This is a genomic window from Acetobacter sp. DmW_136 (assembly GCF_008690365.1).
GTDB lineage: Bacteria > Pseudomonadota > Alphaproteobacteria > Acetobacterales > Acetobacteraceae > Acetobacter > Acetobacter oryzifermentans.
In genome coordinates this window covers 1-54468 of sequence record NZ_VHON01000041.1, presented here as the reverse complement: position 1 = coordinate 54468, position 54468 = coordinate 1, and the positions used below count along the sequence as shown (strand labels likewise).

Below are 54468 nucleotides of genomic sequence, written 5' to 3'. Positions count from 1 at the left end.
GTAACCTTCTTTTTTCCTGCATGGTGGCCTTTACCGCTGCCATGCACGCCGCCTTGGTAAGCCATGCCGCCAACGCAGAAGGCCCAGCCTATCGCACGCATCTGGCTGGCGTAGGGCTGCAAGACCCACGCCAAAAAATGGATGCCATGCAGCCGCCTTGGTCTGCCGTGGGGCGTGTGCAAACAGAACTGGGCAGCAGATGCACCGGCTTTTTAATTGCACCCAACGTGGTGGAAACTGCCGGGCACTGCCTGTGGCTGAGCCATGTGCGTGGGTTTGTGCGGCCTGAAAGCGTGCATTTTTTGCGTGCTTATACGGGTGACCATTACATGGCCCATGCCCGTGCCGTGCAAATTATTATCCCCCCCGGTTACAGAACAGATCAGGAAGGCAATAGTGGCGGGTTAGACCATGCCACGCTTATTCTGGATCATGCTATCGCCAAGCCGAACGAGGTTTTCCATATCGATACACCTCTACAGGCCCTTACACCCGGATTGCCTGTTGTATTGGGCGGGTATGAGCAAAACCAGCCTGATATTATTACCGCTGACCAAAACTGCCATTTTTTGAATATGACACAAGATGGGGGCGGTAACACGCTACTGGTGCATAATTGCGCGGGCACACATGGCAGCAGCGGCGCACCTTTATTGTTTCATGATCAGGGCGGGTGGCACGTTATTGGTGTGCAGGTGCAGGCATTCACCAATGGTGCCGGTGGCCGTGCTGTGCCACTTTTAAGCCAGAACTAGCAAAAACCCTGCTGCAAACTGCGGCAGATCAAAGACATCTCACTTTCTGCTGCGCAGGATATCTTTCATTCTGGTAGAAAACACCAAGGTTTGATACCGCAAAAAGGAAGCCTCCCATGTTTGCCATGCGTCTGCACCAGCCCAAAACGCCCCTGCAATGGGAGGAAGTGCCAGACCCTGTGCCCGGCCCCGGTGAAATTCGGGTAAAAGTGTTGGCCTGTGGTGTCTGTCGCACAGATTTACACGTGGTGGATGGAGACCTTACACACCCCAAACTACCTATTATCCCCGGCCACGAAATTGTCGGGCGGATTGACCAAATTGGCTCTGGCGTTACCTCTCTTTCCGTTGGGCAGCGCGTAGGCATTCCGTGGCTTGGGCACACATGCGGACACTGCTTTTATTGCAGTGATCATCATGAAAATCTGTGTGACCATCCCGTATTTACCGGATATACGCGGGATGGCGGCTACGCCACAATGGCCGTAGCAGATGCCCGCTTTGCTTTTCCATTGGGGGAAGAAGGCTCTGATGTAGAAGTAGCGCCCCTATTATGTGCCGGGCTTATTGGCTGGCGTTCCTTGGCAAAAACCGGAAATGCACAAAAAGTTGGGCTCTATGGTTTTGGGGCTGCCGCCCATATTATTGCGCAGGTTCTGGTGTGGCAGAAAAAGCAGGTTTACGCCTTTACCCGCCCCGGTGATGCCAAAACGCAAGCTTTTGCGCGTGAATTAGGAGCAACATGGGCCGGAGGTTCGGATGAGCTGCCGCCAGAACAACTGGATGCCACCATTATTTTTGCACCCGTAGGTTCTTTGGTGCCAGCAGCGCTCAAAACCCTGCGCAAAGGTGGCCGTGTGGTATGTGCTGGTATCCATATGAGCGAAATACCTGCCTTTTCTTACGATACCTTGTGGGAAGAGCGTGAAATTGTTTCCGTTGCCAATCTTACGCGTCAGGATGGGTTAGATTTTCTGTCCATTGCGCCAAAAATCGGCATCCACACCACCACAACCACATATGCCCTAAAAGACGCCAACAAGGCGCTGGATGATTTACGGCATGGTCGGTTTGATGGTGCCGCCGTACTGGTGCCCTAAACCCATAGGTGAATATATCAGGCTGGTTGTGGAGTAGGCATTTGCTCTTGCTCCGCAGCCGCCAGAATGGCCGCCAGCAGGCCGGGAAAGCGTGCTTCCATATCCTGCAAACGCAGGCTGTTCATGTGGGTTACGCCCACGACTTCCGTGCGTAACAAACCAGATTTACGCAGCACCGCAAAATGGTGGGAAATAGAAGATTTGGGCCGCCCATCCTGCAATGGCGCACAAGCCTGAGGCTGATGCTGCATCAGCTTTTGCACAACAGAAAGCCGAAAAGGATCTGCCAGCGCGTGCAGAATATCCGCCAACTTGAACGCTTCGGGCGCAGGATGGTCATACTGCTTCATGGGTTGCGCTTGAGCCCTTAACTCTTGCCTACAGGACTAGTTCGATTATAGTCGAACTAATGGTCGTGCAGACCTGATCCGTAACGGAGACTACGCATGCCGACACTGTTTGATACTTATACCCTTAAAGATATTACCTTACGCAACCGTATTGTGGTTGGCCCTATGTGCCAATACACAGCGCAAGAAGGCGTGCCGAATGATTGGCACAGCGTGCATTACCCCACACTGGCCCGTGGCGGTGCAGCGCTTGTTGTGGTGGAAGCCACAGCCGTTTCCCCCGAAGGGCGCATTACCCCCGGCTGCCTTGGTTTATGGAATGATGAGCAGGCTGCTGCCTTTGCCCCTATTACAGCGGCTATAAGCAAAGCAGGCGCAGTGCCCGGCATCCAGCTTGCCCATGCCGGGCGCAAAGCCAGCGCACACGTGCCGTGGGAAGGTGATGACCATATTCCAGAATCAGACCCGGCAGGATGGCAACCCATTGCGCCCTCACCTGTAGCATTTGGGGCTAACCTGCCCCGCGTGCCCACGGAAATGACATTGGATGACATTGCCCGTGTAAAAGCCGATTTTGTGCGTGCCGCAGAACGTGCGCGAGATGCCGGTTTTAAATGGCTGATGCTGCATTTTGCGCACGGTTATCTGGCACAAAGTTTTTGGTCCACCCACTCCAACAAACGCACGGATCAATACGGTGGCTCGGCCGAAAATCGTGGCCGCTTTTTGCTGGAAACGTTGGAAGCCGTGCGTGCTGTATGGCCTGAAAACCTGCCCCTTTCCGCCCGCTTTGGCGTGATTGAATTTGATGGGCAGGATGAACAAACGCTGGCGGAATCCATTACCCTTGTTCAGAAAATGAAAGGGGCAGGCTTGGATTTTCTGGATGTCAGCATCGGGTTTTCTACCCCCACAGCCAATATTCCGTGGGGTGCCGGGTTTATGGCGCCTTACGCTCAACGCGTAAAACAGGAAGCCGCGCTGCCTGTCACAACCTCATGGTATATCAGCGAAGGCCGACAGGCAGATGCGCTGATCCGCACAGGTGCGCTGGATCTGGCAACACTTGGGCGGCCATTCCTTGCCAACCCGCACTGGCCGTATGAAGCCGCACGCGCTTTACACGTTAAAGGTGCGGGAAATGTGCTGCCGCCTTCTTACGGGTGGTGGTTGGCCCGTTATCACTAACACGGCGTTACCTTTGTATTTCCAGTATTCCGGGTTCACTCTAAAGTGGCCCGGAACACTGGAAGCACTTATTTCTTCTCTGGCATTCCGACACATTCAGCCGGACCGGGGAAACTACGATTGCGCACGGCTTGAGCATATGCGGCGGCGGCTTGCTCAACCTCCTTGCCCAGATCAGCAAATTTTCTCACAAATCTGGGTGTAAAATCAGGAAACAGCCCTAGCATATCCTCTGTAACCAGCACCTGCCCGCCACACGCGGGAGAAGCCCCAATGCCAATAGTCGGAATATGCAAGATCTCGCTGATCTTGCGGGAAAGCGGTTCCATTGTGCTTTCAATCACCACCGCCCATGCGCCAGCATCCTGCACAGCGCGTGCATCTGCTAGAATCTGCTCGGCCTCATCGCCTCGGCCAACGGTGCGGAAGCCGCCATGCGCGTGCACGGCCTGTGGTTTAAGCCCGATATGCCCCACAACTGGAATGCCGCGCTGCACCAAAAACTGAATGGTCTCGGCCATTTCCTGCCCGCCTTCCAGCTTTACGCACCCGGCCCCTGTTTGCGCCATAATCTGCGCCGCCACCCGGAACGCCTGCTGTGGGCTTTCCTGATAACTACCAAAAGGCATATCCACCGCCACACAGGCCTGCTGGCTGCCACGCACAACAGCCTGGCCGTGGGCTATCATCATTTCCGGGGTTACGGCCAAAGTGGAATCCATGCCGTACACCACCATGCCTAAAGAATCCCCCACCAATAGCAGATCACAATGCGCATCCAGCAAGCGGGCCATAGGGGCCGTATAAGCGGTAAGAGACACGATAGGAGCATCCAACGCCGCTAAAGATCGCGGTGTGTGCCGCTTGACTGTTTGATGTCGGCTCACGCGTATTCTCTCCTTGTTTCAATTCAGGATCATGGATCAAAAGTGAGGGCAGCTTTCCTCTATCCTCCTCTGCTGTCCAGCCCTGCCACGAGCCGAAGCAAAGCAAAACCACAAAAAGAGAAAGAATACCCTTCAAAGCATTGACAACACTCCTCCAACCCTTTAGATCACGGCTCAACAAATCGGAGGGATGCCCGAGTGGCTAAAGGGGGCGGACTGTAAATCCGCTGGCGTACGCCTACGTTGGTTCGAATCCAACTCCCTCCACCATTTTCCTGAAAAATATCCAGTAAAAACAAAAAGATAGCGGTCGCTTGTTGAGCGTTACCCCTCTTACTCCCCCTCTTAAAACAATCACCGTAAACACTCACAAAATCAGTATCTTATATTTTTGTATGAGAGATATATATTTATTAAATAAATGCGGACACCTATAGAATTGAAGCCTGTAATGCTATGCTTGTGTAATCGCACCCCATACAAAAAAGGGACCTCCATGATGGAAGTCCCTGTCTAGCTTTCCTGCGTAAGACCTATGCCGCTTGCTCGTTCTGCGGCTCAAACATCAGTTCCGGGTAATCATCAGTTAATTTAGGGCCTCCTCCAATCATACAACTTGGATGCGGGTCTTCCCTGTCGAATGGATAGGGAGCCATAAACCTACGGCGATGCTTATCCCATTCCCAGCCTTGCGCCATTAACCATTGGGAACTGGGGTTCCCAAACACATGCAGCTTGCCCGTCTCCATATCTCTGCGGATGCCAGATCGTTCTTGCTCTATGCCCTCCATTCTCTCCGCACTATGAGCAGCCTGTTCTTTCAGATGCTCAATAATGAGTGCCCTATTTTCTTTGAGTCGCACCAGTAAATCGGGAGAGATTACGGATCGGTTACCTCGTATAACTGGCTGCCCATCAGCAAGAACAATATGCGCCCCCAAACTTTCTATTTCCTTGACCAAGAAGCTGACTTGGAATGGATCGCTATCCCTAGCAAACAGATCACGAAGAACTTGGCTCACCACACGAAAGCCCTCCGGGTATATGTTTTTGCGGTGTTATCGGTGTTACTGGTGTTACCATGCGTAAAAATGGCTGTTTTCCGCCTATTTTCATGAAGCAGCGCGGTAACACACTCCCTTTTACTCCGTGTTACCGGTGTTACCAATCGACTGGTCATCATCGGTCACCTCCGATAATGTCTCCGCTAACAATATAGAAACGGCCAGTTTTTGATGTCCCGGCCTCCCGAGCTATTTCAGCAGATTTAACCAACTTGGATGCTTTACCGTCCGGGCTGGGGATAAGATAACCCGCCGCGATAAGAGCTTGTGCTGCGCGCTTGGGATCAATGCCCTTGCAAACCACTTCACGCCATGATGTCGGGAAAATGAGATATTCCCACTTATTTCCCTCTGAAGTAGCCATGGTGCGGCGGTAGCCTACGCGGTTCAATGTCTTGCTATACGCGTCCTCTTGACCTTCATTGCCGCCCAGCAAGGTAAAGCGACTTTCTCCATGTTGTTCTATGAACAGGCGCACTTGCTCAACTGCTTCCTGATCTTCCCCAGCCTGCGTTCCGCCACGATCATCCAGCCATGACATAAAACAGGCTTTCGCAGCCCGCGTAGCTTCTCCTGATGGCCACGGCAGAATCTTGTAAGCCACGGCCATTTCACCAGCCGCAGCCGCCAACCCAAAACGGCGCACAACAGAACGCACCTGCCCGCTTGTTGCTATGCCATTAGGTAGACAGTCCGCCTCAAACCGATCAACAAGACTCTTGATACCGGATGCAAGGCCCGCTTCATCGTCAGCCCGTTCTTTGACAAGAGCATCAAGATAGGCGCGACTGGCCGTACCATAATGGGTGCGCGCAGCCCTGCGGATATGGTCAGCAAGATCCCCGGCGCCAGGCATTCCGTGCAGATTTTCAAACAGCCCCATACCGGCCCCGGCATCTGCTTGGATACTGACAAGACGCACCTCCTGCCCCGCCATAACCCGACGGCCAGCCTCTCCCATCTTGGTGGCGAGAGTAACTTCACCCGTTGATAGGAACAGGGACCGCCATGTCTTGCGGGCCCGTGCTTCCCCGTTCCGTCCTGCGCGCTGCTTGCCGGTATTGTTGGCCAGCATATAGGTAATGTCCCCGACCTCGCGCCCGTCTGCCGCCCCCATCTCATCCAGAATCAACAAGGTGTCAGAAGTCTCGGCAGCGATGCCCTCTGTCCCATTTGTCGTGCCACGCCATGAGCGTATCTGCCCGTCCCTATCACCCTTGCCCCAGACAGAGCCCGCCGCGAACAGGGCCGTAGATTTACCGGCCTGGCTGGCGCCAACAATATGAAAGCCGCCGGACTGCTCACCCATGATATCCAAAAGCGGCCCACTGAAAGCCACCGCCAAGGCGAATGCCAAGCGGCTGTTTCCCACGGCGTAGACAGCGAGGTCGTTCTGCCAATCCTCCAGCTTGCCTGCCGTGGCATATTCCATGCCAGCAGCTGCGCGCGTTGTCTGAAACGCCACAGCCCGACGGCCCTCCCCCAATGTCATGCCATTGGGCAACACAAAAGCCGGTCCATTATCCGTCCTGTGCCAACCCGAATTGGTGACACAGCGCAGACGACTTTTGGTATGAACGGAAGCAATGAACTGACGAAGCTGTCGGGTAGCAGAAATATTGCAGTTCAGGCCTGCATCTTCCAGTTCACCCGCAATATCCTTGCCTTCCCCGTGCACCATTTTACGCGGAATGGACCATTGATGCGCGCGCCGGTCATGATCTCGCCAGTTGATCAGCAATCCCCACCCTGTCCCGTTTTCATCTCGTGTTTCAGCAACAACATCAAAAGCGGCACAAACCCATATGGCTGGTTTGGGAAGGCCATCTTCTCCTGCTTCTGGAGTGTAATAGAGGCCCCGGCTTGTCATACTGTAACCGGGCGGCATCTTTACATTGGCTTCTGCCTGTGGCGCGGCATCAATGAGCGGGCGGAGGGCCTCCGCCACAGAGACCGCATCGCCTCCCGTCATTTCAAGGGGCAGATCATCCGCCAAGTCCCATTTGGGCGGCAAGGTATCGGGAAGCGCGACCATTCGCACAGACGCAGCCCCGGCATCCCGTAACGCCTCAATAGCATGCTCAGCATATTTCTCACCAGCCTCGTCATTATCAGGCCAGATCGTGACATCCCGGCCTGACAGTGGCGACCAATCGGCACTTCGGACGGATGTGCTCCCGCCACTGGTAAGCACGACCAGATCGGGAAACAGGTCACGGGCCGCGTCAGCCGCTTTTTCACCTTCCACCAGAAGAACCAGTGCATCGGGCTGGGCTGCAAGTTTATCCAGACCATAGAGAGGCAACGGCTTGGCTGGTTGCTTCCAATGCCATCCGGTAACGTCTTGATGTTTCCCATTGTTGTCTGCCCAGACACGGCGGCCATACGTCAGCGGGCGGACTTCCTTTTTCGGAATACCATCTGCACCGGGCTTGCCATTGTAACGGAAACGAGCGAACAAAGGCCGCCCCTCCGCATCCCGATACACCCACATATCTGTGGCATTGCGGGGCTTCTCCGGTTCGGAGGGAGCTGGCGTCATCGGCTCCCACATTTCTGCATCATGGGTATCTGTCGCAAGCCCACGGGCTGCCTGCTTTTCCAGATCTGTCAGCGGTTTGAATAGACCGTTTTCATCTATGCAGGCCATGGCTGGAATATGCTGGGAAGTGCTCATTGCGCACCTCCTGCCAGCCCAAGCATTTTTGCCAGCATCACAGCGGCTTCATATTGAGAACAGTCCGCCAGATAGGCGGCAAGGGAGACCACATCTCCGCCCCGCGCATCGGCCTGCGCAAAGTCTGCCCACCGGCCCGTGTTCAAGTTCACACTAAAAGAACCGGGTTTCCTGTCACTCCGTTTGGGATTGCGCGCTACCCACTCGTGACCCTGCTTCTTGCCGTCTGGCAGCCAACGGCTCAGCAGCGCAGGAAGAATACCCATGGCGGCACGATTGACAGTTTGAAAGTCTATTGCCCTACCCAGATGTACAGAGTCCGAGCTTGATGGCATTTTATCAGCCATAATTATACGTCCCAGTCTAGCACCAGACGTCATTTCTTATTGGACGAAAACTCATCTTTTCTGTACAAGGAGAGAGCTGTTTTCTTCTTGTACAGAATGATAAGCAGCCACCTCTCAGAAATGACAGGTGGCTGTTTTATTTCGTGATGATTTCAGCATCTGGCAAAGACGCAAGCCAAGTTAACCCGGCCTGAAAATCTATAACCGTTTTGCGTCCAATCTTTTTCCCATGCAAAGATCCATCGCCTAGCTTGCGATATGTGTCCGTGCGGGACATCCCTGTACGGGTTATCCAGTCGCTAACCGACACATATCGTATATCGGCACGCGGAACCTTTTGATCCATGACCGCCTCCATCAGACGGCAGGAACTGCTGCACGGCGGCGGCGCCCAAGCGGTAGACAAGACGCAATAAGCGGCAAATCAGAACGACGTACAAAATAAGCACGTCCTCTTCGTTCAGTCGGAATACGGCCTGCCGCAGCAAAGCCATAAGCAGTTGACTGGGCATAACAAGCCGCAGTTGCGTCCTTCTCCAAACGAGCCTGATTCAATTCAAGAAGTGCATCAGCCAGATGCACCCAGTCATGTTTTTCTTCGGTCATATGACACCTGTCAAAACGAATTTAGAAGGTGTCGAACGAAAAATACGACAGTCATCAGGAATGAAAAACGATGTCTTTAATCGTTTTTGTCTTCCCAAAACAAAGTCAGTACGCATACAAAGACTACAAAACCGTTACCAAAGGTTTTTGTTCGTCTTCGTTCGTATAGATTGACCCACGAAGTCATATCTATTCGTTCGACAAAGGCGTTTCATCATCGGAAAGCCGCTCTCGGTGTTGGCGCACCTTGGGCGGTTTTCTTTTGAATGTGGGGCTCCCGATCGGAGCCAACACATCTACCTAATATTCTTCAATAAAAGATCATTCGGCATTGATCACGCCTTCTCCATTTGTTCTATCTGATAAAAATCTGCGCTACCAGTGCCATACGCTTCGTTTCTCTTAAAATACGCCCTATATAAGCGCTTCATTCTGCGTGCATTGTTGTGGTCACAGACCAAACAGAGAGCCCTCAGTGACGATTTATGAGGTTTTTACGGCATAAATAATGATCAATGGGCTGAAGGCATGATTGAGAAGACCAAAAACAGGGCCTTTCTGGTGCTCCTATCCATGCTCATTATGCAAAACCAGCTTTGCTTTCCATTTTCTCAAAAAGTCTTCACAGGAACGAAAAGACTCGACCGAAACATAGCCCTAATTTTCCTCACAAAAGACATCATCCTCATCCAACCAATTGCTGATATCGGCTGCCCAAAATCACCTTCGAGCCCACACAATTTTTTTCGCCAAGCATGATGCAGATATCGGAGAAGTCAGAGCATTTTGCTTCCATACTTCTCCGAATCGCATGCTTATTGATCGATGTCAGTGCTATCTCGCCACCGCTCCAAACCGTTCCATAAGCCTTTCATGATGACGGGATGCCCAATAGGAAGCGGCTCACTATTAGGTGCCCGCTCGGCCCTGATATCGCTTACCTTCAATTGAGGAGACGTTTCTGCAGCACTCTTATCGGGTAAGCGGGAATCCCCGCTCACCTTCTGTCCAATTTGACGCTCATACTGAAACCGACACATTGTATCAGACCGGCCAAGTTTACGCGCGATTGGCCGCCATGCATGACCTTGAGTGCGCAGGCCCACCACAAGGTCAATTTCCTCCTTTGTCCAATTTGAACGCCCATCCGTCACGATGCTGCCTCCGCAATGGCTGCGCATCGGCGTTCCATTTCACCGGATAGCCATTCCAGAGCCATGCCCACAGCGCCCATACCGGGGCCGCTTTCTTCCGATCCCGTAAGCATGCCGTTGCTCATGGCCTGAAGGCATATCCCGATGCAGGACAATTCGCTGGTTGCGTCCTGAATGACGCTCAGCCGATCAGGTGTGGCCACAGGGGTTTTGCACCGTTGTGATGCAGAAGTTTGTTTCTGGCTCATGCTCTCACCCCCGTAAGTGCCAGCACATCCCGCGCCAGACTGGCTTCCATACTTCTGTCATCTTCGGACACAAGAAGTACCAGACGGGCCTTACATTGCAGATCCTTGATGTTCCGGGCTTTGGTGTTCGCAACAGCGCGACAGGCCCGCGTGAAGCGACGGCTTTCCGTTTCTCCTTCCTTGAAATTATGAGCTTTCCAGCTACGGCGATCAGAATTGATGGCAGCGACCGTGGCGGCCTGTATTGGAGTGGTCATGCCACTTCCTCCGGCTTGGGGTCGGGCTTGATGTTGGCTGCATGCAACAAGCTCCACCTGCGGGTTGCCTGTTCTTTGACTATGGCAAGACCAGCCTTGAGCTTACTGGGCTCCATGCCGCCAAAGACTTCCAAGGCAGTCTTGTGCATAGCCCGCATTTCTTCTTCAAACTCGAAGTGGGTGAACCCATCAAGGAACAGGTGATCTGTATATTCCCAGCCTGCACCCCAGAGCGGCGAAGGTTCTGGATGTGTGGTTTCCAGCCATTCCTTTGTGCCTTTGAGATAATTGGAAATCTGTTCTCGTGTTGATGCAAGGGTTAGTCCGGGTGGGGCTGGGCGCGTCCAATCCTGTATTGGCTTGTCATGGATTGCAGAAAGGCTGGCACATATCTGGCGGGCTTTGGTTATGTCACCATCCTTTGCCAATGGGTGCCATGTATCGTCTTGGAAATGGACGCAGGGCCAGAACACCCAGCCTTCCTTGTCATCTCCCAATTCCTGAACAAAAACCCCACGCACATGCTCCCATGCGATGAAAGCAGTCGGGTTCTTGAGATTGTCCGGCATATCCTTGGCGCTGCTATACTTTGGCATCACGCATGCCCTCCGGCTTCTGTTTCCATCAGGATTTGACCCAGAGTAAGTTCCTGCCAGCGCTTAATACCGGCCTCTGAAATTGTCTGTGCCAAAGCAGCAGTTTGCTGTGTTTGAACTCTGCCATTCTGGTAAGCAGAAAACCCAATGGCGTAAGCGGCACCTGTCAGATAGTCAGCCAACTTTGCTGCACCTTCTCCATCATGAAAGGTCTGTTCGGCTATTTGCTGCCCGATGAATTGCAAATCGATATTCAAGAGTATGGTTGTCTTACTCATGCCGCTTCCTCCGGCAGCATCCAGCCGGGCACGTCTTTCGCACCTGTATGTGCTGCCAGCAGATCAAGATGATCCTGCAACCGACGGCTCAGCCAATGGAGAGCTTCGGGATCGGTGATGTCGCATTCATCACAGCTCCATCCGGCTGTCACTTCCACTATAAGGGCAGCCATCATCCGTGCGTCTTTCAGGACAGCCTCCTGACTCCGCATGTTCTTGACAGTTTCCTGTTCGAAACCTGTGAGAGGCTGCTTATTCATGGCCACCCCTCCGCACACTATAGCCGGTCACATTGCCGAGGCGTTCCAGCGTTAAGCAAAGTTGGTCTGCCAACCAATAACGAGCAGCCGGAAAAACCACTTCGTTCTCTGGCTGGCTTAAATCATGCAGCGCCTGTGCAATTTTCTCAGCTTTGTCGAACAGCAAGCGTGGGTTTCTATAGTTGGCAAGATGATCATGCTCGGCTTCTGTCATGGCCGGTGTCGGGTTGCTCATCGCGCAGCTTCCTTCACTTCAGAAGCCACGGCCTGCTTCAAATTATCCCGAACATTTCCAACGGAGCGTGCCAGCCAAGACAGACCATCACCCCAAGCCGCTGCATTTGCATGTGTGGGGGCTGGATCGCTCTGTTCATCCATGCGCTCATACAGTTCACGCATCATCATCAGCATGGCGTTCTGGATTTCACCCAGACTGGCTGCTTGGTCTATGAGAACAATATCTGCTGGCATCCTGCTCATCGCACAGCCTCCAGCTTCTGGGCTGCGTGGCCAGTTACGACAGGATCAGAAGCGCCCATTCCCAACAGCGCTAGAGTAATAAGAGCTGGCGCCACCAATGCGGGGAGGCTTGTACAGAAGATACGGAATGCCCATGTGTGTATGGGCGTGCTATAGGCACGGTTAGCCATGGCCGAATTCATTCTTCGGTTTGTGGTTAGGCCAAGCCATGTGAGGACCAGTCACAGGCTTGGCCACTATTGTTTACAATGCCATCAAATGATAACATTGTGCTAATATAAAAGCTTCGCATAATAATTTTGTCAAGGTGCCAATATGATAACAGGGACACAATTAAGGATGGCCCGAGCTGCTCTAAAAATAGGAGTTAGAGAACTCGCCAAATCTGCCGGTGTGTCTCCCGCTACTATTACGCGTATTGAAAATGGTCATCCTGCCAACGTGTCTACGTTGATCCGCCTTGAGTCGGTTTTAGGGATGAAAGGAGTAAATGCTGATATAAACAATGATGGAAGTATCACTGTAAGGGTATTAAATAACTCCCTAAGCGAAATAGAAAATACGATTATTCAAACTGAATTAAAAAATCAAAGAGAGCATGAAGAGCGGAAACAGGAAGCAAGAGAATGGATAGTAAATCGGGATAAAGAATGGCGTAATAAAGAAGGACAAAAATGCTAATTTAATAATTATATTTACGCAAATACAAGATGTAGGGTTTTAAAAGCCCTCTTTCCTGCATGTGATACCTATCACTAAGCTATAAAGCGCATAGTCAGTTTATAGCTTAACTGACCTTAGCTATAAAGCTGGTAGTAGCTTTATAGGAAACTACCAATCCCCTACCGCCGCAATGCTACCACGTTATCCTCTAAAGCATCTGCGCCAGAAGCTGAGCACGCGCCATCGCATTCGGGCCAGTGAAACGTGCATTCCACGAAAACCGGGCCGGATCGTTTCCTAAGCGGTCAACAATCTTGGTGCCTCCCGGCAACCAGTGCACTTCCAGTCTCTGCTGGCCGCCATTGGTCAAAACGTCAGGAATTTCCATGCCATACAAAGGCACGCTGCCCAGAGTAACAGGCGCAGTTGTCCCGTAACGTCCTATAGAGCCAATGACATTTTCAATGCTAAGTAGGCTGACCATGGCGCTAACAAAAAAAGGCCGCTCCTTACGGGGCAGCCTGACATATTATCCAGAGAGAAGAAAAAGACGCAATTATAGCGCCGATATTTTTATCGGCCTTACAGCCAATTCTTGCAAGCCCTATTGCACAACGCCCTGATTTGAGAACGCAGGCCATTTCTGCAATAGTTGCGTGGAAGTGCGCGGTACGAAGAGCCTATGCTTCGCGTTGATGTCAGGATCTTCGGCCATCTGCTGCAATTCCGGATCAGAACGCAGATCCAGCAGCAATGGCTGAGCCGTGAAAACAGAATGCGTGGCAAGATTTTCAACGCGCCCACATACACTCGCCGCCATATCAAAATTAACAGGAAGCAATGGCATTGCTTTAGCAATCTCATATTTTGGGTGATTGTACAAGAAAAAGGCGACCCACAAGCCGCCTTGGAAGCAATTCACTAATGTTTAGAGAGGAGGAGTATTGAGGCATTTTCCGCCAAGAAGATTAGGCTCCTTCTAATGCTTCATTAACTATTAACAATCTTGCTTAAAGCTTTTTGCTTTAGTTCATAATCACTCTGCGTTTCGAAGGAGATTGCCATTACTAACGCAGCAACCCAACCAATCAGCGTCCAACCAAAAAAGAAATTAACTGCAAAAACAGCGCCTTTCTTCGTAGTATCTCGAATGCAAGCAATCGCAAAAGGCAGAAAGTAAAGTGTAAAGCCAAATATAATAACCAAAACCACAATCCAGATAGCTAGACCGAATAACTGCGAAGGTTTGGCGTGACTTTGGACAGAAGGTGCAGGAGACGGCGCAGGTACTGTTGAGATTGAAGGGGCAACATTTGACGCAGGCACAGAAGGAGTGGACGTAGATGCTGCCGATGCCGCCGGCAATAACGCATCGGCATCAGCATTGGAAATAAAACTATTAACTTCTGGTCGACCGGCAACGCGTTGCCATGTCCCAATAGCAATTCTGGTACTTTCTCCATATACACCATCGGCCATACTACCCGCAGGCAAATATCCTAAATCTATAAGCTTCTTTTGCAATGCAATATGGGTGTCTATTGGCCTAGAGGCCTCTTCCAAAGCCGCCCCGCTAAGCCTGCGGCGATATTTTTCGGCTAAACTATCCATCGCGCTAATATAACAGGCAGCACCATTGGTCGGGATAGATTGATCGGTCACCCCCGGGATAGGCAAACCACAGCTTTCGTTTGCCGCATTCTCATCTAAAATAACTTCCTGCTTGAGAAGCTTCCATCCATCTTTGCCAACGACCTGCCGCAAAGCATAATAAACTTGATCGAACTCCAACTCATGCTTTGCAGCCAAGCTATTTTCGCACAGCATAACTGCTACACCATTATGCTCTGGTGGAGGCATGCAAGAAAAATCTGGGTTGTAATGGCCGGCTGTGTTTTCCGAAACAGATTGAATGGAAGGCACTAACGGTACACTCTTTGCCTGATCGTCTGTAATATATCCATTTTTTTCTAGGAACAGCGCTAGCCCCATCGGGAAAGGTAACGGTGATTGTTCATCTCTTGTGCATTCCTTGTGATTACCCGGCTTAAAATCACAAAGAGAAACACCGAACATGCTATCTTTTTGCATATCCATGTTCGCGAGCATGTAATGCCAAGCTTCAGAAAATTGTCCTAAATTGGCCTTTGTCGCAACGTAATATGCCAAAAACCCATTTGGCTCAGATTTTCCATATTGGATCCAATTATTCTGAGATTCTTCAAGCTGTTGCTGTAAATAGAATTTATAAACAGCATCTTTTGTAACATTTTTCAGGGTACCGCCCTGATATTTTTCAAGTATAACCGGCGGATAAGATCCAGCGTGAGATGAAAAAGTATAAAGAAAAGACTGATCGAAGGTAACGATTTCTGCCGAACCATTGTGCGCGGCATCAATAACTTCTGGGGGACTACCACCATCATACGAGCCTAAAGGAGTTTCCTTCCAAGCCCCGTCTGCTGCAAGACCAAAAATTGAAGTAATCTCGCAACAATGAGCGCCGCCTGTATAAGCTGAAACCATAATTTGCGGCGCAGAAGATGACGTATCGAGGTGATACATAGACATCGTTAAATGATTGACTGGGCCTTCTGGCCCGTATGGGGAAAGAGCAAAAGAAACTTCAGGGGACGATGGATGCGCCAAGTCCTTAATGGTTAGATAAGCAACCTGACAAGAAGCAGGTGCCTGTGGATCCACATTCTGCCATACCATGCGTGCGCCACATTGGCGTGATGGCGTTACTTTTAAGGTTGCTGTAATGCCATCCGACATAATTTGCGCATGCGTGCGGTCATCTAAGCTCGCGCTCGCTAATGCGGGGATGTCGTAATCGGCAGCGTTCGCACGCTCATGTAGACCTAAAAAAGCTACCAGTGAAAAATTCAGGCCCAAAATGACCCGCATTGCAATCTTCATTCCCGACCCATTTGATCTTGATTAAATTAACAGCGCCAAATTCTTTGGCATCATCTTCTCTGTGAGTCGAGTAATAGAAAGCCTCATTGATTCCTGGGGGCACAAAAGCACAAATAGAAAATATTGTGCAAAACTGATGCGTAAAATGCTCACGGATGCTGGCTTAGACGAAAAATCCTGGGCTCCGAGTAAGTTAGGTGATGAGCGTTATCTTGCCGATCCCGCCGATGCTATAATCTCCTTCTAGCCCCTGACTCCCCAACTCTATCCCTGTACAAGCCATGCACAGGAGACTTTAAACAAACCCCGTTCTGCCGCAGGGCAAAACTAAATAGGAATTTCAGCGTCAACCTTTAAGGAGAAGGCAGCTTCCACGCTTGCGCCTTAACTTGCGCTGAGACAGCTGGGAACGGGTCAATACCGACATTCCTTATAAGTGTTGCGACCGTAATCTGCGTGCAGTGTGGATGCTGTTGCGCGTTTTTACACACATACGCCGATGCTTTGTTCTTGCTGGGCGAATAAACCGCTTTCCACGTTGAGGACGGCACGAACACGCGATCATGTCCCATGGTCTGAATGGGCCGCAAATGAAAAGCGGGGCCTGTCACCACATACAGCTCACGCATCATCCCAGCCTTGTCATCCGCCTCTTAATATTCCCCACCGTAGTAGGCGAAACCCCTGCCATCTGGGCAATTGCTCGAAGTGGCATGCGCATCCCCTCCGCAGTTTGCAGTATCCGCACCACCTCCGCCCGACGCTTTGTGGCCGTGTCCAGATTGGACGGAGGGGTAGTGCGGTATTCAGGGTCACCCGCGTTTCCATCAGAACTGGCCGAAAATCCCCGGTCAGGGGGAATATCCCCAAAGGCCAGATCTGGCCTTTGGGAGTTTTCCTCAGCATGCAGCAATACGAACATCAGTATGGCAAGCAATTTGCTAGGCGTGTCGGCTTACGCTGTCATGTCAGACGTGCAGGATGTTTCCTCGCTTTCCGCATAGCAGACATTGTTGGTTCAAAATTCCACTGTTGAGTTGCAGGGAAGGCAGACTATGTGAGTGGTGAGCTGCCATAATTCTCATCAAGACCGTCAAGACAAATCGCGCGCCTAAGTTCCAGCATAGATTTGCTTTTCACTAAGATTTCCTATTAACGAAAGGCAAGCTCATAATCAAAACACCGAGGACATCCATGGTCGAGTTTAAAACGAAGAATGATGAGAAATTATCTGTCGAATATGAAAATTGCGCAGTCACAGTGGAAGACGAAAATGGAATGGAGGTAGGAAAGTTTGAGTTCCGGAAGATAGAGGTACCCGTAGGCTATGAAACGGACACCTACCTGCACTTGTGTCATATGGATCTAGGTCAATACAAAGGTCAAGGACTCGGTCGTCTCTGCCTGCAAGTGGCTCGGGACGAAAGTGGCATGATGATTGGCGCATCCGATCCAAACGACCACGAGAAGAAAGATGATGGCAGTCATCTAATCGGCGACGGTCCGGGCTTCGTTAGGAAAATGCAAAGAGAAGGATTGATCGGCGGCGGCGAGACGCCAGACGATGAGGAGTGAACTTAACGGTCCTGTCATCGGATATGACCTTACCGGGTATGCTATATCTGGATACTAGGCGGACCGGGAACGGAATTTCTGTAGCCGTTTCCGACATCTGTGCCAAGCATCTGCACCAGGTCGAGGAAGATTGCTTGCAAAGGCAGCCGTTTAGTAATTGGGGCGCTCCCTAGGGAGAGGCGCGCGCAAGTCTGGCAAAATCGGAAACCGTTTTGTCACGTCCCATTCCCGCTTTAGCAGTTCGCGTCCTTGGTCAATGGCAAGCTGGACTTTGGCAGCCCAAGCCTTTCGGCCGGAGGCCGGAGGGCCAAAGAGCATTGGATTCCAAAGCTCATTCAACGTAGCCAGAAAAGCATCGTCCGCTGCCTTAGTCTGGCTCTCACGAGGATTGATGCGCAAAATTATCCGCCACTCAAGCACGCGAGCGTCATTTGACACCTTTTCTAGCTCTTCGATTCGTCGCCGATCTTTCTCGATGACTTCCTCATTCGTGGAACATGGGAGTTCATTAATTTCTTCCCACTTGTTTAACACTCGCTCGGCAGCACCGACGAAATCAGCGATGTCCCGACGTAGGTCTGCCAGCCATCGTTCGCGGAATTCAGCGATCTTAGCGGTATGAGATACTAAGACCGCTTGGTCGGCATTGATTCGGGCTACCTCTAATGCTCGGTCCGCATTGATCTTTGATATTTCAATGCTCTTTTTCATGTTCTGCGAATTGCGGATGGTCGCGAATACAGCAACAATCGCGGCTATAACCGCCGTGCCATATGGGGCGTATACCGTTAAAAAACTCTGGATCGATGCATTGGGGATTGGCGGAACTGTCATAAAGGATAAATAGTTCAAATTTTTCGCTTTTGGCTACCCTGCCGGTCGGCAAGCCATAGGTGGTGAGCAGATTACCTTCCGCTTCGGAAGCTGATGGCTGCCAAACTTGTTCCGCTAGCCATAACTCTTAATTTTACGCCATTACGAACATCTGCTTTATGGCAAAAACGAAACGACTAAGCATGGCTAACTTGGCACCAAGCGGGCAACATCGGAGACACTGAGAATAGCAGCTTTCTCGGCTCATCGTTTAATAGCCGACATTCAGCTCTCCCCCAAAGCTGACGCTTGAACAATCGCAGATAAAGCCCCTGCGCTCATTTCCAGATAATCGGATATACCGCTTAACTGCTACGGCGTCTTACGGACATGTAGATGACGCCCTAACCGGCCGGGAAGAAACGTTCGATTTCTGCGCGTTTTTGGGTGGTTACGCGCATTTTGCCGGCAGGATCATACCCCTTTTGGGAATCAACAAAAAGTACTGGTAAACTGCCATCTAAAGCCGAATTCCCCGAAATTGGGAATCACCTCATATGTTAATTTGTCGATCAGTTTTTAACGACAAGATAGCTTGATGTTAACGAAACGGCATTCTGCTAACATCAAGGCAGCAACTCTTTTCAAATAGGAAATACTTCACCGGAGGGTGCGCACCTTCACCAGCCAGTCCCCGGCTTTATTCTGCCGGAAATCCAATACCCTGCCGCTGCCATGAGCAAGGATACGGGTAATAACCCTCAATTCCCCAAGATCACTCCTGAAGGCCTGTTCTGGATCGGCTGGGCAAGCGTACCCCTCCGGCCATAAGGTTTTCTTCACGGTATCAAATGGGAAGGCCACACCCTCACCATTCTCCCAGAATAGCTGTGCAATCGCTTTCAGGTAAGCTGGCAAGGTCACACACCCAGCAGGTCCACAGAGGCGTCCCATGGTGGCATTGAAGGCCAGTGGCCCTATTGCTTTTGGATGTTTAATCACCGCCGCGCTCCTGCAAATGCAAGCCTGCGTATGGATTGTTCGCATCATACCCCATCACGCGCGCCCTTAATGCATCAAACCGTACAATCTGGGCGGGGCTTGGTTTGCGGGAGATACGTCTCTTGTGGGGTAAGCAGGAATTCCTGCTTCGGTCTTTAATTCCCCTATTGTGCGGGCTTACTCCCGGCATCCCTGTAAATTCTAAGCCTGTGCGGTTCTGCATAGGTCGGTAATCTTTACCGGTCATAGTGGCCGCACCTCAATCACAGCCACACTCTCCGGCCCGTAGCGGCGTGACAGGATGGCATCCACAATCTGGGCATCATCTTTCCACGCGATACCATTCAGAGCCAGCAGCGGTCTTCATCTGGTTGTCGATGTCGGGCCTGCTGGTCGGGAGGATGCGGCCTGCCAGTGCGTCCGCCGTCTTCTTCCGGCTCCATGACGGCGGAGGGGCAATGTTGATCGTCAGGGAAACATGCAAAGGCCCAGCCAGGCACGGCTTGCCAATCTGCTCTATGGCGTGGCGCTGGATATGCCTCTCAGCCTGCACTGTCTTCTCATCCGTGAAGGTTCGGCCCTTCCCAAAACGTGGGCGGCCTTTGGCCCTGAGCAGGCCGGGGATGGTGATGCGGTAAACTGGTGGTTCAGGCTGAGTGTTTCCCATACCTGAAAGCATAGTACGGAATGCGTGCAAAGTACAAGGAAATGGCTGTTCCCTGCTGGTTTTTTACCCGCACGGAGTTATCAAGCATTACCAACTGGCTGTGCTTCTTTCATAAGAAGTTCACGCCAACGTTCATGTACAGATTTCATAAAGAGTAAACAGCAATCTCTTGCAACTTCATCCGAATCTCCATTCGCTTTCATGAACCCCCAAATGGCATACTCTCCACCGGTAATTCCGGCTTCAAGAGCCTGAAAATTTTGCAGATCCTTTGTGTCTTCATACAGTTTATCTGCAAGACACCGCGCCATAGAAATTATATTGGGCAACTGAACGCCTGTCATCCTACATTACCCCTGTATTAACAGTATTCGCCATGAGCATGTGGTTATTGGATTGCGCCACTTTCTGCACCATTTGCTGGGGGTCGTTCGCCCTAACGTTTACGTTCTGAACGTGCATTGTCATCGTGGTCGTCTGGCGGTTGTCAGTATGCACAGCACCACCACGAATAGCGCGGGAAGCGTTAACCTGTTTATTCATAGCGTGAATCTGTTGAGATGCAGACACGAAATGCGAGATAGAACTGATATAATCTTGTGTTTCATTGGGAGCATATCTCTGCCAGTCTCCCCCATGAAGAGACATATCTTTTTTAAGATTACCCCCTCCCCAGTTATACTCGGCCAGAGCGGCAGCAATCGTTCCATACTGAACCATATTCCCATGCATGCGTTTTGCAGCATACTCTGCCGATTGGTAGAAATTATTAGGATCAATACCAGAAGCGGCAGCTACGTCTGGCATAATCTGGAAATCTCCTAATGCTCCCGCTCTAGATTTACCTGCGTGCAAACCACGACTGCTTTCCTTGGCCCACATACCATCCAGCATACCAGCAGGCAGTCCGTATTTTTTTTCCAGTTCTGATAAATGCATCTGCTTGTTGCGCATATCTGGCGTAAGATGCTGAGGTAAACCTTTAGCGTTCCCGTGAAATGTAGTCGGGTGCTCGTTATCCCACCCTTGCCCCAACAACCATGAAGCCGCATGTGGGAAGTATTCAGAAAATGCATACAAATCGAAGGCATAATTGCCCCCCATAAGTAGGCGAGACAAAAGACCGGTAGAAGCTCGGCGCTCAACCTCTTTTTCAGATTTCCTGAGCGCCTGTTTTTTAGCAGCATCCTCAGAAATATTTGCAGAAGATTCTTCTAATGTCCCGGTTTCTTCTTTGCCGTTCCTTGCGCACCCACACCCACCTTTACTAAGGGCCAGCTTCAAAATGGCGGTAGTTCCAACCACACCGCCAATTCCTGCCAAAATAGGACTTAAAGCTGTAATGACGGCTGCAATTTCTGTCAGGTGACGCGCAGCATCTGGGTGCTCTACGGCTAACTTGTCAGCTTTCTCCAGCAGACCAGACACACTTTCCATCGCTGGCAGCATGTCTATGGCAATGTCTTTTTTAAACTGCACCCACATTTCACCCAGATGCTTCATCTGCTCATCAACCTTCTCCATCTGCTGAAGGTTGTCAGCCATGTGTCTGGTTAGGGAATACCCCTGCTGAATACGCTGATGCATATCCTGCCCTCGCAGAACCTCATTGCTCCATCCGCCAGAGGTCAGGCCAGATTGTTCGAGAATAGCAATAAGGCTTTGCTCGCTATGCCCGCGCCTGCGCAAATCGGCTATAATGCGCTGCATAGATGTTTCATAACTGCCGTTCATGATATGGCTGATATGTACGCCATACCGGTTAGTAAGCAGGTCTGTAAGCTGAGATTGGCCGTTTAGGTGAACCTCTGTTCGCGCCTGTGCCAATGCGTTCATGGATTGCAGAGCCTCTTGGCGGCTGCTGCCCGGCGTTAGAGCCCCGGCCTCACCAACAGCAAGGATTTCGCGGGCAGAAAATCCGGTTTTACCCGCCATGTTGAGGACATTGGCACCATTGGCGGCAACATTGCCTACCATACCCACAATATTACGCGTGCCGCCAATCAGGCTGGTAGCCCCCACAGCCGCCAACGCGGTATCACGTATTTCCCGAATGGCCTGCTGGCGCTCACGCAGGCGCGCCATTTCTTCGCGCTGCTGTTGGCGGGCAAGCTGCTCTTCCTCACGTACGGCGCGGCGTTTTTCGGCTAAAGCGTTGCGGGATTCTTCCTTTTGAACGCGCGCTGTCTCTTTAGCCGCCTCCTGCTCTGATTTTTTCAGATCCTTGATTGCATCCTTCACCTCATCAACAGAGGCTCCCAAGGCAGACGCAATGCCCGGTATGGAATCCTTTAACTGCTGCTCCTGCTTCTGCGCTTCCCGGCGGAAATTGATCATCTCCGCCAGCGTGCTTTCTAGGGCATCTTGCGCTTCTGCTGAGCCGCGCAAAAAGTCTTCCGGGTCAAACGCAAACCGGATACCGGCTTCAATAAAGCTGTCGTCATTGTCCGGCATTACAAACATTCTCAAAATTTATAGAAGATTCATGATGATGATACTCTAGGCACCCAACAGGTACAAGTCGCCATTCGAGCCGGATACAGCAAGAAAGCGGCGGGACAAACAGCCTTCAACCTACTGAAAAAAACTGAAATCCAAAACGCGATTTCAGAAGCGCAAAAGGCCCGATCTAAGCGCATGCAAATCACGCAAAACCGCGTGCTTCAGGAATTCGCTAAGATAGGCTTTTCCGATATTCGAAAACGGTCAGGGTTTTGTAACCAATACGCGCGCGAGGCAGCGACCTTTGTAATTCTGCACAAGCCCCGGAAAGCATCCCTCCGGTGGAGTTTTTAATTACGAAAAAATTACCCTAAATCATGCAAAAACAATGACTTGACGGAAATCACTAAATCCTGCTCAAGCGGCCAGTTGCGTTTGATTTAATCGGACTGGAATTGTTTGCTGATAACAGCACGGCTGAGCAAAGAGAGGTCACTGAAATCAAACCTCTGGCATGCTGCTAACAGCGGAGATAACAGCAAACAAAAGCTATACAGGCTGAATGGGCAGCAGATGGCCCATTTTCAAACCCGTCTATTCAACGGGCTTAGGTTGGCGCGAAACAGTTTATCCATCAACCTGTGCCAAAACATCCTGCACCAGTCGGTTAAGACTGATCCCGCGTGCTGCAGCAATCTCAGCTGCCCGTGCATGAACGTCTTCTGGTAGCCTCACAACAAACCGGCCTGAATAATGCTTCACGGGATCAATGCCTTTCTCAGCACACATCTCCATGAAGACACGGAGGGAAGTTTCCCCTTCCTGCTGAAGGCCTGCCACACTATCTGCGTAGAAATCAGCCCCTCCGTTCAGCCCCAGAAACTCACCCCGGAACATCCCGATTTCAGGATCAAACTGAATAACAGCCCGATGGCCGCCAATTTCCATTACGTTGTTCATGGCGTCACTCCATTCTGCTCAAGCCATTTTCTTACAGAGGCTACAGCACCCTTGTCTGTATCCGGTTTGGGGTGAGGTCTATGAAACACCTTTACCTCATCAAACAGGAACACCCCTATGCGGGAGCCTTCTCTTTCAGACACCTCCGCCCCTAGGGAAACAAATAAAGCTTCAATGTCTGCCCATGGCACATTGCCCGAAACAGGACGCTTGAAAATCAGTTCCAATGTGCGGCGGTGCTTGGCTTTCATGTCTTCTTAGATACTATATTTTAGTATCATAAGCAATTGAGAACATAGAAGCCAACACAAAATATCTTTTCAGAATGGCACCCCAATGACGCTCCGGTAACACTGGTAACACAGGCAATTTTCTAAGGTGTTACCGCCTACCATAGTGAAAATCGGCAGTATCCTGCGGGTTCTAATGTGCGGTAACACCGATAACACCAGTAACACCGGAAAAATGATATACTGAATGGCGCTGACGGTCATTCACGACACTGCGCTGCCCATGCCTCCATCAGCGGACGTCGCAAATCCAGAAGGTCACTCCGAAAATAAGCCGCCTCTACTTTGCTCTTTCCAGCATGAGCAAGTGCTGCCTCTGCTACCTCACGCGAGCAAACTTTTGTCTCCCCAGCCCAATCTCGGAATGTGGAACGCAAACCATGCACAGTCACCTCTTTGGTACCAGCAGCATGATGCAGAGCCTTACTGACGGCTACATCTGAAAGAGGCCTTCCCCTCTTTGCGCCAGGAAAGAGAAGATCTCCAGCAACCGCATCTCTTTGCGGCAAGACCTCTTGCAAGACTTTTACTGCATCACCAGACAACGGGACTCTATGCTCTCGCCCAGCTTTCATTTTTTCTGCCGGGACAACCCAAAGAGATTCAGAAAGGTCAATTTCAGACCACACAGCATTACGAACCTCTCCAGAGCGTGCCGCTGTTAAACAACAGAACCGAACGGCTTTAGCTGCCATACCGTTAATTGACTGAAGAGCTTTCATAATTTCTGAAATGTCTTTCCATTCCGCTGCTTTGTGATGTTGCACCTTAGTAATTTTGGATGGTGCTGGAAGCATGACAGAAAGATGCCCGCGCCATCGAGCTGGATTTTCTCCCTCACGCCATTGCTGCACACGTGCATAATCCAGAATGCGTTCTATACGCCCGCGTATGCGCCCTGATGTTTCAGTTTTTTCTGTCCAAATTGGACGGAGGGCTGTGAGCACATCTTGAGTATCCACGTCACGAACGCTCTTTTCACCGAAAATAGGAAATACATGTTGCGTAAGGGATGAAGTCCACACCGCAGGAGAGCGATGATCTTTCCACGCAGGCGTCTGTGCCTTGATGTATTGGGCTGCCACCTCTGCAAACGTAAGCCCCTTTTCCAACTCACGCGCTGCTTTTTCCTTTTCCCGTTCAATAATGGGATCCAGGCGGTTTTCAGTCATGCCGCGACACTTTGCAGCCTTTTCTCGCGCATCAGCCAAAGACAGTGAATATGCACTGCCCAAACTCATCTGACGGCGCTTGCCTGTGACTGGAGATTTAAAACGAAACTCCCATAGCCGAGAGCCACCCGTCACAACGAGCCACAACCCACCTCCGTCACACAAATCCCCACTTTTATGCCGGGATACTTTCAAGGCAGATAGTTGATTGGGAGGAAGGCGACTCATTGATTTTACCCCTCTTGTTACCCCCCTTAACAGCTGGAATTGGGAGGAACGCCCATGAACGACCGTGGACTCTCAGTGAATTAACACCTTAGAAAATATATACATTTTGGAACGTCAGGGAACAACGTGGGACGCTTATTTGAAAGAAACTCCCTCCACCATTTTTCTGAAAAATATCCAGTAAAAACAAAAAGATAGCGGTCACTATGGTTTCCCGATATGCCTAGCCCATGCCGGATATATCCCGAGACGAAATCATGCCGTGGCTTGGTAGGATTGTAACCTCTGACTCCCCAAAATTTTCTTCCAAGGGTATGACGAAACTTTTTTGGGGAGGGTTATTATGGGCCGCAGAAGCTCAAAACCATTCTGGGCTAGAGACTACAAGAAAGCGGCCTATAACAGACAATACTATCGCCGTAAGAAAGCTGAGCAACGCTTAAGTGGCATTGTTGGTATTGCGATTATTTTTGGCGGTATTTTTATCTTCTCCCATTTTGATGGAAATCATTCGTCAAAATTTTCTTCTGAAGCATCATCTTTGGTGCATCCCGCCGTAGCTGAAAGCTCTGGTGGATTAGAAGCATTCGGGCATTACAATCCTGATTTTGATTGTCATGTTGATCACTCCAAAGATAGTATCGCTACAATGCTGTGTGAAAACAGCAGTGCTGCAAAGCATGAGTTGATCTTTGATCAAACATACTACGCACTACGTCAGATTGTTGGAAAAACTGGCTGGAAAGCCCTTAAGCAGCAAGCTATCTCGGATGATAACGCCTTAAAAGCCTGCATAGATCCGTCTGCTCATGGAGAAGAAACACCAAAAGCAGATCCTGATTGCTACATTTCCAAAATGGCAGAAATTACAAATAAATATAAAACAAAATTATCGGGCGCTCCTTTGGAAGAAGCTAACCGAGATATCAATGAACATATCAAATTACAGCAACAACTTATTAATCTCGGCTATATGCCTGCAGGAAGTGTTGCTGATGGTGTGTATGGGGAAAGCACGCGTGCAGCTATTATAAAATGGCAAAAAAATACAGGAGACCATAACCCAACAGGCTTCCTTTCCGACGATGATGCCACCAAACTCATGACTTCATCGGCTGCTGTACATGTTACCTCAAAAAGCAAGCCAGAATACACATCTCCTGTAACTCCTACCCATGCGCAAGAAAGCCGTAAATCTTTCCTGTGGATGATTATTCTCGCTGTTCTTCTAATGGTTTTTATCTTCTTTCGCCATAAGGTCAGAAAGAATAAATATGAAGCAACTTGGGATTTAATAAGAACTGAGATTTATACGCAAAAAAAGAATCTTCAAATCGCAAGAACGCAGAAATTAACAGCCGATGCATACGGGACAGTTGATGTCACAAAATGGGCTAAAGAAATCAATTACTTTATCAACACGCGTATTTCTCCAATCATCTCTCCTCGCATACAAGATGAAAAAAGACGTGATAAGCTGCGTGTTGCTGCCGGATGCTTAATTGAGCAGCTTGCTTCCGAACCCTTGGAAGCAAGCACATCCACAACTGTATATCGCAGTAATCCAACCGTTTTTGACCCTCGCATGGACCCCTTCGATTATGAACAGTATTGCGCGCTGCTTCTAAAAAATGCCGGTTGGGATGCCCAAGCTACAAAACAAAGTGGTGATCAAGGAGCAGATGTTATTGCGCAAAAAGAAGGTATGAAGATTGTTGTACAATGCAAACTTTATAGTGGAACAGTTGGAAATGCCGCTGTTCAGCAAGTTTACACAGCTAAAACCTACCAAGGTGCTCAAGCAGCTATTGTTGTCACAAACTCAACCTTCTCCGCTCCAGCCAGAGAAGCTGCCGCTACTACGGGTGTTTATTTAATTCACCATGCACAACTTGTTGACACGGCAGATAAAATATTCCGCCATTTTAAATATTCATAATTTGTGATTCTTAAAGAACAATCACTGTAAGCAAATGGCCGCCAGAGCAATCAACTAAAGATAAACTTACCATGTCTTTAACAGATATTGGCGGCATGCACCCAATACACCTCAGTCTACATCAGGTCAGCCATAGACTGGCCTGCCGTAATATTGATAATTGGCTTAAGAAGACCCAAACGGGAACCAAGACAGGTATTGAAGATATACTTCTGGAAGGGGATCTGTCGTCATCGAGAGGGCCAATCGGCAGCGCAAGACTGCGCGGCACATTCAAGTTACACTTATTAAAAAAGAACACAATGAAATGAGCTACTATGTCCAAACTGTTAAACTATACTAAATATGATATTCTCGACATGTTTCCGCGTCTCACTAATCTGGGCGCCAGCTCGTTTGGTGAGGATCCTGAGCTTTTTGGCGATACGCTGTTCGAGGTCATTGAAGATGCGCCGCAGGGTCATTTCCTGTCGTTCAAGCAGCAGGCAGTCAACGAATTAAGGACGTTACTAGCCTATAGCGATGTAGATCTCGATCGCGTCAGTTGGGCTGTTCTTGGTATGAACCCCATGGCGGATATTGAAGAACCACCCAACTGGGGCAGTTTTCCAAGCCTGCGAGCATTCTGGTCAGCCGTTCTGCACGCTTTTGAAAATGACCCCGAAATGCAGGCAGGAAAAGAGATTGACCGCAACGTGTAGGAGCCGGGTATTCACCAACATGGAATACAGAAATGTCTGTTTCCATGTGTTGGCATTCCAAAAACAGACTATCCGCTTCCCTCACAGCTGACATTTGAACTATCGAAGATAAGCCCCCGCTCAGTTCCACATAGGCGGATATACCGCTTAACTGCTGCGGCGTATTACGGATATGTAGGTAGGCACCCAACTCGAGTGTAAGAGCATCTCCTGCCAGAATCATGCCTCTTTGGGAATCAACAAAAAGCACCGGAAAACTGCCATTTAAGGCCAAATTCCCCAAAATTGGGAATCACCTCATATGTTAATTTATCAATATCCGGCCTGCACCATCTTGGCATTCATGAAAATGCGGCCCTTCCCAAAACGCAGGTAGCCTTTGGCTCTTAGGGTGCCATCTTACATGTCGGGGTCAATCTCTTTTCCCGCCCGCACTTCGGGGTCATTTTCAAAAGCGTGCAGAACGGCTGACCAGAATGCCCGCAGGCTTGGAAAACTGCCCCAGTTGGGTGGTTCTTCAACATCCGCCGTGGGGTTTATGCTGAGCACAGCCCAACTGACGCGATCGAGGTCTACATCGCTATACGCCAGTAACGTCCTTAATTCGTTGACTGCCTGCTGCTTGAACGGCAGGAAATGACCCCGCGGCGCATCTTCAATGACCTCGAACAGCGTGTCGCCAAAAGTATCTGCGTCTTCGCCAAACGAGCTGGCGCCCAGATCGGCTAAACGCGGAAACATGTCAATAATATCATATTTAGTATAGTTTAACAGTTTAGACATAGTAACTCATTTCATTGTGTTCTTTTTTGATAAGTGTCACTTGAATGTGCCGCGCAGCCTTGCGCTGCCGATTGGCACTCTCAATAACGACAGTTCCCCTTCCAGAGGTATATCCGTCAAACTGTGTTGTTTTCGTTCTTGAGCCAGCGATCAATTCTGGGGCCGTTATCCTTGAGCATTTTGTGAATAGCACGTTCGACGTCTTCCTTCGATGTGAAGAATGAAACGACAGGGCGTTTAACCACACACAGATGTTCGACATGAAGGCGTAAGCCGACACGACTAGAAAAGCCATACGGCCTCTAGCCATAGCTTAGGGACTTGGCGCATAGACAAGGGCGTGAAAATAATTGCGGGAAACACAGTAATAAAGGAGCCGCCATTCCTCTTTATGCGTCTCCTTTTAAAAACCTCTCCCAAGCCTATGGCCTCCAAGTTTGCAATGTTGGCCCCAAAACCCCTATTGCCTACCAGATTTCCTGTGCTTTTCCAGAAGCCACCTTCAAAAACCCTTGGAACCACAGCGGTGGATTTGCTTGATACCGGCATACGGCACGTATGCGATCGATGATGTTGACCGCATCAAGTTTTCCAAAATCATGTATCTCTGGATTAACGTGGTTGAGGAAATTTTCAAACCTATGGTATTTAATGCGCAGGCATTAAACTGAAGACAATCGTATTCGCAATCACGCGTTTTTCATGAATGCGGCTGGTGTGATCCGGAGCTGGGGGGATCTTGCAGCATTACTGGGCTGCTTAATAGACAGAATAACATTTCAAGAAATATAATTTATCATTCCTCAAGATATAATTTCAATTTCTATCGTTTTTAAACCAAGAGAAGCGTCATAACGATGACAAAAAAAAGCATAGAGACCACTCCCCCACTAGATGCACCAGAAAGCAGTCAAACAGACATAACGCAATCTTCCATGATAAGACTCAACGCTTATACGCGCTTGATTGCTCTTCAGACCGGCCTACAAATCCTGTATTGGGACGCACAAACCAAACATGACTTCAGCTATTCCGCCTACCATGATGATGACCTGATCTATTTTGGAGCCTACACAGGCGGAAATTCTCATATGGCAACACGGTGTTGGGATGGGTTGACAACTTACGATACCCTAAGCAGGCCCGATGATGCCTATGTTGCATATCGTCCTGGATGTCGCATTGATTTTACAAAAACAGCCGGGGCCGGAACTGGCGTAACAATCACACTCAGCCCCACAACTCTGGCCAGTCTGTCAGCTGAAGATGCAACATGTCTTGATCAGAAACTGCGTTCTGGCCATTATTTTAATCAGGTTCGTGGCGGACGGCAGCTTCTTTCTTTTGCAAATGCATTACGAAGCGTAAGCACAAGCCCTAAACAACCAGGCAGCCAGTTGCAAATGCTCGGACAAAGCCTGTCTTTTATGGGGTCGCTCATTGAACAGATCTGCCATATTACACCTCCCAATATCTCGTTATCCGAGCGCGAAATACGCAGATTGAACGATACCCGCGATATGTTGCTGGCAGATCTTGCATCGCCACCCCGCGTGGATCAGCTTGCCCGTCATGCGGGAATGAGCGTCTCACGCTTGCAACGACATTTTCGTATGCTGTTTGGCAGTACCATCTACGCGCTTTTTCAAAAAGAACGCATGCACGAAGCTTACCGCCAGCTTGTTAAAGATGATGAATCCATACTAACCATTGCAACACGGCTAGGTTATGCAAATCCTGGGCATTTTTCAGCAGCGTTTCGTAAGCAATTTGGCATCAATCCTTCCGAACTCCGGCGGATACCTCGTCTCAGGCGATAACTACGGCGCCTCCTGAATTTAAATCTGGTTTTCGCCAGAACATCTGATGTGCCATGCGCTCCACGATATGAGGCGGCAAAATCAATCGTTTTCGACTGGCCACCACACTTTGGTGCAGACAATGCAAGCCTGGAGTGCCAAGTGCGGCATCAAATGCAGCAGCATCTGGTGTTTCTATATGCTCGAAATTATATGCAAAAGGACGAATACCCAAGAGTTGAGTGAGGCGCTCCATGACAAATCCAGGTTCCCTAACGAACCTGTCATAGTCTACAAAAATAACTTTATCCGAAAATGGGCCAAAAAATACTTCTGTTAGTAACCGCCACGCATAACCGAAGGCCCCATCACGCGATACGAGGTAATCAATACGGTCATGCTGATTTCCTCGATGTGCAATCGGCACCAACTGTGATCCCAACAAAGGATCCCGTGTGATAAGATGTTCAAACGAGTTAAGTATCCAGACAGGATCACGCACACAGCAGATAATCTTTGCCTGCGGATAAAGACTATTTAGCAATCCAGCGTGCGCGCACCATTCCCGATTAATGTCTAGCATGACATGATTCTGGGCACCGGGGTTTAAATAAGAACGAACAATACCACGCATCAATTGCTGCCATTGTCCGTTCTTGAATTCTGTCCGGTATTCTCCCTCACTCATAAGAGACATTATCCGAATGAGCATTGGCATTACGGGCGTGTTGTGACGTGCAGCAATAATCTGAGGATTTTGCCGCAGCAGTGCTGCTAAAAGAGTAGATCCAGATCTAGGAAGACCTGAAATAACATGAACAGAAGATGATGAATCAGACATACTGCTTAAATGAATGAATATATTTGTGCAGGTCTCCCCGAAAAGAGGATTTGAGTACCCCGGAAAAGCAGAAATCTTACATCAGCGTGCGCTACGTGCGGCTTTCGTGGATGCCGTGTGTCTTCTCCATATGCTGCTTGTGAGGATGCGAAACATGTGCTGGCAATGACTGACGATGACCATTTAGAAACGATGATACAGCAGTCATGGCCCAGAAGCCCAGAAAGCAGAGGATTATCAATGCAATACCTCTTAAGCGGCGCCACATGCGCCACGCGGCATATTCCCTGCGGCACAGTCGATCGAATTTACGCTGGGGAAGCCAGCCTTCCCGGTCTTTGCGCGGTTCAACCAGTGATCCGAAAAAACGAGAGCGTCGAAATTTCCCCATCCACCTGTTCCTGAATAGTAATCAGACCGGAAAAAAGGGAGAAGTCATTGTGCTTTGTCCCCACAGATTAAGGCAGAAAAATATCTGATCGCTCCACTTATCGCAACCAAGAGCCGCGTGAACAGATAAAAGCGCTTTGCTCCGCCCTCATGTTGGAAATGTGCAAGTGACTAAAAATTTCTCAAAACGAGACATTGGTGGCGTTCAGCCAGTCTATTTCCCACTTGGTATCCGCGCGCGGTTTTTGCTACATATTAAATACAGTTCCGGCAGTGCTGCTCACTGATCCGGACTTTCCAACAAAATCATGATCCTCTCCAAAATTGCTATGGCAAGGATCAATCACGCCACGCAAAGCCCCTGACCCGGCGGGCTTTTTGTGTCTGCATTGCAGAACACATCATATCGAATACCAACGCATCAGCATCGTCAGACGCTATCTGCCAAACCAGAAACCCCCTAACCGGGCCAAAGGTCTGGCTACATGCTGATTAACTTTTTAGCTTACCTGTGGCATCAAGCCACAAGAAATGAGGAAACATGTCTGGCTCAAACTGTACCTGTAATCCGTCCTACACCCGGTCACCGTCAGAATCGTCACGTGCTCCCAGCGCGACTAAGACATCGCTTCAAGGACGCGGTTTTATTGAACGCCATGAAGAGCAAAGGGGTGTCAGCAACCATCTGCACTGGCCGGGCGGGGCGTCTGGGGTAACGCTTGGACCTGGCTATGACATGCGCGACCGTTCCCGGGCCGAGGTCGAGCAGAAATTGCGGTCCATAAAAATCCCCCCAGATCTGGCGACTAAGGCGGCAGCGGGTGCTGGCCTGCGTGGCGAAGCGGCTAGGAAGTTCGCCCGGGATAATAAAAATCTCGTCAATCTGACGAACAATCAGCAGAGTTACCTTCTACAAGTCAATCTCCCGAGCTACGAGGCGATCGTTCGTCGAGGCACCCATGTCTACCTGACACAAAACGAGTTCAATGCCCTCGTCTCGTTCGTCTACAATCCAGGACGAGGCTGGCCGGGTGTCCGTGCTGCTATCAACAGCGGCGACAAACGCAAGGCCGTCAGAATAATCGAGGAGCAGGTGCGCTCGAAAGGCAAGGTCTTGAGGGGGCTGGTCAAGAGACGGCACGACGAGGCCATGCTTCTACTGGAAGGACGATATTAATGATCCGCGCTATCCTAAGCCTGATTTGCGCTGTCTGTATCGGTGGCACCGCACACGCGGGCACCAAGCCGGAGTCTTTGGAGGAACAGTCTTACTACGGCAATACGATGTTCAACGAGGAGCTCGATGGAAAAGCGTTTCTCAATGGGCGGTTGATCATGCGCGTCGAGCGTGTTTCAACCTGTGTGTCGGCGGTCTGGACCCGAAGCAACGGCGTCGGATCGCCACTTCGGCGCGATCTGCTGGAATGGAACAAAATGTTTGATGGCGACCCTTCGAACGACGACCAGTCTTACTATTTGAGGTTCGTTTATGCCGACCATCGTCGGAGCGACGATGTCGTGTCCATGCCTCTCACGGCACATCCGGACGATTTTGAAGATACGGCTGGTGTCACCCTTCTATCGTGCCAACCGAAGCAGCGTCATCGCAGGTGACGATCTTTTTTCCACTTTACAACAAGCCGGAATCAACCTTCCTTACAGCCGTCCAACTCGTTTCAACCATCATGAGGAACTAACTGACGACACGCCCTAGTGATGTGCGCGTTGCGTTCACTTGCGCCTTATTTTAAGTGCTTCAAGCCTGATGTTTTATTTGAAGCGGCATGCTTCATCCACTGTAGGCGCTTCGGCCAACTGAATCACCATCAGCGTTACCGGGCCGGATGTCACATTCCCGCCCAAGTGTCCTTTATGCCCCTGCGCATCAGGGAGTGTCCTTTGATCTTCACCTAAAGATATATCCCCCGGCCCCATTTCAACACGTGTGCCATCCATTGCCTGAACAAACCACGTGCCTTGCAGTGGAATAATCCACTGCACCTTGGGATCAGTATGCCAAACACCGTTCCAATGGTCGGGCTGCACTGTTGAAATAATCCGGGCTTCTCCTTTGAAAAGCTCATCTGACCATTGAGGTGCCGCAGGCTTGTTCATTGTCTTGAGAGTATAATGATGGAGTGGGCACTTTGTCATATGGCTTACGCCGTTATGATCCGCCCAGTTGTGCCAGTAATAGGTAGTGGGCGGTTTTTCTGGCTGATTCTGGCCCGTATTCTGAGCGCACACAGTATTTGCACTTATAGGCAGAAGGCCAACAAGCACCAGTCCGGCAATTACGCGCTGCACCATGCTTCTCCCCTACCTGTTAACGTATAAACACCTTATCGGCCCACAAGTTGCTTTTACAAGGCGGCCGCACATAAGCGGAAACATCGCGTTTAACGCTCTATCCTCTTGATAAAGAAGATCATCCCCAATCTTCAGGCCAGATATTGACAACATTGGCTAAGGCATCAGTTGTTTTTGCTATCAGCAGAGATGCTACAAACCCTATTACGGTCATTTCCATAATGAATATCATCACAACGCTTCCCAGTCCTATCCCACAGAGATAGCGTTCCTAGACCACAGCAGTTTCGATCACATTCCACATAGCTGATATACCTCCGCCAGAATTATTCAGAATCTTTCCAATTCATCGAAGATTACGCACTGGCACCACCTCAACACTGTAGCGCGCCATATTTTTCAAGTTCTTGTACCTTGACGTGCATTGTGTTGCGCAGTGCAATCCGCGCCATCGTCCTGAACTGAAAATATGGAACACACCCCACATGCAATATTATGGTGCGCCAGAAACACAGGCACTTTTACCATTCCCTGCATTGGTGAACATGCTGGCCCGCACCGTGCGCGATTACGCAAACGGCGCCATTACCTGCCCTCCGCGCACCGTTGTTCCTACCCAAGATGGCAATGGCACGCTCATGTGTATGCCAACCGTGGCGGAAGATTTGATTGCCACCAAAATACTCACAATTTTTGGCAACAATCCTGCGCTCCACCTTCCCACCATACAGGGCATCATTACATGCGCAGATGCACATAATGGGCGCTTCCTTTTCAATCTGGATGGCCCCACCGTAACAATGCGCCGGACATCAGCCATGAGCATGCTGGGTATACGCACATTTGCTACTGGCGCAGTCAATCGGGTGTTGCTTATTGGCACAGGCACCCAAGCCTTTGCGCATGTAGAGGCGCTCTGCGCCCTGTATCCGGGCATCGAGGTTATTATCCGTGGCCGCACCCCAGAACGGGCAGAGCATTTTTGCAAGCAGCACGCAACGCACTTACTGACACTACGCCCAGAAGCCCCCAGAGAAACTCCATTTGACGTTGTGATAACCACCACAGCCAGCACAACCCCCATTTATGATGGAAAAGCTGATCCGCATTGCCTTGTTATTGGCGTAGGCGCCTACCGCCCCGATATGGCAGAAATTGCGCCCCAGACTGTACGTGCCAGCCAGCTTTATGTGGATGACCCCGTTGGCGCGCCAACAGAAGCCGGAGACATTCTGCAAGCAGGCGTAAACTGGAACAATGTGCACGCACTGGCACAAGCACTGGATACGCCCCCAGACCCAACGCAGCCCGTGTTCTTTAAATCCGTTGGATGCGCAGTATGGGATCTGGCAGCTTGCCGCGTAGCGCACACCATGCTGTAAGCCGCTTTTTGCAGCCAAGCTTCCACTCTATTTTGGCTGCATATTCCACAGCATAGCATTTATTAACGTAAAGCCCCGTGACCTTTTGGGGTTACGAAGTTACGCTTACCGTTACCCCCTTGATAAAGCTTAGGAGAGCAGCCGTGACGTTTCTTAAAACCCTTACCCATCGGCATACCACCAAAGCTTACGATAAAACCCGCAAAATTCCGGCAGATATCTTTGCCCAGTTACTGGAAGCGCTGCGCTATAGCCCTTCTTCCGTAAACTCTCAGCCATGGCATTTTTTTGTTGCTGATAATGATGAAGGCAAAGCCCGTATTGCCAAAGCCACCAGCGGCCCGTTCGCTTTTAATCTCTCACGCGTTACAGATGCATCCCACGTTATCGCGCTCTGCGCTCGCACCAGCCTGCCCGCCGAATACCTCCAGACCATCACCGATCAGGAGCAGATAGACGGACGCTATGCAGATGACGCCACTAAAGAGTCCATTACCAAAGGGCGGAACACCTTTGTCGGCCTGCATGAACAGGAAGGCGATCTAACGGCATGGACACAAAAGCAGACATACATTGCACTCGGCTTTCTGCTTCTTTCAGCCGGGTTTCTGGGGGTAGATGCAACACCTATGGAAGGGTTTGATGCCGCCGTTTTGGATAAAGAACTGGGGCTGAAAGAAAAAGGGCTTACCCCCGCTGTTCTGGTTTCTCTCGGTTATCATTCCGATGCAGATTTTAACGCCAAGCTGCCCAAATCTCGCCTATCGGAAAAAAGCCTGTTCACACACCTCTAAAATTTTATGGTGGAGGGCCTGCTACACGCAGGCCTATCCGCCGTAATTTATTTTAGCTTGCCGTTTCAACAAAAACTTTCAACTATTTTCAATAGATACTCAAAAAATACTTTGCGACAGAAAGCCAAAGTATCTCCCTGCCTTTCCGTAGCACGCAACTTCAAGCAGAGCTGTGGCGTTACTTATGCACAATTGCATGATCTCAAGAACATGTAAGGGAAAAAATGAAATGTGCACAGAGGAACGAAGATACATTCTGCTATGGGTATCTGGTGCTTTTTTAATGGCGCTTTCATTACCCCTAACCTTAATGGTAATTATTAAGGATGCCATGCTGCGTGCGAACATACCGGTGCATGATCCGCACAGTATAAGCTGGCTGAAACCCATATGGGACGCCCTGCCCGATACCCGATCATGGGCTGTTTACAGCACATCTGCCTTGGTAATGTTCACCCTTGTAGGGTTTGTTATTGGCTGTGCGCTTATGTCTGTTGCTTTCCGGCATTTAATTGCCATGCAGCAGAAAACCAAGGAATCCCGTTTTCAGAAAAACATGAAGAGATTCCGAAAGTTTTCTTAACCGTTCTCCATTAGCCGCTTATAACAAGCCTTACGGCAAAAATAATAAAAACCAAGGCCGTTAACCCATCCAGAACACGAATAACAAACGGGTTAGTAAGAAAGCGGCTAAAGAACAGTGCTGTAAAGGCCAATGTAAAATACCATGTCAGTGTTAACACAGCCTGCACCACAGTCAGTAAAAGTGCGTATGTTACGGCGTTAACATCTGCGGGAATAAACTGTGGAAAGGCTGTAAGATCAAACACCCCAACAAGGGGGTTTAAAATTGTGGTAAACATCCCGCGCCGGAAGCCAGACCAAAATGCCTTGGGGGCCTTATTTTCGGAATCCGTTTCTGTCTCTGGCGTGGAACGCAGGACATTAACCAACAACCGAAAAGCTAAAGAGAGCAGATATCCTGCGCAGGCCCATTCCAGCACAAGATACAATGTATGAGATGCCGCAATAAGCGCACTTAACCCAACTGCTGTGCCAATCCCCCACAAGGTAAGGCCAGCAGCAATGCCAAGCACCGCACCAATAGCGGTTGTACGCCCCACACTGATGCTTAGCCGGATAATAAGGGCCGTTTCCGTGCCCGGTGTTAAAACAAGAACACCCCACGCAGCAGCAAACGCCAGTACAGGAAGGAAAACATGCGGCATAACTATCCGGCTCTCCGGTTAAAGGTTTGGAGGCGTCCTAAAGGAGAAATCGGAAAAGGTGAACAGCCTGCAATAAAAAACAGTGCACCCCTGATGCCGCTGCAATACTCACAGCATTAGGTTTTGAACACGCTTTGCCTTGTTAACGCGCTGCCTGCTGCAATTGCCCTTGCTCAAACGTAAGCGGCATTTGGGGTGGCCCACATAATGTGCGTGCTGGAAAATTAACGACCACATCACCCAGAGGAAGTTTCAACACAGCACGAGTGGGTGAAACACATTGGCCCCCATCATACACGTTGCCAGAAACCCAATACATGCTGGCCCGCCACTGCATGTGGGGTTTAAGTATTTTCTGGCTCGGCTGTTGGTTGGGGGCAAGTTGCGCTGCTTTACCTATCGCAAGAACATGATCCTGAGCATTTTCAAGCTGTATAACCGGCAACGCAGGCACAGCGCGTAGCACTGCGGTTAAAAAGAACAACCCATGCCCCGCTGTGAGACATGCCATCAAACTCACCTTGCCCGTTATCAAACTGCACTGATAAATCATCCGGTTTGCAAAATCTTACAGCCCGATGCGCCTGCGCTGAAGACACAGTGCCAGCAAACAAACACACCATAAGCAAAGAGACAGATATCCGGGCTGATTTTGCCATGCGCCACAGTTTTCCTGCTTTTAAGGAAACCTTAAAAACTTAAGGCATGAAGCACTAAAAACCTGATACTTCATGCCTTGTATTTACAATTTTACAGAACGCGGCCCGCAATGGTTTTCAGCTTTGCCACCAGTTCCGGGTCACGCACAGAAGGCGCTGTCATGATAGCGTGTTCCAATGCATGATCACAGCCTGCGCTACAGCTATGGCGCTTGCCACCCAAAGCAGGAATAACAGCTTTAATCAGCGCTTTGGCATTAGCCGAGTTCGCCTGCATGGTTTTTACAACGCTCTCTACGGTTACGTTGTCGTGCTCCGTGTGCCAGCAGTCATAATCTGTCACCATAGCCACCGTGGCGTAACATATTTCGGCTTCACGCGCTAAGCTGGCTTCTGGCATGTTGGTCATGCCGATAACGGAGCAACCCCAGCTCCGGTATAGCTCGCTTTCTGCACGGGTTGAAAACTGCGGGCCTTCCATAACCAGATAGGTGCCGCCACGCACTGCGGTAATGCCCAGCTTATCTGCCTGTGCCTTTAGCGCATCCCCCACACGGTTGCACAATGGGTCCGCCATGGAAATATGCGCAACACAGCCTGTATCAAAAAAGCTTTTGGTGCGTGCAATAGTGCGATCAATAAATTGATCAATCACCACAAAATGCCCCGGCGGCAGTTCTTCTTTCAAAGACCCCACAGCGGAAAGTGAGACAATGTCTGTCACGCCAGAAATCTTCATGGCGGCAATATTGGCCCGATAATTCAGGCGTGAGGGTGGAATGGGGTGCCCGCGGCCATGACGCGGCAGAAACACGCAGCGCACGCCATCCAGCCGCCCGAAAAGAAGCTGGTCAGAAGGCAGGCCCCAAGGCGTTTCTACCGTGCGCCATTCCTTTTCTTCCAACCCATCAATATCATACAGGCCAGACCCGCCTATCAGGCCAATAACGGGTTCCACAGTTTCATTTTCTGACATGCGACCAGAGTCTCCGGTTTAAAATCACAAACAACACGGCAAGGAAGCACAGATACAAACCTGCACCTATGCCAACACGGCGGCGGGTATCCTGATGCGGTGCAGAAACCCACGCAAGAAAAGTGGTAACATCCCGCGCTTCCTGCGTAACGGTTGCGGGAGTGTTATCTGCATATTTTACCGCACCTTCCCGCAAAGGCGGCGGCATGGCGGTGTAATGGCCAATAGCGAAGGAATTGGCAAACCCTTTGCCCGGCACACGCACCGCATTTGGCTTATAGCCCGTGAGCAGCGCAAAAAGCCTATCTGCCCCACCGGGGTAAACCTGCACAATGCGCGAAAGATCAGGCGGCACCACGCCCCCATTGGCTGCACGCGCAGCTTCCGGCCCGGAATAGGAGGATGAAAGCGCATCATCTGGCCGGGCATTACGGTGTTTGAGCCGCCCTTCGGCATCCAGCCCGTCTGCCACCTGCCATGTTGCGGCAACAGCCCCCACTTCTTCCAGTGTCAGCCCCATATCTGTGAGATCAGAAAAACGCACTTCAGACAAACTGTGGCACGAGGCACATACCCCGGCAAACACGGCATATCCTCGCTGCACAGATGGCAGATCAAAATGCCCCAGCGCCCCTTTAAAAGACCAATCCTGCACAGGCGCTTTAACAGGTTGCGCATGTGCAGACTGCGCAATGTCTGGCCCCAGCAGCAAAGCGCCTAAAAGCACCATCCCTCCGGCATGGAACCAGAATGCATGGTATGTTTTCTGCACCATTATGCTTCCCTCCCGGCAAAACGGGTGCGTAAGGGCAGAAAAACCAGAAAATACAAATAATAAACCAAACAGGCAGCCTGCCCCGCCAGAAGCCACCCACCTTGGGCATGATGCACGCCAGCCGCTGCGGCAGTAACTGCCGCCCCTACGCATGCCAGCAGTGCCCCGGCATCTGTTAACCGTGCCACGCCGCTGTTTGCTATGCGGCTTCCTTTATCCAACCACGGCACAACAAACAGCACGGCCACCGCACCGCCAGAAACAAGCAGCCCCCAAAACTTGGAAGGCACAACCTGTAACATTCCGTAAAACGGCAGAAAATACCATTCGGGTTCAATATCGGCTGGAGTATGCAACGGGTTGGCTGGGCGATAATTGGCTGGCTCTGTTATCAGCCCCGGCCAAAAGCACATCACTGCTACAAAACCCAAGGCCATAACCAATATGGCCAGAATATCCCGCGTGGTAAAATACGGGTAAAATGGCAGATATTTCCGGCGTATTTCGGGTTGAACGGAAGGGCTGGAACTTCCCTTTGCATGCACAACAACAACATGCACCAAAACCAACCCGATAATAACAAATGCCAACAAAAAGTGCAGGGTGAACATACGGTGCAATGTGGGTGTGCCCGGGCTTTCACCTCCCAGAAAAACCTGTTCCAGCCCCTGCCCTATAAATGGCACAGCCCCTACAGCCTTGGCGGCTACATCTGCGCCCCAGTAAGACATCTGCCCCCAAGGCAGCACATAGCCTGCAAATGCCGTTACCATTACCAAAACCAGCAAGCCACACCCGCTTAACCATATACCGCGCCGTGGGGGCAAATAGGTGCGGTAATATAGCCCACGCAACAAATGCGCATACAAGGCCGCCATAAAAACCGAGGCCCCTGTCATATGCATGGCGCGCAGCAACCAACCAGAAGGCATTCGGCGTTCAATGGCCTCAACTGACCCGAAAGCAAGCGAGGCATCTGGCGTGTACGCCAGTGTAAGGGTTAGCCCCGTGAATAGCATAAGCACCAAAACAGCCACCAGCATGGCGCCAATGGTCCACCACCAGTTCAGATCTGCGGGCAAAGGCAGGCGTCCATAATGGCGTGCATAAGCACCCGCCTGCTGTAAAAAGGAACGCGCTTCCTTTTCTGCCTGCTCCGTATGGCGGGCTGGTGTTGCTGCCATCTTGCCCTTTTCTCCCCTTACGCCACTTATAGGGTACATGTTCCTGCCCCGTGCAGAGCTGCTGTTGGTTTAACGATGTTCGGGTTCATCTTGCAATGATGCGCCAGAAAGCGCACCCCTTGAAAGCCTGTAAGCAGATGGCAGCTTCAGGTAAGGACGATGAGGAAAAGACAGTTCATGACGCCCACCAACACCGCTGATGTTTCTGCCCACCAAGCCCTGAGGGAACCAGCCCGCCAATGGTTTGAAAGCCTGCGCGACAAAATTTGCGCGGCGTTTGAAGCCATTGAGCAAGACGCCGTAAAACAGAACAGCCCCGTTTTACCCGGCCATGAAGCCGCAGGCCGTTTTGAGCGCAAAAGCTGGAACCGCCAGAACGAAGATGGCAGCCCCGGCGGCGGCGGTGTGATGAGCGTAATGCATGGCCGTGTTTTTGAAAAAGTGGGCGTAAACGTTTCTACCGTGCAGGGCACCTTTACGCCGGAATTTGCTGCCACTATTCCCGGCGCAGCAGAAGATCCCACATTTTTTGCCACGGGTATCAGCCTGGTGGCGCATATGTGCAGCCCACTTGTACCTGCCGCACATTTTAACACCCGCATGATTATCACCACCAAAGGCTGGTTTGGTGGCGGTGGGGATATTACCCCCATGTTTCCCGACAGCGCAGAAGCGCAGGATGACGCCGCACGCTTTCATGCCGCTTTTGCTCAGGCCTGCAACGCGCATGACCCAGAATATTATCCGCGCTTCAAGGCATGGTGTGACAAGTACTTCTTCCTACCCCATCGTAATGAACCTCGCGGTTTGGGCGGTATTTTTTATGATCGGCTGAACAGTGGTGATGTGCAGGAAGACTTTGCCTTTACAAAAGATGTAGGCTTGGCTTTTCTGAACGTGTTTCCCGAAATTATTCGCAGCCGCATGATGGAACCCTGGACACCAAAGCAGCGTGAGGCCCAGCTTATCCGCCGTGGCCGCTATGTGGAATTCAATCTGCTACATGACAGAGGCACGTTGTTTGGCCTGAAAACCGGCGGCCATACAGAAGCCATTCTGATGAGCATGCCGCCCGAAGTAAAATGGCCATAATAAAACACGCGTGATTCTTCCCTCATATGCGCTTAATATGATGGAGAAACAGGAAGAGGATCTCCCGCGCTTGCCCCACGCTGATCAGCCCCGACTTTTTGTGATGCCTGAACGGCAATTTTCGCGCCGCATGTTTCTAAGCACTCTGCTGGGCAGCGGTGCGGCCATTATGGCGGGCACGCACACAGCACATGCGGAGGATTCTCTTTCTACCAGTGCGGATAGCGGATCTGCGCTTATTATTGGTGGCGCCACTTCTTCAGAATGTGGACGTTGGGCCAGTTTGCTGGCGCCTGCATTAGAAGAAGAACTACACCTTAGCCCGCCTTTACAGCTTACCCCTACAACCGGATGGGATGGCATAACCGGGGCTAATCTGTTTGATACACAGCAGCAAACAACCCCCGGCCCTGTTGGGCTTATGGTGCCTGGTACGGCTATACTTTCTGCCATGTTGGGTGGGCCACGTATTCATTTTGATTATCGACGCTGGGCCCCGGTGTTTCTGGTGGCACAACCTAGCGTTGCCGTAGGGCGCGTAAGCCTGCATCAGTCTTTCCGTGCTCGTCTAACCGGGCAGCTTACGCGTGTTGCTGTTTCCAAACTAACAGGGCCAGAGCTAACCACCGTTCTGGCGCTGGATATGTTGGGCTTGCGCCCTCAGCCTGTAGCCGGACATGCCACGCCAGAAGCCGCAATGGCCACGTTACAGACAGGCCAGACAGACGTTATCCAATTGCCGCTGGATGCCAGCTATCCCAGCCGTATTGCCTCCTTACAGGCTGCGGGTTTTACGCCTCTGTTTATCAATAACGCCCGGCCCGATATGCAGATCCACCAGCCCAATCTGCTGCCAGATCTGCTCACTGTGCTGCAACAGGAACACAAATATTCCCAACCTGCGTTTCTGCTACCTGCTTGGGGGGCCATTGCCGCAGCGTGCAGCTTGCGTGCTGGGCTTGTGCTGCCTGCCCTTACGCAACCAGACAGTATTGCCCAATGGCGCCATGCGGCTGAAATATGCGCAAACCACCCAGCCATTCAGCAAGCCGCATTGGCAGAAAACCAAACCATTCTGGCTGGCACGGCTGGCATCCCGTTTTATGAAACACTTATGCCCGAGCCACACGTGCTGATGGCGCTGCGCCGCTGGTTTGCCCAAAGCCTGCCCCGCTGGCGCGATGCCACGCCCCCGGCGCTACTTTCAACGCCGCCGACGCAGTAATACGCGAACAGACCCTCGGTTGCCTGCATGAGGATATGTAAGCCCCAGAATGCGGCGGCGGATTTCTGGCCTTTCCAGCCAATGCGGCAATTCGCGCCGTAAAATTCCGCCTTCCTGCCCTGTGCCCAAACCAGTAATAATTTCCACACAGCGCAAACCCCTATGGGTAGCCACGTCCATAAACTCCATCAGCCGATGGAAAGCTTCGTGCGCCACCATACCGTGCAGATCCAGCCGCCGCTCTACTTTGAAACTACCTTGGGTAAAGCGCCGCCAACTGTAATCATCCACTCCGGGTTGGCGTTTGCCTATGGTTTCTGCCGGGCGCGGAGCCTGCTGCACACGTGGGCCCGCAATTGAAGCACGCGGAGCCATAAAACCATAACCGGCTTCCGCCACACCGCTTCCACCACCAGATGAAGACGCCATAAGCCCACTGGCCTGAGACTTTTTGCCCACCTTAGCCTGAGCACGCGGAATAGCCTGTGGCTCTGGTTCGTTCTGTGCAGCGGGTGGCACAAGTTCGGCCACATGCAGGGGGGCCACATCCCGCACGACAAGCGCCCATAACGCCTTTTCCCCCTCTTGCAAGTGCCGCCGACGCCTGTTCACATCACCCTCTACGTTTCATACCTTAAAACCAAAAATGGCCCGCCAAGCTTGGTTATCACCTGCCTGCGGGCCATCTTTCAAGAAAAGAAAAAAGCAGCCTCCATTTAGAAGGCTGCTTTTTTTACGCCAGATTTACTGTTTGGCGGCTGGATTGCTGTTGGTAAGCAGCTTGCCATCGTAACGCCCTGTCAGCGTTTTCAGAAAGGCCACAATGTCCGCTACATCCTGATCAGAGATGTTCTGATCCGGGGTTTGGTAACGGGCCATTTTGCGCACGGCTTCATCCAAGGTTTTTACGCTGCCATCATGGAAGTATGGGCCTGTCAGCTCAACATTCCGCAAATTGGGCACAACAAAACGGTTCATATCACCCGCTTCATGTGTCACCGCGTAACGGCCTTCATCAGCATCCGTCAGCTTGCCTCCACGGTCTTTGAAATAATCCCCTTCAAGACCCATGATTTCCATGCCGCGGCCACCTGCCCCAATGCCGGTATGGCAACCAGAGCAGCCAATGGCCTTAAAGCGTTCATAGCCACGTTTAGCTTGCTCGCTAATGGCGTCCGGTTTGCCTTTAAGGTATTCATCAAAGGCACCATTTGGCGTAACCAGCGTTTTTTCAAACTCGCCAATAGCCGTGGTGATGGTTTTTTCATCAACCTTGGCATCGGGGCCAAATGCTTCCTTGAACAGCGGTGCATATTCCGGGTTGGCGTTCAGCTTGTTGGCCACTTCCTCCCAGTTATGGGAACCCATTTCCACCGGATTCATAACAGGGCCAGCGGCCTGATCTGCCAGCGTGGTGGCACGGGCGTTCCAGAACTGCGCCATCTTAAAGTAGGCATCATACACAGTAGGCGTGTTGATGGGGCCTTTCTGCCCACCAATGCCGGTGGCTGTAACCAGATTATCCACCCCGCCGGTATCCAGCCCGTGGCAGCTTGCGCAGTTAAGCGTGTTATCGCCCGACAGGCTCTTATCAAAGAACAGCTTGCGCCCCAGCGTCCATTTTGCCGGATTGGCTTCCACGCTTTCTGGCACAGGGCGAATAGGCTCTGCTGCAAACTGCTCTGCCGCACCTGTGTTGTTGTAGTTTTTGCGGCGTGTATCCTGCACCCATTTCAGCACAGCTTCACGCTCTGCATTGGACAGGTGGGCGTGCCAGTGCATCATCAGATACAGGTTGGGTGGCATACGGTTTTGCGTAATCACTTCCTCAATGCGGGAAAGCTGCTCTTCCGTAGGCACAGTGCCCTGTTCAAACGCATCCAGCACTGGTTCTACACGGAAATGACGCAGCCCGTTGGCACGGTCTTTTTCCATAAGCGTTTTGGCAACCGGCACACGGAAGTAAAACGGCAGATCACGCTGTTCGGCATGGCAGTAATCACACCGCGCCTCACGCAGGGCGTTAAATGCTGCCAGCGCCACGGGATCTTTCAGCGTGGGGGAAGATGCTGGTAATTCTGGTGCTGTAATGTGGTCAAAATGCTGCAGGTAAGCGACTGTGCCACCATAAGCCAGCAGAGCTACACCTACTGCTGACACGACTAATCGTTTCAAAACCCGGTCTCCTAATTTCTACGCCTTGATTGAATAGCTTTTATGCGCTGTTACCTGCATTGTGTTTGATACATATCAATATGTCCAAACGATTGTTTTTATTTTAATGATTGATCTTTTCGATGATGAGGCGTTCAGGACGCCAAATCATCCTTCAGCCGCGCACGGGCAATAGCCACGTATTCCGGGTCCAACTCCATCCCCAGCCCGTAACAGCCCAACCTTTGGGCAGCCAGCAGTGTGGTGCCCGTGCCCATAAATGGATCAAGCACGCGCGCACCTTCTCGCCCATGCAACAGAATACACTGTTCAGGCAGCGCTACGGGGAAGGTGCCGGGGTGATCAAACTTTTCTGCCCGGCCCCGCACGGTTTCATACGGGATAAACCACGTATCACCCCGGCAGCGCCTATCCTGCCTGTGGCCACGCCGGGCAATGTTGGATTTATCCTTATACGGCACCCCGGCACGTAACCGATCAAGCCGCACATCTCCGTGCAGCGTGAAGTGGAAAACATGTTCATGCCCGCGGTGCAGAAACCGCTGGCTGTTCATGGGTTTGAAGTGCCCGAAGCTATCTTCCCCCACGGAAATGGATTTCACCCACGAGATATGGTTTTGCAGCACAAACAGATCACGCAGCCGCACTGCCAGCTCAAACGGCAACCAAGGTTGTGCGGATGAGCCGGAAATATTCAGGAAGAATGACCCATCATCCTTAAGGATGCGCTGCAACTGCTGCGCAACCTCCAGCATCCAGTCCAGATAATCTTCTTCTTCCCGCCTGTCCGGGTAACTACGGTAGGACAGGCCGATATTATAAGGGGGAGACGTAACAACCACATCCACCGATTCCGCCGGCACGCGCTTGAGCGCACGCAGGCAATCACCCATTACTATTTCCTGCTGCCCAATTTTATAACGGCGGGCGCGTGGTGGTTTGGTGTGGGTGGTGTTGGCGCGGGATGCCCCGTTACCTTTGGCAGCTTTCACGCACTACGCGCCGCCGCAAGGCGCCATGTGCTGCCATTTACATCCAGCAAGCGCTCAAAAGTCCACAGATCGGAAAATTCGGTTACGGCATCCGTACCTGTTACCGGCTGCCCTTCCTTGTTCAGCACAAGGCTGATCTGGTCCGAAACAATGCGCACATCAATAGCGGCTGCCGTACCGGCTTCCATGGGTGTTAGACGCACATCTTCAATTGCCAAAGACCGAATGGCTTTAACATCTGTCCGCTGCGTTTCTTCTGCATTGGTGCGGGCTGTAATGCCTGCCTCAAATGCAGAAAAAACAGCAGGTGTCAGGTACGTTTTCAGAACATTCAGGTTGCCTTGTGCATAGGCCCCCACCACCTGCGCAAATGCAGTTTGCGCACCGTTGAGAAACTGCTGAGGTGTGAAAGAAGGATCTTTCTGCCGGATATCTGCCAGCAATGTGCCCACGCGCGTACCCGGGGCAGGAATATCAAATTCCGCCGCAGCTTCGGCCTGTTCTGGCTTGCCTTCCACCACTCTGGGCGCTGCATCCGGCCGAACCTGAAGCTGCACCTGTACCGGCTGAATACCCACGCGCTTGCCCAGCACGCTACGCAACCGCAGCACCAGAAATGCCGCAACCAGAGCCAGAAGCACCAGATCGACCGGGAAATGGCCGAGAGAAAAATCCATCTGTCTTACGTCCACCAAAAACCTTGCGCCTGTTCTGCCATAGTACATGAAACAGAACCGGAGAATCGCGTGTTACTTATCACATAGTCACGCGCATGGGGGGATACAATCACCTGCCCTCTTGCTAAAGGGGCATTATGCTTCCTACCTTGCGGGTATCATGATCATCCTGCGACACTGCGAAAGCGAATTCAACCGCCATTACAACCTTCATGGGGGAGATCCGGGGTTGGAAGACCCACATCTTTCTGCTGAGGGCAAGGCCCACGCGCAGGAACTGGGCCTGAAACTGGCGGATAGGGGAATCCGGCGCATACTGGTTTCCCCCTTCACACGTGCGCTGCAAACCGCCACGCCTTTGGCGCAGCGGTTGGGCATTACCCCACAAATTATGCCGCTTGTGCGCGAACGCGGCATGTATTCCTGCGATAAAGGTACACCCGCCTCTGTTTTAGCATCAGCATGGCCACATCTGGATTTTGCCCACATAGATGAACACTGGTGGTCTCCGCTGCCAGAAAGCAGCGCAAGCCTGGAAAACCGGGCCCAACAGTTCCGCCAGATTATGGCGCAGGATGCCAGAGCATCCGAAACTCTTGTGGTCTCTCATTGGTGGTTTTTGCTGAGCCTGACAGGGGAGAGTTTTGAAAATGGAGACTGGCAACATTTTTCCCCCTAAGCGCGCATAAAACGCCCCGCACAGCCCAGATACCCTGCCAAACATGCCGCTTACAGTTGGCGGATGCCTGCGGGCATGCTACCGCGAAGGGTATCCAAAGTTGAAGCTGACGAAAGCAGAACCGATGTCTGAAACAGAACAGAGTGCCCCACCCGCACTGCCGCTTGCCGTTAATTTGCAGTACACCCGCGATCTGTCGTTTGAAGTGCCGGTTGGTGCAGAAATTTTTGCCACCCTGCGCAGCCAGCCCCAGATTGGCGTGAACATTGATGTGCAGGCCAACCGCCTGCAGGATGACCAGATGGTTTACGAGGTTGTTCTGTCCATTAAGGCAGAAGCCAAGGAAGCCCCGGAAAAGGAAGGTGGCCCCGCTGGCCGCACTGTGTTCCTGACCGAGCTGGTTTACGCCGCTGTCGTAACGCTTACCAACCCGCCGCAGGAACTGATCGAACCGATCCTGCTGGTTGAAGTGCCGCGCCTGATCTTCCCCTACGCCCGTAACATCATCAGCGATGTAACGCGTGATGGCGGCTTCCCGCCCATCGTGCTGCAGCCGATCGACTTTGTGGCTCTGTGGCAGGCACGCCGCGCAGAATTCCCCGAAGCAGCAGGCCACGCATAATCTCGTTGCCTTTGCTTTAAAGGTTGCAAAAAGCCTTCGCACTTACGGGTGCGGAGGTTTTTTTTATACGTGATATAGCCCCAGAGCTTCCATAATCGCTGCGGCAGAAACATGGGCCGCTATATGCACATCGTGCCAACCCGCGTTACGCAAAACATCTGCCACACGGCCAGATATCACCACCGCACGCGCCTGCGCTGCCAGCCTCTTTTGCTCGACTTCTGGCAAAGCTGCCAACCAGCCTGCTGCACTTTCTGCTGAAAAAAACAGAACGACCGCTACCTTGGCAGCCTGAATGGCTGTACGCGTTTGTTCGGTTATTTTCTGGATCGGTTTGGCCGCATACACAACGCGGCGCATAACCTTAAACCCCGCCTGCCTGCACCAAGCCGCAAGCTCTACGCCCTGTCTTGCCCCAGAGCAGAGCAGCAGGCTGCCTTGTTCTGGCTGTTGGTGGGTTTGTAAAAGCGAAACAAGCGCACGGGCATCACCATCTGCGCTTTTCACACATGTAAACCCGGCATCACGCGCGCGTTGGGCTGTACGATCCCCTACTGCGTAAACCGGTATATCCAGCGCTTTGGCCTGCTGTGCGGCTACAACCACAGCAGAAACAGCCTGCCCACTGGTAAGCAATATGGCTACGGGTAATTTTTGGGGCAGACGCAGCGTATGCCGCTGCACAACCAATGCAGGTGAGGCCAATGGCAGCCAGCCTGCATCCGCAACGGCTGCCATTGTTTCACTCAACCCCGGTTCCGGGCGTGTAACAATCACACCACGCGGACGCATGGCGTTACCTCAGTTTTCCTCAAAAATATCAGAAGGGCTATCTTTGCGCAGGCTTTCACCCAGCTCCTTACCCAGCCTTGCAGCATCTTCCGGCATGCCAGTAATGCTACGCTTTAACAGGAAAGACCCATCTTCACGCGCAACAAGGCCCGTAAGATGCAGCTTGGGGTCTTTGCCCTCCTCGGCGGGAAGAAGCTGTGCATAGCCACCGATAGGCGTACGGCAGGAACCATCCAGTTCCGCCAACAAAGAACGCTCTGCCGTGGCAACAGCGCGGGCCTCGTAATCTTCAATTGCAGATAACAGTTCGCGCAGTTCAACATCATCTTCGCGCACGGTTACGCCTACAATGCCCTGCCCTGCGGCTGGCACCATAACTGTGGGGTCCAGCACAATGCTGGCACGCTCTGCCATGCCAAGGCGCTTTAGCCCGGCCAAAGCCAGCAACGTAGCCTGACACTGATGGGCAGCGAGTTTATCGAGTCGGGTTTGCACGTTGCCACGCAGCAGGCCAAATTGCAGGTCTGGCCGCACATGCAGCATCTGTGCCTGCCTACGCACGGATGCGCAGCCTACAAGCGCACCTTCTGGCAGGGCGGAATACGGATCATCCGGGTCGGACTGCGCAAGGCCAGGGCTAAGGATAAGGGCATCACGCGCATCTTCCCGCTTAAGGGTGCAGGCCAGCACAAGGCCGGGGGGCAGCGTGGTTTCCAAGTCCTTAAGGCTGTGCACGGCAAAATCAATCCGCCCATCGGCTAGGGCTTCATGAATTTCCTTTGCAAACAGGCCTTTACCACCAATTTCGGCCAAACGCCGATTTTGCACCTGATCACCCGTGGTGTTAATCTGGTGTTCCTGAAACGCCCCCATATCCCGCAAGACGGGGCAGAAGCGTGTCAGTGTGGTAAGGAAGGCGCGCGTTTGCACCAGCGCAAGGGGCGAACCCCGCGTGCCAACACGCAAAGGCAGGGTGCGGCGCCCAGAATGGCCACTTGCCTTTTTCTGGCGGGCCGCCGCTTCCGCCGCAAGTTCCTGCAACGCAGGAGAAGGGGCGGATGAGGAAGGGTAGGCTGAATCCATAAGAGTGTCTATTACCGGGAGTAGAGAAAGGACAAGAAGTGATGATGCCCGGCTGGTCTGAAAAACTTGCGCGACCGAAAAAACATTCCGCCCCCGTCCACCTATTGCGTTACCGTAAGGATACGCCGTTTTGCATGATGCGTCCATGAACGAAACCGCACAAAACCGCAGGCCAGATGGCCCAATACTGGCCATTGAATCTTCTTGCGATGAAACCGCATGCGCCATTTTGGCCCCTGATGGCACCGTGCTGGCGCAGCGTGTTATTTCTCAGGATGGGCATGCAGATTTTGGTGGCGTGGTGCCAGAAATTGCGGCACGCGCTCATTTGGCCCTACTGCCGAATCTGGTTCGGGCCACTTTGCAGGATGCCAACATCCCCCCCGCGACTCTGTCTTTCATTGCCGCCAGCACCGGGCCGGGGCTTATTGGCGGGCTGATTGTGGGCAGCGGTTTTGCCAAGGGGCTGGCATTGGCGCTGGGTATTCCGTTTGTAGCAGTCAACCATGTGGAAGCCCATGCCCTTACGGCGCGGCTGCCCGGTATTGTGCCCGATGGCGCCCCCTTCCCTTACCTGCTGCTACTGGTTTCTGGTGGTCATTGCCAATGCATTGCAGTGGAAGGCGTAGGCCATTACCGCAAACTAGGCGGCACGATTGATGATGCCGCCGGTGAAGCGTTTGATAAAGTTGCCAAAATGCTGGGTCTTGGCTGGCCCGGCGGCCCGGAATTGGAAAAACTGGCGCGGGAAGGCAACCCCAAAGCCGTCTCCCTACCCCGCCCCCTCTGGCGGCGTGAGGGCTGCGATTTTTCTTTCTCCGGCCTAAAAACCGCCATCTCCCAAAAGCTCGCACCTTTTGGCAAGGCGCCTCTGCCCCGCCAGTTTGCGGCAGATCTGGCGGCATCCTTTCAGCAAGCCGTAGCCGATGTAGTGACCAACCGTATTGAGCACGCACTAGATATGATGCCCGAAGCCAAACTGTTGGTGGCTGCTGGTGGCGTGGCTGCCAATACAGTTTTGCGCGCGGCTTTAGAAAAAACAGCCGCACAACGCGGCCTACGCTTTGCAGCTCCCCCTTTACGCTTGTGCACGGATAATGCCGTTATGGTGGGTTGGGCAGCCTTGGAAACGTGGCAGGAAGCCGCCACACGCCACCTGCCCCCCATAAACGATAACGCCCTACGCCCCCGCCCGCGCTGGCCACTGGAAGACATGGCCAGCCGTTTTGAAGCAGAAACACCCACCACATGAACTACCGCCACGCCTACCACGCCGGTAACTTTGCCGACTGCATGAAGCACGCCTTGCTTGTCACCTTGCTGCAAAGCTTTTTACGCAAACCTGCGCCCTTTATGGTGTTGGATACACATGCCGGTATCGGGCGGTATGATCTGCACAGCCCCGAAGCTGAAAAAACGCAGGAATGGCAAGATGGCATAGGCAAACTGTGGCATGAAGATGCTACCAGCCCACTGGCAGATTGGCTGGAACAGGTAAAACAAGCAGGCGGCCCAGAGTTTTATCCCGGTTCTCCGCTCATTATTGCGCAGATGCTGCGAACGCAGGATTCACTCATTTGTTGCGAAAAACACCCGGAAGACAAGCGCAGCCTCTACCGGCTATTTACCAACACTCCAAATGTAACGGTGCACGAGCGAGATGCCTATGAAGCCCTGCGCGCCCTGCTTCCGCCCAAAACCGCCAAGCGCGGGCTTATTCTGATTGATCCGCCATTTGAAGAACCGGGGGAATTCGACCGGCTTGCACAAGCCGTGCAGACCATTCAGGCCCGCTTTGCCAATGCCATTATTGCCATTTGGTATCCTATCAAGCACCGCACGCCCGTTCGTATTTTTCATGAAACGTTAATGGCCACCGGTATCCGCAATATCTGCGTGGCGGAGTTACTTATGCAGCCGCCACACAACCCGGATCAGCTTAACGGCGCAGGCTTACTTGTTATACGGCCGCCTTTTGGCTTTGCAGAAAAAGCAAGTGCACAGCTTGAACAACTGCAACACGCGCTGGGCGCGCATGAAAGCTGCGTAACCCAGCTTGTGGCAGAATAACGCCTTTAATGGCGTTACGCGTGTAATTTTATGGCCAGCAGGTGCCGCCACATATCTATGGCAAAGCCCTGCACACCTGCGGCCAGAATCTGCACGCCAATACACAGCAGCACCAGCGCAGCCATACGGCTAACAATACGCGTGCCGGTAACACCCAGCATGGATACCAGCTTATCCGCACCAGAATAGGCGGCCCACACAATAGCCACCACGCATACACCAGCCAACGTGGTGCCAATGGTGTATGCCCAAAAAGGCTCATCCGATGGGCAGCCAGAACCAAGGGCAATAGCCACAGCAATTGTGCCTGGCCCCACCGTAAATGGCATGGCAAGCGGGAAAAACGCAGCATCGGCCCAATTGGGGGCCATCACCGTACGGCCACCTTGTAAGGCCTGCTTTTCCTTTTGCGCCTCAACGGTTTCCGGGCTTTGCAGCAGATCCCACGCACGCACAGCCACAACCAGCCCGCCCGCAACCCGCAGCGCGTTTACGGTAATACCGAAAAACGCCAGCACCATACTGCCCAGCCAAAGCGAAGCCATAATGAGGCAGAGGGAATAAAAAGACACCAGCCGCGCCAGTGCCATAATTTCAGTTTGCGAGCGGCCTGCCGTTGCCTGCGCAAAAATAAGCGCAGCCCCAAACGGGTTGACGATGGAAAACAACGCAGGAAACGCCAGCAGAAACGAGGAAATAGAGGATGTAAATGCTGTTGCCGTTAACAGCATTGCGGGAAAATGAGCTGACATAACCCCTCACCGTTCTGTCCGAGGCATCCGCCCTCTACCCGAGGAAACACCATTTAATCACGAAAAATCTGATGGCACCAAATTGCCCGCACCACCCTTGTACGTTCTAACAAAGCGTGATGCCTGCGCAATATCGTTCGCTGGATAGCAGAAATTAAATTTGCTGCCATCATTAAGTGTCCATACACTCTGCCCGATATCATCGTAAATGCGCAGGAAGTCATCCCCCACCTGCCAGAACACGGGTTTAAGGCCTTCCTGCAAGGCTAGATCCCGAAATTTCCAGATAGCAGAAATACTGTCTGCTTCTTCCCCTGCCGGATCACCCAATGCCACCAGATAGCTATCTCTCCGGTAAAGCGGCAGAATGGCCTCTCCCGCTTCCCCCGTAACATACCCTTGCGGCCGGAAGGCCTGAATATCTGGCAGAGCATGATCCAGATTTTTATAGTGTGTGTAGGCGTCTTCATCCCACTCACGCACGATAATACGCCCCGGCCACATCAACCGCGCCACAACAAACAGCGCCAGCCCTACGGAAAGCGCAATGGTCCATCTGACCGAGCCACGGGCCTGCGTAGCCAACATCATCTGCCACCAACTGCCAGATGTATCATGCCGTGTTGCCAACGCGATGACGCACCCAAATAACAGCAGCAAAGATAGCAGAGTACCGGTGGAAAGAGGTTCGCTCAAAAGCCGCGCGTGCCGGTAATAGCAGGAGCGGAACGGCGCAATAAACAGCGCGGAAAGCCCCAGCATAACCGGCACAAAAAATGTATTGCCCCGTAAAAATGTCAGCACAGTTGCGGTAAGCAGCAGATAAAGCGCTCCACGCCATGCCAGCGTAACCCGCTGGGAAAGCCCAATAGCCAAGCTGATAAGCACCACCCCCATAAGGGAAAGCACATAGTTGCCGCCCACACGGGCCATTGTCAGCAGGCTTTCTGGCACCATGGCAAATTTGGGCACGGGGTCCAGCATCACCAGACAGATCAGCATAACCCCGCAAAGTGAAACCGTGCCCGTTGCCACAGCCACAGAAAAAGCGGCTTCACTTTCCCGCACCACTTGGCTGGGCCTGCGCTGCATGGGCATAGGGGCCGTGGCGGCATCTGGGTTATTTTGTATCTTGCGGTTTTTCTTTTCTGCCAGAGCGGCATCGCCACGCAAAAACAGCTCATGCCCGGCAAACATGATACCCGCCAGAAACAACGGAATAATGTAATAGAAAAGCCGGAAAATCAGCACCATGCCCAAAATTTGTGGCGCAGGCATATAAGGGCCTAAAGCCAGTAGCATGGCCCCATCAAACACGCCCAAACCACCCGGCACACTGGCCACCAGCCCGGCTGTATAAGATGCAATGTAAATGGCCAGAAACGAGCCAAAATCTACCCCAGCACTGGGAGGAAGCAGCACAAAAGCAATGCTGGCCGTAGCCGCAACCTCTGCCGTAGCCACCAGTGTTTGCATAATGGCCATACGGGGGGATGGCAATTCCACCACCCATTTACGGAAGCGGAATTCCCGCACCTTAAACGCCAGCCCGATGTAAGCCGCCAC

General features: G+C 51.7%; 67 protein-coding genes and 1 tRNA gene. 22 read left to right on the top strand and 46 right to left on the bottom strand.

Translation table 11 applies throughout. The features are described 5' to 3' along the window. Positions 1–755: serine protease (locus tag FKW31_RS13465; protein ID WP_238332848.1), on the top strand; the 755-nt coding region annotated here is incomplete at its 5' end. Between the two features lie 116 nt (positions 756–871). Further along, complete coding sequence (locus FKW31_RS13460) at positions 872–1855, top strand: zinc-dependent alcohol dehydrogenase family protein (RefSeq protein WP_150178786.1); 984 nt, start codon at positions 872–874, stop codon at positions 1853–1855. A gap of 17 nt (positions 1856–1872) precedes the next feature. On the opposite strand, the gene FKW31_RS13455 is transcribed toward FKW31_RS13460, so the two are convergent. Further along, positions 1873–2205: a helix-turn-helix transcriptional regulator gene (locus FKW31_RS13455; RefSeq protein WP_150178785.1), complete on the bottom strand. Its 333-nt coding sequence runs from the start codon at positions 2203–2205 to the stop codon at positions 1873–1875. 96 nt (positions 2206–2301) lie between these two features. Here FKW31_RS13455 and FKW31_RS13450 point away from each other — a divergent pair, with 96 nt between their 5' ends. Then, on the top strand, positions 2302–3393 hold the full coding sequence (locus FKW31_RS13450) for an NADH:flavin oxidoreductase/NADH oxidase (protein WP_150178784.1): 1092 nt from the start codon (positions 2302–2304) through the stop codon (positions 3391–3393). A gap of 68 nt (positions 3394–3461) precedes the next feature. On the opposite strand, the gene panB is transcribed toward FKW31_RS13450, so the two are convergent. Next, positions 3462–4280 carry a 3-methyl-2-oxobutanoate hydroxymethyltransferase gene (gene panB, locus FKW31_RS13445; protein ID WP_089178791.1) on the bottom strand — a complete coding sequence of 273 codons (819 nt, stop codon included), beginning with the start codon at positions 4278–4280 and terminating at the stop codon, positions 3462–3464. 184 nt (positions 4281–4464) lie between these two features. Between panB and FKW31_RS13440 the strand changes: the two genes are divergently transcribed. After that, positions 4465–4550, top strand: a tRNA-Tyr gene (locus FKW31_RS13440). Positions 4551–4813: 263 nt separating this feature from the next. Here the strand turns inward: FKW31_RS13440 and FKW31_RS13435 are convergent. The 14 genes from FKW31_RS13435 to FKW31_RS16085 form a co-directional block, all read right to left on the bottom strand. Further along, positions 4814–5302: a hypothetical protein gene (locus FKW31_RS13435; protein WP_238332847.1), complete on the bottom strand. Its 489-nt coding sequence runs from the start codon at positions 5300–5302 to the stop codon at positions 4814–4816. Between the two features lie 157 nt (positions 5303–5459). Continuing rightward, the gene (locus FKW31_RS13430) at positions 5460–8021 is read right to left on the bottom strand and encodes a DUF927 domain-containing protein (RefSeq protein WP_150178782.1); all 2562 of its coding nucleotides are present in this window, start codon (positions 8019–8021) and stop codon (positions 5460–5462) included. Continuing rightward, positions 8018–8401, bottom strand: a complete 384-nt coding sequence (locus FKW31_RS13425) for a hypothetical protein (RefSeq protein ID WP_150178781.1) — start codon at positions 8399–8401, stop codon at positions 8018–8020. The genes FKW31_RS13430 and FKW31_RS13425 overlap by 4 nt, the downstream gene beginning before the upstream one ends. 103 nt (positions 8402–8504) lie before the next feature. Beyond that, complete coding sequence (locus FKW31_RS13420) at positions 8505–8714, bottom strand: hypothetical protein (protein WP_123809130.1); 210 nt, start codon at positions 8712–8714, stop codon at positions 8505–8507. 11 nt (positions 8715–8725) lie between these two features. Further along, positions 8726–8974 carry a hypothetical protein gene (locus FKW31_RS13415; protein WP_150178780.1) on the bottom strand — a complete coding sequence of 83 codons (249 nt, stop codon included), beginning with the start codon at positions 8972–8974 and terminating at the stop codon, positions 8726–8728. A gap of 815 nt (positions 8975–9789) precedes the next feature. Next, complete coding sequence (locus FKW31_RS13410) at positions 9790–10128, bottom strand: SANT/Myb-like DNA-binding domain-containing protein (RefSeq protein WP_166443410.1); 339 nt, start codon at positions 10126–10128, stop codon at positions 9790–9792. Next, complete coding sequence (locus FKW31_RS13405; RefSeq protein WP_150178778.1) at positions 10125–10376, bottom strand: hypothetical protein; 252 nt, start codon at positions 10374–10376, stop codon at positions 10125–10127. The genes FKW31_RS13410 and FKW31_RS13405 overlap by 4 nt, the downstream gene beginning before the upstream one ends. Beyond that, on the bottom strand, positions 10373–10633 hold the full coding sequence (locus FKW31_RS13400; RefSeq protein ID WP_150178777.1) for a hypothetical protein: 261 nt from the start codon (positions 10631–10633) through the stop codon (positions 10373–10375). The genes FKW31_RS13405 and FKW31_RS13400 overlap by 4 nt, the downstream gene beginning before the upstream one ends. Beyond that, a complete protein-coding gene (locus FKW31_RS13395; protein ID WP_035353199.1) occupies positions 10630–11229 on the bottom strand; it encodes a hypothetical protein in 600 nt (199 codons plus the stop codon). The genes FKW31_RS13400 and FKW31_RS13395 overlap by 4 nt, the downstream gene beginning before the upstream one ends. Further along, the gene (locus FKW31_RS13390; RefSeq protein WP_150178776.1) at positions 11229–11507 is read right to left on the bottom strand and encodes a hypothetical protein; all 279 of its coding nucleotides are present in this window, start codon (positions 11505–11507) and stop codon (positions 11229–11231) included. Before FKW31_RS13390 ends, FKW31_RS13395 begins: the two co-directional genes overlap by 1 nt. Beyond that, positions 11504–11767: a hypothetical protein gene (locus FKW31_RS13385; RefSeq protein ID WP_150178775.1), complete on the bottom strand. Its 264-nt coding sequence runs from the start codon at positions 11765–11767 to the stop codon at positions 11504–11506. Before FKW31_RS13385 ends, FKW31_RS13390 begins: the two co-directional genes overlap by 4 nt. Beyond that, positions 11760–12002 (bottom strand): hypothetical protein, encoded by a 243-nt coding sequence (locus tag FKW31_RS13380; RefSeq protein WP_150178774.1) that lies wholly within the window; start codon positions 12000–12002, stop codon positions 11760–11762. Before FKW31_RS13380 ends, FKW31_RS13385 begins: the two co-directional genes overlap by 8 nt. Further along, positions 11999–12247: a hypothetical protein gene (locus tag FKW31_RS13375; RefSeq protein WP_150178773.1), complete on the bottom strand. Its 249-nt coding sequence runs from the start codon at positions 12245–12247 to the stop codon at positions 11999–12001. The genes FKW31_RS13380 and FKW31_RS13375 overlap by 4 nt, the downstream gene beginning before the upstream one ends. Continuing rightward, complete coding sequence (locus FKW31_RS16085) at positions 12244–12417, bottom strand: hypothetical protein (RefSeq protein WP_166443409.1); 174 nt, start codon at positions 12415–12417, stop codon at positions 12244–12246. The genes FKW31_RS13375 and FKW31_RS16085 overlap by 4 nt, the downstream gene beginning before the upstream one ends. A 145-nt stretch (positions 12418–12562) precedes the next feature. On the opposite strand from FKW31_RS16085, the gene FKW31_RS13370 reads away from it, so the two are divergent. Further along, positions 12563–12928 carry a helix-turn-helix domain-containing protein gene (locus FKW31_RS13370; protein ID WP_238332846.1) on the top strand — a complete coding sequence of 122 codons (366 nt, stop codon included), beginning with the start codon at positions 12563–12565 and terminating at the stop codon, positions 12926–12928. Between the two features lie 190 nt (positions 12929–13118). Here FKW31_RS13370 and FKW31_RS13365 read toward each other — a convergent pair whose 3' ends face one another. From FKW31_RS13365 to FKW31_RS13345, 5 genes are all read right to left on the bottom strand, one after another. After that, entirely contained in the window at positions 13119–13394 is a 276-nt protein-coding gene (locus FKW31_RS13365; RefSeq protein WP_006116144.1) for a hypothetical protein, read from the bottom strand. A gap of 120 nt (positions 13395–13514) precedes the next feature. After that, a complete protein-coding gene (locus FKW31_RS13360; RefSeq protein WP_035353190.1) occupies positions 13515–13757 on the bottom strand; it encodes a hypothetical protein in 243 nt (80 codons plus the stop codon). 143 nt (positions 13758–13900) lie between these two features. Then, on the bottom strand, positions 13901–15832 hold the full coding sequence (locus FKW31_RS13355; protein ID WP_006116145.1) for a superinfection immunity protein: 1932 nt from the start codon (positions 15830–15832) through the stop codon (positions 13901–13903). Positions 15833–16185: 353 nt separating this feature from the next. Further along, positions 16186–16461 carry a DNA/RNA non-specific endonuclease gene (locus FKW31_RS13350; protein WP_255448268.1) on the bottom strand — a complete coding sequence of 92 codons (276 nt, stop codon included), beginning with the start codon at positions 16459–16461 and terminating at the stop codon, positions 16186–16188. Further along, positions 16461–16754, bottom strand: a complete 294-nt coding sequence (locus FKW31_RS13345; RefSeq protein ID WP_238332845.1) for a hypothetical protein — start codon at positions 16752–16754, stop codon at positions 16461–16463. Before FKW31_RS13345 ends, FKW31_RS13350 begins: the two co-directional genes overlap by 1 nt. A gap of 272 nt (positions 16755–17026) precedes the next feature. Between FKW31_RS13345 and FKW31_RS13340 the strand changes: the two genes are divergently transcribed. Then, a complete protein-coding gene (locus tag FKW31_RS13340; protein ID WP_150178772.1) occupies positions 17027–17407 on the top strand; it encodes a hypothetical protein in 381 nt (126 codons plus the stop codon). Between the two features lie 150 nt (positions 17408–17557). Here the strand turns inward: FKW31_RS13340 and FKW31_RS13335 are convergent, their stop codons facing one another. The 6 genes from FKW31_RS13335 to FKW31_RS13315 all read right to left on the bottom strand — a co-directional run bounded on the left by FKW31_RS13335 (position 17558) and on the right by FKW31_RS13315 (position 22343). Beyond that, a complete protein-coding gene (locus FKW31_RS13335) occupies positions 17558–18241 on the bottom strand; it encodes a hypothetical protein (protein WP_150178771.1) in 684 nt (227 codons plus the stop codon). A 639-nt stretch (positions 18242–18880) separates the two neighbouring features. Then, on the bottom strand, positions 18881–19222 hold the full coding sequence (locus tag FKW31_RS13330) for a hypothetical protein (protein WP_150178770.1): 342 nt from the start codon (positions 19220–19222) through the stop codon (positions 18881–18883). 243 nt (positions 19223–19465) lie between these two features. After that, on the bottom strand, positions 19466–19534 hold the full coding sequence (locus tag FKW31_RS16580) for a hypothetical protein (protein WP_255448267.1): 69 nt from the start codon (positions 19532–19534) through the stop codon (positions 19466–19468). A 10-nt stretch (positions 19535–19544) separates the two neighbouring features. Beyond that, complete coding sequence (locus tag FKW31_RS13325) at positions 19545–19901, bottom strand: RusA family crossover junction endodeoxyribonuclease (RefSeq protein WP_255448265.1); 357 nt, start codon at positions 19899–19901, stop codon at positions 19545–19547. Between the two features lie 68 nt (positions 19902–19969). Next, entirely contained in the window at positions 19970–20233 is a 264-nt protein-coding gene (locus FKW31_RS13320; protein ID WP_150178769.1) for a hypothetical protein, read from the bottom strand. A gap of 1 nt (position 20234) precedes the next feature. After that, a complete protein-coding gene (locus tag FKW31_RS13315; RefSeq protein ID WP_166443408.1) occupies positions 20235–22343 on the bottom strand; it encodes a transglycosylase SLT domain-containing protein in 2109 nt (702 codons plus the stop codon). A gap of 27 nt (positions 22344–22370) precedes the next feature. On the opposite strand from FKW31_RS13315, the gene FKW31_RS13310 reads away from it, so the two are divergent. Continuing rightward, positions 22371–22685 carry a terminase small subunit gene (locus FKW31_RS13310; protein ID WP_150178790.1) on the top strand — a complete coding sequence of 105 codons (315 nt, stop codon included), beginning with the start codon at positions 22371–22373 and terminating at the stop codon, positions 22683–22685. A 273-nt stretch (positions 22686–22958) separates the two neighbouring features. Here FKW31_RS13310 and FKW31_RS13305 read toward each other — a convergent pair whose 3' ends face one another. From FKW31_RS13305 to FKW31_RS13295, 3 genes are all read right to left on the bottom strand, one after another. Next, entirely contained in the window at positions 22959–23291 is a 333-nt protein-coding gene (locus FKW31_RS13305; protein WP_150178767.1) for a type II toxin-antitoxin system HicB family antitoxin, read from the bottom strand. Beyond that, positions 23288–23542 (bottom strand): type II toxin-antitoxin system HicA family toxin, encoded by a 255-nt coding sequence (locus FKW31_RS13300; protein ID WP_006116155.1) that lies wholly within the window; start codon positions 23540–23542, stop codon positions 23288–23290. The genes FKW31_RS13305 and FKW31_RS13300 overlap by 4 nt, the downstream gene beginning before the upstream one ends. A gap of 239 nt (positions 23543–23781) precedes the next feature. Next, positions 23782–24981 carry a phage integrase central domain-containing protein gene (locus FKW31_RS13295; RefSeq protein WP_150178766.1) on the bottom strand — a complete coding sequence of 400 codons (1200 nt, stop codon included), beginning with the start codon at positions 24979–24981 and terminating at the stop codon, positions 23782–23784. A 343-nt stretch (positions 24982–25324) separates the two neighbouring features. On the opposite strand from FKW31_RS13295, the gene FKW31_RS13290 reads away from it, so the two are divergent. From FKW31_RS13290 to FKW31_RS13280, 3 genes are all read left to right on the top strand, one after another. Beyond that, the gene (locus FKW31_RS13290; RefSeq protein ID WP_150178765.1) at positions 25325–26920 is read left to right on the top strand and encodes a restriction endonuclease; all 1596 of its coding nucleotides are present in this window, start codon (positions 25325–25327) and stop codon (positions 26918–26920) included. A 71-nt stretch (positions 26921–26991) separates the two neighbouring features. Next, positions 26992–27231: a hypothetical protein gene (locus tag FKW31_RS13285; RefSeq protein WP_150178764.1), complete on the top strand. Its 240-nt coding sequence runs from the start codon at positions 26992–26994 to the stop codon at positions 27229–27231. A gap of 6 nt (positions 27232–27237) precedes the next feature. Further along, entirely contained in the window at positions 27238–27621 is a 384-nt protein-coding gene (locus FKW31_RS13280; RefSeq protein ID WP_238332844.1) for a hypothetical protein, read from the top strand. Between the two features lie 399 nt (positions 27622–28020). On the opposite strand, the gene FKW31_RS13275 is transcribed toward FKW31_RS13280, so the two are convergent. Beyond that, on the bottom strand, positions 28021–28404 hold the full coding sequence (locus tag FKW31_RS13275) for a hypothetical protein (RefSeq protein WP_238332843.1): 384 nt from the start codon (positions 28402–28404) through the stop codon (positions 28021–28023). 935 nt (positions 28405–29339) lie between these two features. Here FKW31_RS13275 and FKW31_RS13265 point away from each other — a divergent pair. Next, positions 29340–30224 carry a helix-turn-helix transcriptional regulator gene (locus tag FKW31_RS13265; RefSeq protein WP_238332842.1) on the top strand — a complete coding sequence of 295 codons (885 nt, stop codon included), beginning with the start codon at positions 29340–29342 and terminating at the stop codon, positions 30222–30224. Here the strand turns inward: FKW31_RS13265 and FKW31_RS13260 are convergent. Then, on the bottom strand, positions 30214–31044 hold the full coding sequence (locus tag FKW31_RS13260; RefSeq protein ID WP_150178763.1) for a sulfotransferase: 831 nt from the start codon (positions 31042–31044) through the stop codon (positions 30214–30216). The genes FKW31_RS13265 and FKW31_RS13260 overlap by 11 nt on opposite strands. A gap of 1126 nt (positions 31045–32170) precedes the next feature. On the opposite strand from FKW31_RS13260, the gene FKW31_RS13255 reads away from it, so the two are divergent. Further along, positions 32171–32611 (top strand): glycoside hydrolase family protein, encoded by a 441-nt coding sequence (locus tag FKW31_RS13255; RefSeq protein ID WP_089178773.1) that lies wholly within the window; start codon positions 32171–32173, stop codon positions 32609–32611. Further along, positions 32611–33048: a hypothetical protein gene (locus FKW31_RS13250; RefSeq protein WP_150178761.1), complete on the top strand. Its 438-nt coding sequence runs from the start codon at positions 32611–32613 to the stop codon at positions 33046–33048. The genes FKW31_RS13255 and FKW31_RS13250 overlap by 1 nt, the downstream gene beginning before the upstream one ends. A gap of 156 nt (positions 33049–33204) precedes the next feature. Here FKW31_RS13250 and FKW31_RS13245 read toward each other — a convergent pair whose 3' ends face one another. Continuing rightward, entirely contained in the window at positions 33205–33744 is a 540-nt protein-coding gene (locus FKW31_RS13245) for a hypothetical protein (protein WP_006116171.1), read from the bottom strand. Between the two features lie 485 nt (positions 33745–34229). On the opposite strand from FKW31_RS13245, the gene FKW31_RS13240 reads away from it, so the two are divergent. The 3 genes from FKW31_RS13240 to FKW31_RS13230 all read left to right on the top strand — a co-directional run bounded on the left by FKW31_RS13240 (position 34230) and on the right by FKW31_RS13230 (position 36503). Then, a complete protein-coding gene (locus FKW31_RS13240) occupies positions 34230–35126 on the top strand; it encodes a delta(1)-pyrroline-2-carboxylate reductase family protein (RefSeq protein WP_150178760.1) in 897 nt (298 codons plus the stop codon). Between the two features lie 143 nt (positions 35127–35269). Then, positions 35270–35920 carry an oxygen-insensitive NAD(P)H nitroreductase gene (nfsB, locus tag FKW31_RS13235; RefSeq protein WP_150178759.1) on the top strand — a complete coding sequence of 217 codons (651 nt, stop codon included), beginning with the start codon at positions 35270–35272 and terminating at the stop codon, positions 35918–35920. A 229-nt stretch (positions 35921–36149) separates the two neighbouring features. After that, positions 36150–36503, top strand: a complete 354-nt coding sequence (locus FKW31_RS13230) for a hypothetical protein (RefSeq protein WP_035353987.1) — start codon at positions 36150–36152, stop codon at positions 36501–36503. Positions 36504–36513: 10 nt separating this feature from the next. On the opposite strand, the gene FKW31_RS13225 is transcribed toward FKW31_RS13230, so the two are convergent. The 5 genes from FKW31_RS13225 to FKW31_RS13205 form a co-directional block, all read right to left on the bottom strand. Continuing rightward, positions 36514–37149, bottom strand: a complete 636-nt coding sequence (locus FKW31_RS13225) for a LysE family translocator (protein WP_063353772.1) — start codon at positions 37147–37149, stop codon at positions 36514–36516. Between the two features lie 142 nt (positions 37150–37291). After that, the gene (locus FKW31_RS13220; RefSeq protein WP_238332841.1) at positions 37292–37660 is read right to left on the bottom strand and encodes a hypothetical protein; all 369 of its coding nucleotides are present in this window, start codon (positions 37658–37660) and stop codon (positions 37292–37294) included. Positions 37661–37899: 239 nt separating this feature from the next. Further along, entirely contained in the window at positions 37900–38784 is an 885-nt protein-coding gene (locus tag FKW31_RS13215; RefSeq protein ID WP_006116180.1) for an S-methyl-5'-thioadenosine phosphorylase, read from the bottom strand. Further along, positions 38771–39562: a cytochrome c1 gene (locus tag FKW31_RS13210; RefSeq protein WP_150178787.1), complete on the bottom strand. Its 792-nt coding sequence runs from the start codon at positions 39560–39562 to the stop codon at positions 38771–38773. The genes FKW31_RS13215 and FKW31_RS13210 overlap by 14 nt, the downstream gene beginning before the upstream one ends. Continuing rightward, a complete protein-coding gene (locus FKW31_RS13205; protein WP_150178758.1) occupies positions 39559–40782 on the bottom strand; it encodes a cytochrome b N-terminal domain-containing protein in 1224 nt (407 codons plus the stop codon). The genes FKW31_RS13210 and FKW31_RS13205 overlap by 4 nt, the downstream gene beginning before the upstream one ends. 138 nt (positions 40783–40920) lie before the next feature. On the opposite strand from FKW31_RS13205, the gene hemF reads away from it, so the two are divergent. Both hemF and FKW31_RS13195 read left to right on the top strand, forming a co-directional pair. Next, positions 40921–41835 carry an oxygen-dependent coproporphyrinogen oxidase gene (gene hemF / locus FKW31_RS13200; protein ID WP_150178757.1) on the top strand — a complete coding sequence of 305 codons (915 nt, stop codon included), beginning with the start codon at positions 40921–40923 and terminating at the stop codon, positions 41833–41835. Between the two features lie 10 nt (positions 41836–41845). Continuing rightward, entirely contained in the window at positions 41846–43060 is a 1215-nt protein-coding gene (locus tag FKW31_RS13195) for a hypothetical protein (RefSeq protein WP_150178756.1), read from the top strand. On the opposite strand, the gene FKW31_RS13190 is transcribed toward FKW31_RS13195, so the two are convergent. The 4 genes from FKW31_RS13190 to FKW31_RS13175 all read right to left on the bottom strand — a co-directional run bounded on the left by FKW31_RS13190 (position 43040) and on the right by FKW31_RS13175 (position 46904). Continuing rightward, positions 43040–43672 carry a Smr/MutS family protein gene (locus tag FKW31_RS13190; RefSeq protein WP_150178755.1) on the bottom strand — a complete coding sequence of 211 codons (633 nt, stop codon included), beginning with the start codon at positions 43670–43672 and terminating at the stop codon, positions 43040–43042. The two genes, FKW31_RS13195 and FKW31_RS13190, sit on opposite strands and share 21 nt — an antisense overlap. Before the next feature lie 132 nt (positions 43673–43804). Further along, the gene (locus FKW31_RS13185; RefSeq protein ID WP_006116187.1) at positions 43805–45235 is read right to left on the bottom strand and encodes a cytochrome-c peroxidase; all 1431 of its coding nucleotides are present in this window, start codon (positions 45233–45235) and stop codon (positions 43805–43807) included. A 134-nt stretch (positions 45236–45369) separates the two neighbouring features. Further along, a complete protein-coding gene (locus tag FKW31_RS13180; RefSeq protein WP_006116189.1) occupies positions 45370–46227 on the bottom strand; it encodes a site-specific DNA-methyltransferase in 858 nt (285 codons plus the stop codon). Continuing rightward, the gene (locus FKW31_RS13175; RefSeq protein WP_035353993.1) at positions 46224–46904 is read right to left on the bottom strand and encodes a Tim44/TimA family putative adaptor protein; all 681 of its coding nucleotides are present in this window, start codon (positions 46902–46904) and stop codon (positions 46224–46226) included. Before FKW31_RS13175 ends, FKW31_RS13180 begins: the two co-directional genes overlap by 4 nt. 46 nt (positions 46905–46950) lie before the next feature. On the opposite strand from FKW31_RS13175, the gene FKW31_RS13170 reads away from it, so the two are divergent. Together FKW31_RS13170 and secB are read left to right on the top strand one after the other, a co-directional pair. Beyond that, complete coding sequence (locus FKW31_RS13170; RefSeq protein WP_006116191.1) at positions 46951–47583, top strand: histidine phosphatase family protein; 633 nt, start codon at positions 46951–46953, stop codon at positions 47581–47583. Positions 47584–47707: 124 nt separating this feature from the next. Then, a complete protein-coding gene (gene secB / locus FKW31_RS13165; RefSeq protein ID WP_003628317.1) occupies positions 47708–48205 on the top strand; it encodes a protein-export chaperone SecB in 498 nt (165 codons plus the stop codon). A gap of 63 nt (positions 48206–48268) precedes the next feature. On the opposite strand, the gene FKW31_RS13160 is transcribed toward secB, so the two are convergent. Both FKW31_RS13160 and hemC read right to left on the bottom strand, forming a co-directional pair. Continuing rightward, the gene (locus tag FKW31_RS13160) at positions 48269–48997 is read right to left on the bottom strand and encodes a uroporphyrinogen-III synthase (protein ID WP_150178754.1); all 729 of its coding nucleotides are present in this window, start codon (positions 48995–48997) and stop codon (positions 48269–48271) included. Between the two features lie 9 nt (positions 48998–49006). Then, entirely contained in the window at positions 49007–50080 is a 1074-nt protein-coding gene (gene hemC, locus FKW31_RS13155; protein ID WP_035353999.1) for a hydroxymethylbilane synthase, read from the bottom strand. Between the two features lie 145 nt (positions 50081–50225). On the opposite strand from hemC, the gene tsaD reads away from it, so the two are divergent. Both tsaD and FKW31_RS13145 read left to right on the top strand, forming a co-directional pair. Continuing rightward, the gene (gene tsaD, locus FKW31_RS13150; RefSeq protein ID WP_150178753.1) at positions 50226–51332 is read left to right on the top strand and encodes a tRNA (adenosine(37)-N6)-threonylcarbamoyltransferase complex transferase subunit TsaD; all 1107 of its coding nucleotides are present in this window, start codon (positions 50226–50228) and stop codon (positions 51330–51332) included. Further along, entirely contained in the window at positions 51329–52150 is an 822-nt protein-coding gene (locus tag FKW31_RS13145; RefSeq protein ID WP_150178752.1) for a 23S rRNA (adenine(2030)-N(6))-methyltransferase RlmJ, read from the top strand. Before tsaD ends, FKW31_RS13145 begins: the two co-directional genes overlap by 4 nt. Before the next feature lie 14 nt (positions 52151–52164). Here FKW31_RS13145 and FKW31_RS13140 read toward each other — a convergent pair whose 3' ends face one another. Both FKW31_RS13140 and FKW31_RS13135 read right to left on the bottom strand, forming a co-directional pair. After that, a complete protein-coding gene (locus FKW31_RS13140) occupies positions 52165–52902 on the bottom strand; it encodes a MarC family protein (protein ID WP_006116198.1) in 738 nt (245 codons plus the stop codon). A 57-nt stretch (positions 52903–52959) separates the two neighbouring features. Next, the coding region (locus FKW31_RS13135; protein WP_150178751.1) for a lysylphosphatidylglycerol synthase domain-containing protein at positions 52960–54468 on the bottom strand (1509 nt) is incomplete at its 5' end.

Bases quoted from the DNA above. Each gene is read 5' to 3' on its own strand.
- secB (WP_003628317.1), top strand. From the start codon at position 47,708: ATGTCTGAAACAGAACAGAGTGCCCCACCCGCACTGCCGCTTGCCGTT.
- FKW31_RS13225 (WP_063353772.1), bottom strand. From the start codon at position 37,149: ATGCCGCATGTTTTCCTTCCTGTACTGGCGTTTGCTGCTGCGTGGGGT.
- FKW31_RS13265 (WP_238332842.1), top strand. From the start codon at position 29,340: ATGATAAGACTCAACGCTTATACGCGCTTGATTGCTCTTCAGACCGGC.
- FKW31_RS13220 (WP_238332841.1), bottom strand. From the start codon at position 37,660: ATGGCATGTCTCACAGCGGGGCATGGGTTGTTCTTTTTAACCGCAGTG.
- FKW31_RS13145 (WP_150178752.1), top strand. From the start codon at position 51,329: ATGAACTACCGCCACGCCTACCACGCCGGTAACTTTGCCGACTGCATG.
- FKW31_RS13275 (WP_238332843.1), bottom strand. From the start codon at position 28,404: ATGTCTAAACTGTTAAACTATACTAAATATGATATTATTGACATGTTT.
- FKW31_RS13215 (WP_006116180.1), bottom strand. From the start codon at position 38,784: ATGTCAGAAAATGAAACTGTGGAACCCGTTATTGGCCTGATAGGCGGG.
- FKW31_RS13175 (WP_035353993.1), bottom strand. From the start codon at position 46,904: ATGGATTTTTCTCTCGGCCATTTCCCGGTCGATCTGGTGCTTCTGGCT.
- FKW31_RS13320 (WP_150178769.1), bottom strand. From the start codon at position 20,233: ATGACAGGCGTTCAGTTGCCCAATATAATTTCTATGGCGCGGTGTCTT.
- FKW31_RS13380 (WP_150178774.1), bottom strand. From the start codon at position 12,002: ATGAGCAACCCGACACCGGCCATGACAGAAGCCGAGCATGATCATCTT.
- hemF (WP_150178757.1), top strand. From the start codon at position 40,921: ATGACGCCCACCAACACCGCTGATGTTTCTGCCCACCAAGCCCTGAGG.
- FKW31_RS13350 (WP_255448268.1), bottom strand. From the start codon at position 16,461: ATGCGTGAGCTGTATGTGGTGACAGGCCCCGCTTTTCATTTGCGGCCC.
- FKW31_RS13450 (WP_150178784.1), top strand. From the start codon at position 2,302: ATGCCGACACTGTTTGATACTTATACCCTTAAAGATATTACCTTACGC.
- FKW31_RS13335 (WP_150178771.1), bottom strand. From the start codon at position 18,241: ATGACAGTTCCGCCAATCCCCAATGCATCGATCCAGAGTTTTTTAACG.
- FKW31_RS13375 (WP_150178773.1), bottom strand. From the start codon at position 12,247: ATGAGCAGGATGCCAGCAGATATTGTTCTCATAGACCAAGCAGCCAGT.
- FKW31_RS13305 (WP_150178767.1), bottom strand. From the start codon at position 23,291: ATGAACAACGTAATGGAAATTGGCGGCCATCGGGCTGTTATTCAGTTT.
- FKW31_RS13405 (WP_150178778.1), bottom strand. From the start codon at position 10,376: ATGAGCCAGAAACAAACTTCTGCATCACAACGGTGCAAAACCCCTGTG.
- FKW31_RS13250 (WP_150178761.1), top strand. From the start codon at position 32,611: ATGATCCGCGCTATCCTAAGCCTGATTTGCGCTGTCTGTATCGGTGGC.
- FKW31_RS13240 (WP_150178760.1), top strand. From the start codon at position 34,230: ATGCAATATTATGGTGCGCCAGAAACACAGGCACTTTTACCATTCCCT.
- FKW31_RS13425 (WP_150178781.1), bottom strand. From the start codon at position 8,401: ATGACGTCTGGTGCTAGACTGGGACGTATAATTATGGCTGATAAAATG.
- FKW31_RS13300 (WP_006116155.1), bottom strand. From the start codon at position 23,542: ATGAAAGCCAAGCACCGCCGCACATTGGAACTGATTTTCAAGCGTCCT.
- FKW31_RS13370 (WP_238332846.1), top strand. From the start codon at position 12,563: ATGATAACAGGGACACAATTAAGGATGGCCCGAGCTGCTCTAAAAATA.
- FKW31_RS13355 (WP_006116145.1), bottom strand. From the start codon at position 15,832: ATGAAGATTGCAATGCGGGTCATTTTGGGCCTGAATTTTTCACTGGTA.
- FKW31_RS13325 (WP_255448265.1), bottom strand. From the start codon at position 19,901: ATGCTTTCAGGTATGGGAAACACTCAGCCTGAACCACCAGTTTACCGC.
- FKW31_RS13315 (WP_166443408.1), bottom strand. From the start codon at position 22,343: ATGCCGGACAATGACGACAGCTTTATTGAAGCCGGTATCCGGTTTGCG.
- FKW31_RS13280 (WP_238332844.1), top strand. From the start codon at position 27,238: ATGTCCAAACTGTTAAACTATACTAAATATGATATTCTCGACATGTTT.
- FKW31_RS13340 (WP_150178772.1), top strand. From the start codon at position 17,027: ATGGTCGAGTTTAAAACGAAGAATGATGAGAAATTATCTGTCGAATAT.
- FKW31_RS13385 (WP_150178775.1), bottom strand. From the start codon at position 11,767: ATGAATAAGCAGCCTCTCACAGGTTTCGAACAGGAAACTGTCAAGAAC.
- FKW31_RS13255 (WP_089178773.1), top strand. From the start codon at position 32,171: ATGCGCGACCGTTCCCGGGCCGAGGTCGAGCAGAAATTGCGGTCCATA.
- FKW31_RS13365 (WP_006116144.1), bottom strand. From the start codon at position 13,394: ATGGTCAGCCTACTTAGCATTGAAAATGTCATTGGCTCTATAGGACGT.
- FKW31_RS13260 (WP_150178763.1), bottom strand. From the start codon at position 31,044: ATGTCTGATTCATCATCTTCTGTTCATGTTATTTCAGGTCTTCCTAGA.
- FKW31_RS13430 (WP_150178782.1), bottom strand. From the start codon at position 8,021: ATGAGCACTTCCCAGCATATTCCAGCCATGGCCTGCATAGATGAAAAC.
- FKW31_RS13400 (WP_150178777.1), bottom strand. From the start codon at position 10,633: ATGACCACTCCAATACAGGCCGCCACGGTCGCTGCCATCAATTCTGAT.
- FKW31_RS13160 (WP_150178754.1), bottom strand. From the start codon at position 48,997: ATGCGTCCGCGTGGTGTGATTGTTACACGCCCGGAACCGGGGTTGAGT.
- hemC (WP_035353999.1), bottom strand. From the start codon at position 50,080: ATGGATTCAGCCTACCCTTCCTCATCCGCCCCTTCTCCTGCGTTGCAG.
- FKW31_RS13290 (WP_150178765.1), top strand. From the start codon at position 25,325: ATGGGCCGCAGAAGCTCAAAACCATTCTGGGCTAGAGACTACAAGAAA.
- FKW31_RS13395 (WP_035353199.1), bottom strand. From the start codon at position 11,229: ATGCCAAAGTATAGCAGCGCCAAGGATATGCCGGACAATCTCAAGAAC.
- FKW31_RS13360 (WP_035353190.1), bottom strand. From the start codon at position 13,757: ATGCCATTGCTTCCTGTTAATTTTGATATGGCGGCGAGTGTATGTGGG.
- FKW31_RS13295 (WP_150178766.1), bottom strand. From the start codon at position 24,981: ATGAGTCGCCTTCCTCCCAATCAACTATCTGCCTTGAAAGTATCCCGG.
- FKW31_RS13460 (WP_150178786.1), top strand. From the start codon at position 872: ATGTTTGCCATGCGTCTGCACCAGCCCAAAACGCCCCTGCAATGGGAG.
- FKW31_RS13170 (WP_006116191.1), top strand. From the start codon at position 46,951: ATGAAACAGAACCGGAGAATCGCGTGTTACTTATCACATAGTCACGCG.
- FKW31_RS13415 (WP_150178780.1), bottom strand. From the start codon at position 8,974: ATGACCGAAGAAAAACATGACTGGGTGCATCTGGCTGATGCACTTCTT.
- FKW31_RS16085 (WP_166443409.1), bottom strand. From the start codon at position 12,417: ATGGCTAACCGTGCCTATAGCACGCCCATACACACATGGGCATTCCGT.
- FKW31_RS13345 (WP_238332845.1), bottom strand. From the start codon at position 16,754: ATGTTCGTATTGCTGCATGCTGAGGAAAACTCCCAAAGGCCAGATCTG.
- FKW31_RS13285 (WP_150178764.1), top strand. From the start codon at position 26,992: ATGTCTTTAACAGATATTGGCGGCATGCACCCAATACACCTCAGTCTA.
- FKW31_RS13455 (WP_150178785.1), bottom strand. From the start codon at position 2,205: ATGAAGCAGTATGACCATCCTGCGCCCGAAGCGTTCAAGTTGGCGGAT.
- FKW31_RS13205 (WP_150178758.1), bottom strand. From the start codon at position 40,782: ATGTACCCTATAAGTGGCGTAAGGGGAGAAAAGGGCAAGATGGCAGCA.
- FKW31_RS13245 (WP_006116171.1), bottom strand. From the start codon at position 33,744: ATGGTGCAGCGCGTAATTGCCGGACTGGTGCTTGTTGGCCTTCTGCCT.
- FKW31_RS13230 (WP_035353987.1), top strand. From the start codon at position 36,150: ATGTGCACAGAGGAACGAAGATACATTCTGCTATGGGTATCTGGTGCT.
- FKW31_RS13390 (WP_150178776.1), bottom strand. From the start codon at position 11,507: ATGAGTAAGACAACCATACTCTTGAATATCGATTTGCAATTCATCGGG.
- tsaD (WP_150178753.1), top strand. From the start codon at position 50,226: ATGAACGAAACCGCACAAAACCGCAGGCCAGATGGCCCAATACTGGCC.
- FKW31_RS13420 (WP_123809130.1), bottom strand. From the start codon at position 8,714: ATGGATCAAAAGGTTCCGCGTGCCGATATACGATATGTGTCGGTTAGC.
- FKW31_RS13140 (WP_006116198.1), bottom strand. From the start codon at position 52,902: ATGTCAGCTCATTTTCCCGCAATGCTGTTAACGGCAACAGCATTTACA.